Genomic DNA, 57,022 nt, shown 5'->3' with positions numbered 1-57,022 from the left:
CCCAATATTCCTGCTAGGAGCAAGGCATGAAACTGAAGCGTTTGATGGCGGCCCTCACGTTCGCCGCCGCTGGCGTTGCAACCGCCAACGCGGTGGCCGCTGTCGATCCTGCGATCCCGACGTACACCAAGACCACCGGTGTTTCGGGCAACCTCTCCAGCGTCGGTTCCGACACCCTGGCCAACCTGATGACGCTGTGGGCCGAGGCCTACAAGAAGGAATATCCGAACGTAAACATCCAGATCCAGGCGGCGGGTTCCTCCACCGCGCCACCTGCGCTGACCGAAGGCACTGCCAACCTCGGCCCGATGAGCCGCAAGATGAAGGACGTCGAGCTGCAAGCCTTCGAGCAGAAGTACGGCTACAAACCGACCGCTATTCCCGTTGCAGTCGACGCCCTGGCCGTGTTCGTGCACAAGGACAACCCGATCAAGGGCCTGACCATGGCGCAGGTCGATGCCATCTTCTCCTCGACCCGCTTGTGTGGGGGCAAGGCCGAGGTCAAGACCTGGGGTGATGTAGGTGTGACCGGCGACCTGGCCAACAAGCCGATCCAGCTGTTCGGCCGCAACTCGGTTTCCGGCACCTATGGCTACTTCAAAGAAGAGGCCCTGTGCAAAGGCGACTTCAAGCCTAATGTCAACGAACAACCCGGTTCGGCTTCGGTCGTGCAGTCGATCAGCTCTTCGCTCAACGGCATCGGTTACTCGGGCATCGGCTACAAGACCGCCAGCGTCAAGACCGTAGCCCTGGCCAAGAAAGAAGGCAGCGCGTTCGTTGAAGACAACGAAGCCAACGCCCTGAACGGCACCTACCCACTGTCGCGCTTCCTGTACGTGTACGTTAACAAGGCGCCGAACAAGCCACTGGCGCCGCTGGAAGCCGAGTTCGTCAAGCTGGTGCTGTCGCAGGCTGGGCAGCAGGTGGTGGTCAAGGACGGCTACATCCCGCTGCCGGCCAAGGTCGTCGACAAGACCTTGGCAGATTTGGGCCTGTCCCATGCCGGTAGTGTTGCCAAGCAGTAACTAATTGCGGGGAGGCCGGTGCCACCGCCCGGCCTCGTCCACGAATTCCCGGCCCGAAGCCAGGTAACCTGTGCGGCGGGCTTTCGCGCGTCACTATTTTGTAATGTTTTTGTCACACGGGACAGCTAGGGTGTGCGCATGAATGATCTGGCCAACTCCAACATGACCCAAAAACCCCAGCCCGTGCGCATTGATTTCAATACGCCCGAGTTGCAACGCAAGCGCCGCTTGCGCGCGCTCAAGGACCGCCTGACCCGCTGGTATGTGCTGGTGGGCGGCCTTGCCGTTTTGGCCGCCATTACGTTGATCTTCTTCTACCTGGCCTATGTGGTGCTGCCGCTGTTCCAGGGCGCCGAGCTGACGCGCAAGCAAGCCCTGCAGCCAACCTGGCTGCAGCAGGATGCCGGCAAGCCGCTGATGATCGCGCTGGAAGAGCAGAACCTGGTGGGCATGCGGGTTTCGGACAAAGGCCAGGCGTTGTTCTTCGATGCCAAGACCGGCCAAGCGCTCAAGCGCATCGACCTGCCGGTACCAGCCGGTACCCAGGTCACCTCGATCGGGGCCGACCAGCCGGGCAGCCCGCTGGTGGTGCTGGGCCTGTCCAACGGTCAGGCGCTGGTGTTCCACCACGCCTACAAGATCACCTACCCGGACAACCAGAAGGCGATTACCGCCAGCATCGACTACCCCTACGGCGAGCAGCCATTCGTGCTCGACGAGCAGGGCCGTGCGTTGGAGCACGTGAGCGTCAATGCCAACGGTGACACCCTGGTGCTGGCCGGCTCCACCGGTGCGCAACTGCAGGTGCTGGAGTTGACCCGTAGCGAGAACATGCTGACCGAAGAAGTCACCACGGAGCAGAACCGCATCGTCCTGCCGCAGATGACCGAGGTGGTGAAGAACATTTTCATCGATCCGCGCCAGCACTGGCTGTACGTGATCAACGGCCGGGCCACGGCCGACGTGTTCAACCTGCGCGACAAGAGCCTCAACGGCCGCTATAAACTGGCCGACAGTGCCGACACCGAAGTGACCGCCACGGGGCAACTGGTGGGCGGCATTTCGCTGATCGTCGGTGACTCCAGGGGTGGCCTGGCCCAGTGGTTCATGGCCCGCGACCCGGATGGCGAATCGCGCCTCAAGCAGATCCGTACCTTCCAGCTGGGCAAGGCACCGATCGTGCAGATCGACGCCGAAGAGCGCCGCAAGGGCTTCATCGCGCTGGACGCGAACGGCCAGCTTGGAGTGTTCCACAGTACGGCGCACCGTACGCTGCTGGTCGAACCCGTCGCCGAAGGCCCGGGCATCCTGGCCCTGTCCCCGCGCGCCAACCGCATCATCATCGAACAAGGCGGCAAGCTGCTGCCGCTGAGCCTGCGCAACCCGCACCCGGAAATTTCCTTCAGCGCGTTGTGGAGCAAGGTCTGGTACGAGAACTACGACGAGCCTAAGTACGTCTGGCAGTCGACCGCTTCCAACACCGACTTCGAGCCGAAGCTCAGCCTGTCGCCGCTGACCTTCGGTACCCTCAAGGCCGCGTTCTACGCCATGATCTTGGCAGCCCCGCTGGCGGTCGCCGCCGCCATCTATACCGCTTACTTCATGGCCCCGGGCATGCGGCGCAAGGTCAAGCCGGTGATCGAACTGATGGAGGCGATGCCGACGGTGATCCTCGGTTTCTTCGCCGGCCTGTTCCTTGCCCCCTACCTGGAAGGTCACCTGCCGGGGGTCTTCAGCCTGTTCCTGCTGATGCCGTTCGGCATTCTGCTGGTGGGCTTCACCTGGACCCGCCTGCCAGAGGCGATCCGCCTGCGTGTACCTGACGGCTGGGAAGCGGCGATACTGATCCCGGTAATCCTGCTGATCGGCTGGTTCGCCCTGGCCATGAGCCCGCACCTGGAAAACTGGTTCTTTGCTGGCGACATGCGCCTGTGGATCACCAACGATCTGGGCATCACCTATGACCAGCGCAATGCCCTGGTGGTCGGCATCGCCATGGGCTTCGCGGTCATCCCCAACATCTACTCCATCGCCGAAGACGCCGTGTTCAGCGTGCCGCGCAGCCTCACCCTGGGCTCGCTGGCGCTGGGCGCCACCCCCTGGCAGACCCTGACCCGCGTGGTCATCCTGACTGCCAGCCCGGGCATCTTCTCGGCGCTGATGATCGGCATGGGCCGCGCAGTGGGCGAAACCATGATCGTGCTGATGGCCACCGGCAATACGCCGGTGATGGAAATGAACCTGTTCGAGGGCATGCGCACCCTGGCCGCCAACGTGGCCGTGGAAATGCCCGAATCGGAAGTCGGCGGCAGCCACTACCGCGTGCTGTTCCTGGCCGCGCTGGTACTGCTGATGTTCACCTTCGTCATGAACACCTTGGCCGAGCTGATTCGCCAGCGTCTGCGCAAGAAATACTCGTCGCTTTGATAGAAAGGTAGCGATCCGTGAAAAAGGATTCCCTCAAAGGCTGGTTCAAGAGCGGCGCCCCCGGTGTTTGGATGAGCGGCGGCGCAGTGGCCATGGCGGTGATCATGACCGTGGGCCTGCTGGCGGTCATCGCCGTGCGCGGCCTGGGCCACTTCTGGCCGGCCGACCTGGTGCAGGCCACCTACCAGGTGCCGGGCCAGGCTGGCCAGGTGGTGATTGGCGAAGTGGTGCAGCAGGAGGACGTGCCGCGTGCCCGCCTCAAAGGTGCCGGCCTGCCGGTACCGGACCAGGGCCCGGAGTTCATGAGCCGTGAACTGATCAAGGTGGGTAACCGCGACCTCTATGGCAGCGATTTCACCTGGGTGGTCGGCGATTGGCTGGTCGACGAGCAGCGCCCGGCCGACCTGATGGCCCTGGAGCGCCGCGAGTGGGGCAACTTCTATGGCTACCTGGTCAGCGTCAAGGAACAGGGCCGGGTGGTTGCCGAAGGCCCGGCTGCCTGGAGCGAGTTGCAAGCGCGGCTCAAGCGTGCCAGCCAGCTCAACGGTGAATTGCAGCAACTGGAGAAGAAAGACATCGGGGCCATCAACCATGGCCTGGAGCGGCTGCGGCTTCACGCCCGCAAGCTGGAGCTGGACGGCAAGCTGGACGCTACCGCCCAGGCGGACATGGACGCCGAGCGCGCCGAACTGAACAGCCGCTACCAGGCTATCGAAGCGCGCCTCGGCGGCCTGCACCAGGCACTCGCGCGTGACAGCCTGGTGGCCCGCGATGGCAACGGCCTTGAAGTGGAAATCAGCCTGAACAAGGTGGTGCATGCCCTCCAGCCAAACGGCATGTCTGCTTTTACCAAGCTGCGCACCTACTTTGCCAAGGTCTGGGAATTCCTGAGCGACGACCCGCGTGAAGCCAACACCGAGGGCGGCATCTTCCCGGCCATCTTCGGTACCGTGATGATGACCCTGATCATGGCCGTGATCGTCACCCCGTTCGGCGTGCTTGCGGCAGTCTACTTGCGTGAATACGCAAGGCAGGGGCCGGTAACCCGGCTGATCCGCATTGCCGTGAACAACCTGGCGGGGGTGCCGGCGATCGTCTACGGCGTATTTGGCTTGGGTTTCTTCGTGTATGTGCTGGGTGGCTCGATCGACCGCCTGTTCTTCCCCGAAGCGCTGCCCGCGCCAACCCTGGGTACACCAGGCTTGCTGTGGGCGTCGCTGACCCTGGCGCTGCTGGCAGTGCCTGTGGTGATCGTGGCCACCGAAGAAGGCCTGGCGCGCATCCCGCGTACGGTGCGTGAAGGCTCGCTGGCGCTGGGTGCGACCAAGGCCGAAACGCTGTGGCGGATTGTGTTGCCCATGGCCAGCCCGGCGATGATGACCGGCATGATCCTCGCCGTGGCCCGCGCTGCGGGCGAAGTGGCGCCGCTGATGCTGGTGGGTGTGGTGAAGCTGGCGCCGTCGTTGCCGGTTGACGGTAACTACCCGTACCTGCACCTGGACCAGAAGATCATGCACCTGGGCTTCCACATCTATGACGTCGGCTTCCAGAGCCCCAACGTAGAAGCCGCGCGGCCGCTGGTCTACGCCACGGCGCTGTTGCTGGTGCTGGTGATCGCGGCCCTGAACCTGTCGGCGGTATGGATCCGCAACCACCTGCGCGAAAAGTACAAGGCGCTGGACAGCTGATTGAAGCTTTAAGCCACAAGCGGCAAGCTCCAAGCAGATTGCCGCTTTGCCCAAACTTGCAGCTTGCAGCTCGAAGCTTGCAGCTACAAACGGAGTCAACCATGCAGAACGAATCCCACACCCACGGCATCGACATGTCTGCCCTGGGCCGCAGCAAGCAGGGCCTGCGCCTGGCCGAAGAAACCGTGGCCATCGAGGTACCGGGGCTGAGCCTGTTCTACGGCGACAAGCAGGCCTTGTTCGATGTCAGCATGAACATCCCCAAGCAGCGCGTGACGGCGTTCATCGGCCCTTCCGGCTGCGGCAAGTCGACCTTGTTGCGCACGTTCAACCGCATGAACGACCTGGTTGACGGTTGCCGCGTGCAGGGTGCCGTGAACTTGTATGGCAACAACATCTACCGCAAGGGCGAAGATGTCGCCGAGCTGCGCCGCCGTGTGGGCATGGTGTTCCAGAAGCCCAACCCGTTTCCCAAGACCATTTACGAAAACGTGGTCTATGGCCTGCGCATTCAGGGCATCAACAAGAAGCGCGTGCTCGACGAGGCCGTCGAGTGGGCGTTGAAGGCCGCGGCGCTGTGGGACGAGGTCAAGGACCGCCTGCACGAGTCGGCCCTGGGCCTGTCTGGTGGCCAGCAGCAACGCCTGGTCATCGCCCGCACCATCGCCGTGGAGCCTGAGGTGCTGCTGCTGGATGAGCCGTGCTCGGCGCTGGACCCGATCTCGACCCTCAAGGTCGAGGAATTGATCTACGAACTCAAAGCCAAGTACACCATCGTCATCGTGACCCACAACATGCAGCAGGCTGCCCGTGTTTCGGACTACACCGCGTTCATGTACATGGGCAAGCTGGTCGAGTTTGGCGACACCGATACCCTGTTCACCAACCCGGCGAAGAAGCAGACCGAAGACTACATCACTGGTCGCTACGGCTAAGAGCGCCTTTGGCGCAGCTGCAAGCTTCGAGCTGCAAGCTGCAAGATGAAGCGGTTAGCGCGGAGCCAGGGAACGACACGAACCACTTGAAGCTTGCAGCTAGCGGCTAGCAACTTCGCGGAGCGACAGCATGATCAACAAAGAAAGCCTTACCCACCACATTTCCCAGCAGTTCAACGCCGAGCTGGAAGAGGTGCGCAGCCACCTGCTGGCCATGGGCGGGCTGGTTGAAAAACAGGTCAACGACGCGGTCACCGCGCTGATCGAAGCCGATTCGGGCCTGGCCCAGCAAGTGCGCGAGGTTGACGAGCAGATCAACCAGATGGAGCGCAATATCGACGAGGAATGCCTGCGTATCCTCGCCCGTCGGCAGCCGGCGGCCTCCGACTTGCGCCTGATCATCAGTATCTCCAAGTCGGTGATCGACCTGGAGCGCATTGGTGACGAATCGACCAAGATCGCCCGCCGGGCCATCCAGCTGTGTGAAGAAGGCGAGTCGCCACGGGGCTATGTGGAAGTGCGCCACATCGGTGACCAGGTGCGCAACATGGTCCGCGATGCGCTGGACGCTTTTGCCCGCTTCGACGCCGACCTGGCACTGTCCGTGGCTCAGTACGACAAGACCATCGACCGGGAGTACAAGACCGCCCTGCGTGAACTGGTGACCTACATGATGGAAGACCCGCGCTCGATTTCGCGGGTACTGAGCGTGATCTGGGTGCTGCGCTCGCTGGAACGTATTGGCGACCATGCACGCAATATCTCCGAGTTGGTGATCTACCTGGTCCGCGGTACCGATGTGCGTCACATGGGCCTCAAGCGAATGACTGCAGAAGTGCAGGGCACCGCGCCCACCGATGGCGAAAAGGCTAATGTTCCTGGTGAATCTGACGATAAGTAAGGTTGCCCCTGAGCAGCGACGCCCGGCCTTGGCCGGGCGTTTTCGTTTACGGCCGAGAGCCGGCAGGCACCCGCGAACGATCGGATGAACGCCCGGCGTTACCAGGTGGTAGCAAGTAGCCAGTATTTGGCAGTAGGCTAGTCGGGTTCAGAAGGAGTTTCGATGAGTAAAGTGAATGTGCTGGTCGTGGATGACGCCCCGTTTATCCGCGACCTGGTCCGCAAGTGCCTGCGCAGTGCCTTCCCGGGCATGACGATCGACGATGCCGTCAATGGTCGCAAGGCCATGGCCATGCTGGGCAAGGAGGCGTTCGACCTGGTGCTGTGCGACTGGGAAATGCCCGAGATGTCGGGCCTGGAACTGCTCACCTGGTGCCGGCAGCAGCCTGCGTTGAAGCAGCTGCAGTTCATCATGGTGACCAGCCGTGGCGACAAGGAAAACGTCATCCAGGCGATCCAGGCCGGTGTTTCCGATTTTGTCGGCAAGCCATTCACCAACGAGCAGTTGCTGACCAAGGTGAAAAAGGCCCTGACCAAGATCGGCAAGCTCGACAGCCTGATGGCCATCGCCCCGGCGCGCGCCAACCCGGCGTTCGCCAACGACTCCTTGAGTGCGCTGACTGCCGGCAAGCCGGAGGCGGTAAAGGTTGCAGCGCCGGCACTGGCACCGGCTGCTGCCAGGCCAGCGGCCAAGGCGCCCACGCCGGCCGCGGCCACCCCGACCGGTCGGGGCCAAGGGCAACTGCGCCTGGCCGGTGGCATGCAGCCGTGCGTGATCAAGGCGTTGAGCCTGAAAGAGGCGCTGCTGGTGGTACGCCGCGGCGATGTGCTGCCACAGGTGCTGGAAGGTGCAGTGTTGGACCTGGAGCAAGGCGAAAGCGCCGAAGTCGCCCGCCTGAACGGCTATCTGCACGCCGTCGCGGCGCTGGAGCCCAAGCCGGACAGCGACTGGCTGCAACTGACCTTCAAGTTCGTCGACCAGGATGCGCAGAAGCTCGATTACCTGTCGCGGCTGATTGCCCGTGGCACCGCGCAGAAGCATTTCACCCCAGGGGCCTGAGCCATCCGACCAACTGCAACACTTGCCGTTAAACCTGCTGCTAGGCTTCGACAGACCTCAACTGTCAAAAAGCCACTATCATGCCCGGGCGCCTGCTGCTGTTCTGTGCACTGTTCATGGCCTCGGCGTCGAGCCTGGGTGTGACCCTTTACAAGAGCACCGACGAGTCCGGTGTCATTTCCTATTCCGACCGCCCCGGCCCTGGCGCCAGGCCGTTGAATTTGCTTGAGCCCATGGTCGAAACGCTCGAAGGCCAAGTGTTCCTGAACGCGAAAGTGTTCAACGGCGGTGTGAGCTTTTCGGCACGCAACCAACTGCATGTTCCGGTCGAGGTCGAGCTGCGCCTGGACAACCTGGTGAACGCCCAGGGCGGTGACGCCCCGCGTATCGTGCGCCGGCTGCTGCCACCGGGCACCACGCAAATGCTCAGCGTGCTGAGGGGGCGGCCCGGTTTGTTGCTGAATTACCGCTCGACCCTGCTGCAGGCCATGGGTGACCCGGGCAAGCGGCCGCAGGGCTTCCGCTACGGGTTCGCGTGGCTTGGCGGGCCATTCCGCGTGACCCAGGGCCCCAATGGCCGTGTCAGCCATTTCGGGCCGAAGGGGCGCTATGCCATGGATATCGCCATGCCCGAAGGCACCACCATTATCGCGGCGCGCGAAGGGGTGGTGGTGAAAACGCAGAATGGCCAGAGCGGGCGCGAGCCCAACCCGTCGGGCAACTTTGTCAGGGTGCTGCACTCGGACGGCACCATGGGCGTGTACCTGCACCTGATGCGCGACTCGGTGGTGGTGAAGGAGGGGCAGCGGGTGCGCCAGGGGCAGATGCTGGCCAAGTCGGGCAATACCGGCAACAGCACCGGGCCACACCTGCATTTCGTGGTACAGCGCAACGTAGGCTTGGCGCTGGAGTCGATCCCTTACCGGTTCGACAGGCCGCTCAGCGGCTTGCCGGACTTCACTGCGGGTAACCCTTGAGAGCGTCGGGCCTGCTTGGCAGGCCATCGCTACACAAGGCCGCGCCTACAGGTATACGCAAATCGAGAGGGGCTGCGCGGCAGCCCCATGGCCATCAATCCAGCTTGAGCACTTTGGCCAGCACGATCTTCGGCCCTTTCATCTTCTTGATGATGATCCGCAGCCCTTCGACTTCCAGCACCTCTTCTTCTTCAGGCACGCGCTTTAGCGTCTCGTAGACCAGGCCAGCCAGGGTCTCCGCCTCGATATGGTCAAGGTCCACCCCCAGCAGGCGCTCCACCTTGAACAGCGGCGTGTCGCCACGGACCAGCAGCTTGCCCGGCTGGTAGGCGAGGATGCCGCGTTCGGTCTTGCGGTGCTCGTCCTGGATATCGCCGACCAGCACTTCCAGCACGTCTTCCATGGTGAGGTAGCCGATCACCTTGCCATCGGCTTCTTCGACCAGCACAAAGTGCGCACCACCCTTGCGGAACTGCTCCAGCAACTGGGCCAGTGGCATGTGGCGCGATACGCGCTCAAGCGGCCGGGCGAGGTCGTCCAGGTCGATGGCTTCGGGCAAGTGCTCCAGCTCCGCCAGCTCCAGCAGCAGGTCCTTGATGTGCAGCAGGCCGGTGAATTCCTCGCGCTCGGCGTCGTACACCGGGTAGCGGCTGAACTTGTGGCGGCGCACCAGGGCCAGGATCTGCTTCAGCGGCGCATGGGCGTCGATGGTGACCATGTCTTCGCGCGAGTTGGCCCAGTCGACCACTTCCAGCTCGCCCATTTCCACGGCCGAAGCCAGCACGCGCATGCCCTGGTCGCTTGGGTCCTGGCCACGGCTGGAGTGCAGGATCAGCTTCAGTTCTTCACGGCTGTAATGGTGCTCGTGGTGCGGCCCCGGCTCGCCCTGGCCGGCGATGCGCAGGATGGTGTTGGCGCTGGCGTTGAGCAGGTAGATGGCCGGGTACATGGCCCAGTAGAACAGGTACAGCGGTACGGCAGTCCACAGCGACAGCAGCTCCGGTTTGCGGATGGCCCAGGATTTGGGGGCCAGCTCACCGACAACGATGTGCAGGTACGAAATGACGAAGAAGGCGACGAAGAACGACACGCCTTTGATCAGTTCGGGTGAATCGACGCCGAAATACGCCAGCAGTGGTTCCAGCAGGTGGGCAAACGCCGGCTCACCGACCCAGCCCAGGCCCAGCGAGGCCAGGGTGATACCCAGTTGGCAGGCTGACAGGTAAGCGTCCAGCTGGTTGTGCACTTTACGCAGAATGTTGCCGCGCCAGCCATGCTCTTCGGCAATGGCCTCAACGCGGGTGGCGCGCAGCTTGACCATGGCGAACTCTGCAGCAACGAAGAAGCCGTTGAGCAGCACCAGCAGGAAGGCAAAGATGATCATGCCGAAATCGGCGAATAACGAACTGAGGCTGATACCAGGGGAAGGGTCCATGATGGAGTTTTTACGGGGTCCGTCTTAGAAATGGAGAGAAAAAAAGTGCCAGCTCTTGCTGGCACAGGGGATCCAATGTAGCGGCTGGGGCTGCAAAAGCAAAGGGCCCTGCGTTGCTCAGACCTTGCTGTTGACCAATTGTGCCGGGGCAAAATGACAGATGAAGGTACTGCCATGCCCCGGGACGCTGCTGATTTCCAGCTTGCCGCGGTGGCGCATCAGCACATGCTTGACGATGGCCAGCCCCAGCCCGGTGCCGCCTGTATTCGAGGCCCGGCTGGAATCCACCCGGTAGAAGCGCTCGGTGAGGCGTGGCAGGTGTTTGGCATCGATGCCCACGCCAGAGTCCTGCACCGACAAATGCGCGCCCTGGGCATCGGCCCACCAGCGGATGCGGATATCGCCTTCATCCTGGGTGTATTTGACGGCGTTGAACACCAGGTTGGAAAAGGCGCTGCGCAGCTCCGACTCGCTGCCCTTGAGCTGCACGCCGGGGGTTGCTTCCAGCGTAATGCGCTGGTTGCGCGGCCCAGACAACGCCTGGGCGTCGTTCTTGATGGCGGCCAGCAGGGCATCGACCGGCACTGGCTGGTTGTCCGACGGATAATCGGTGGCCTCCAGCTTGGCCAGCAGCAACAGGTCGTTGAGCAGCGTCTGCATGCGCGAGCCTTGCTGGCTCATCTGCTGCAAGGCCCGGCGCCAGCGCGGGTTCACGTCCTCGACGTTGTCCAGCAGGGTTTCCAGGTAGCCGGTGATGACGGTCAGCGGTGTGCGCAATTCGTGCGACACGTTGGCGACGAAGTCTTTGCGCATCTGTTCCAGCTGGTGAATGCGGGTGACGTCGCGCACCAGCATCAAGTGCTCGTTGTTGCCGTAGCGGGTGATGTGCAACTGCAGCCGCATGCGGTCGTTGATCGGTGAGGGGATTTCCAGCGGTTCGAGGTAGTTTTCTGCCTCGAAGTACTCCTTGAAGCGCGGGTGGCGAACCAGGTTGGTGACTTGCTGGCCGCCGTCCTGTGGAGTTTTGAAGCCCAGCAGGGTCTCGGCGGCGCGGTTCCACCACTCCAGGTTGCCGTCGCTGTCGAGCATGATCACCGCATCCCGCAGCGCAGCGGTGGACTCCTGCACGCGGTCGATCACCGCTTGCAGGCGGCCCCGCACACGCTGGTCCCGGCGCTGCAGGTGGTAGATGCTGTCGAACACCTCGCCCCACAGGCCATAGCCGTCGGGCGGCGCCTCGTCGGGCTGGTGGTTGCGGAGCCAGTCATGCAGGCGCAGCAGTTGCTTGAGGGTCCAAGCCAGGTACAGTGCCAGGCCAATGGCCAGGCTCCAGCCATAGTAGCCGCTGATCAGCCCGCCGATCAGGCAGATGCTGATCAGCAACAGCAGGTGGCGAATCAGTGTCGCGTGCCAGTTCTGGTTCAATTGATGGGTCCTTCGGATCCGGCTGCAAGTTGCAAGTTGCAAGTTGCAAGCTGCAAGTTGCAAGCTTCAAGATGAAGCGGATCAGTGGTGCTGATAGTCCTTTTCGAGCCTGATGCTACATGCTCTTTCTTGCAGCTTGCAGCTTGCAGCTTGCAGCTTGCAGCTAGCTCTTGGTCGAGAAGCGGTAGCCGGTGCCGCGCACGGTTTGTACCAGATTCTCGTAGGCCTCACCCAGCGCTTTGCGCAGGCGGCGGATGTGCACGTCGACCGTGCGTTCCTCGACATAGACGTTGCCGCCCCACACCTGGTCCAACAGTTGGCCACGGGTGTAGGCGCGTTCCTGGTGGGTCATGAAGAACTGCAGCAGGCGGTATTCGGTGGGGCCCATTTCAGCCGGCTTGCCGTCGATGGTCACGCGGTGGCTGATCGGATCGAGCAGCAGGCCGCCGACCTCGATCGGTGCCTCGCTGTCGCTTGGGCCGGTGCGGCGCAGCACGGCTTTGAGCCGCGCAACCAGCTCGCGCGGTGAGAACGGTTTGGTGATGTAGTCGTCGGCACCCACTTCCAGGCCCTGGATCTTGTTGTCCTCTTCACCTTTGGCAGTGAGCATGATGATCGGAATGTCGCCGGTCAGTTCATCGCGCTTCAGGCGGCGGGCCAACTCGATGCCGGAGGTACCCGGCAGCATCCAGTCGAGCAGGATCAGGTCCGGCTTGCGGTCGACGATGATCGCGTGGGCCTGTTGGGAGTTTTCCGCTTCCAGGCAGTCATAGCCGGCCATTTCCAGGGCAACGGCGATCATCTCGCGAATCGGCGCTTCGTCGTCGACGATCAGAATGTTCCTGCCTACCATGCTCAAAACCTCTCCTGGATTCAGTGTCTTGGCCCGCATTAGATAACGGAATTATTGCAGCTGTGTGACAGGGCGTTGGCCGTTCTGGCGACATTGCGTGACTGAACTAGGCTACAGAGGGCCGCGGTTCTGGCAACCCGAACCCATTACCCCCCGAAACGATGGTGAATCCAATGACACGACATACGCTGAGCTGGATGGCCCTTTTCACTGCGCTGGCACTTCCGGGGGTGGCCTCGGCACAACCTGCAATGGAAAAGGATGGCATGTGGGTCGATCATGCCGGCATGACCCTGTACACCTTCGACAAAGATACCGGCGGCAAGTCGATGTGCAATGGCGAATGCGCCAAGAACTGGCCGCCTTTGATGACCAGTGGCGGCGAAAAAGCCGAAGGCAAGTGGACGCAGATCAAGCGGGACGACGGCAAGATGCAGTGGGCCTACGACGGCAAGCCGCTGTATACCTTCGTCAAGGACAAGAAGGCTGGCGATATGACCGGTGACGGCATGAAAGACGTTTGGCACGTCGCCAAGCCGTAAGGGCTTTCAATCGGCCTGTGGGGGCGGGGTAAGCCCGTTCCCACAAGGTAGAGTGCTCACGCTGTCAGCGCAGCGCGTAGTCCAGAACCACCCCCACGAACACCAGCAACCCCGCCCAGTGATTGTGCAGGAACGCCTTGAAGCACGACTCGCGGTCCAGCTTGCGTGTCGACCAGTACTCCCAGGCAAAGCACGCCAGCGCCCCCAGCAGCCCCAGATGGAACCAGCCGCCGAGGTCGAAGCGGCTACCGGCCAGCAACAGGCAGCCCAACGACAACAACTGCAAGGTCAGGATGATGCTGCGGTCGGCCTCACCGAACAGGATGGCCGTGGATTTCACGCCGATCTTCAGGTCGTCGTCCCGGTCGACCATGGCGTAATAGGTGTCGTAGCCCACCGTCCACAGCAGGTTGGCGATATACAGCAGCCAGGCACTGGCCGGCAGTTCGCCGCCAGCGGCCGTGAACGCCATCGGAATGCCCCACGAGTACGCTGCCCCCAGCACCACTTGCGGGTAGTAGGTGTAGCGCTTCATGAACGGGTAGCAGAACGCCAACGCCACCGCGCCGAATGACAGCCACACGGTGCGGCTATTGGTGCACAGCACCAGCAGGAAACTGACCCCGACAAGCATGGCGAACAGGGCCAGTGCCTCGCGCGGGCGCACGCGGCCACTGGCCAGGGGCCGGTCGGCGGTACGCTTGACGTGGCCATCCACCTTGCGGTCGGCAAAATCATTGATGCAGCAGCCGGCGGCGCGCATCAGTACCACGCCAAGGCCGAAGATCAGCACGTTGGCCAGGGTCGGCGAGCCGTTGCCGGCAATCCATACCGCCGACAGCGTGGGCCACAGCAGCAAGTAGATACCGATCGGACGGTCCATGCGGCTGAGCTGGACAAAGTCCCAGGCACGCGGGTGCAGGCGGTTCAGCGACTTGAGCAGTTGCAGGTACATCAGCTGTTTTCCTCCTGGGCTGCTTGCCACAGCGCCGGCAGAAACACCTCGGCTACCAGCAGGTCCAGCCCGTCACGTTCAAACCGCGAGCGGCGGGCCCATAGCGCTGGCCGGGCGGCATCTGCCGGCAACCACGCCTGTGGGTAACTGCACACTTCGAGTGGGTGGCGGATGAACGCCTGGTCGCAGAACAGCAACTCGCCCAACGAACGGCTGCCGAGGCGTTCCAGGTCCAACCCGCCGCGCGCCAGGGCACTGCGGCTGGCCACGCTGCGGGCGAACACCCACGGCTGGCCATGGCCGCGCAGGTACACCTCGCGCACCCAGCCTTCAGCGCCAACAGCGATGCCCAATGCCTGGCATTCGTCGGCGCGCAGTGGCTGCCAGCCCTCGAACAAAGGGGTGACGGAGAAGTCATCGTGGGCCAGGCGCGTCAGGCGGCGGGTCAGTGAGCCTTCGTCGAACAGCCAGTCAAGGGTGGGCTGGTCGATGTCGGTCGCCAGCCGTGAATACGGCAGCCACGCGACAGCGGCTGCTTGCGGGGATTCGTACGACACGTCGGTCTGCTTGTTACAACCTGAGAGGCGGCGAGCTTAGCATGATTGCCCCGACTGCTTGCATACTGCGGGCAGGGCCGCTACAAAGCCCCCAAGCATTGCGCGTTGGTCCCTGTTGCAGCGGGTTCACCCGCCATAGGGCCGTCAGCAGCAACACAAAGCCCCAGCCTGACCCGAGGAAAACAACCTGATGAAAAAGTGGCAATGTATCGTCTGTGGCCTGATCTACGACGAAGCCGAAGGCTGGCCCGACGACGGCATCGCCCCTGGCACCCGTTGGGAGGACGTGCCGGAAGACTGGCTATGCCCTGACTGCGGTGTTGGCAAAAGCGACTTTGAAATGATCTCCATCGGCTAAGCGAGGCAAGCACGACATGACGTCCCCTGTGGTAATCATCGGTACCGGCCTGGCGGGCTACAACCTGGCCCGCGAATTTCGCAAGCTCGATGCGCATACGCCGTTGCTGCTGATCACCGCCGATGACGGTCGTTCCTACTCCAAGCCCATGCTTTCCATGGGCTATGCCAAGCACAAGGGCGCCGCTGACCTGTGCATGGCCGAAGCCGGTGCCATGGCCGAGCAGCTGAACGCCGAAATCCGCACCCATACCCGCATCAGCGGCATCGACCCTGGGCACAAACGCCTGTGGATCGGCGAAGAGGCCGTGGCATACCGCGACCTGGTGCTGGCGTGGGGTGCGCAGACCGTGCAGGTGCCGGTTGAGGGCGATGCCAGTCACCTGGTGTTCCCCATCAACGACCTGGAGGACTACGCACGCTTTCGTGCTGCCGCCGCCGGCAAGCAACGCGTGCTGATTCTCGGCGCTGGCCTGATCGGCTGCGAGTTTGCCAACGACATGAGCCTGGGGGGCTTTCAGGTAGACGTGGTAGCGCCATGCGAGCAGGTCATGCCGACCCTGTTGCATCCGGCCGCTGCCGGCGCGGTACAACGTGGGTTGCAAGACCTGGGCGTACGCTTTCACCTTGGGCCGGTTCTGACCCGCTTGCAGCAGGCGCCCCACGGCCTGGAGGCGCACCTGTCGGATGGCAGCGTGGTTGGCTGTGACCTGGTCGTTTCGGCCATTGGCCTGCGCCCGCGTACCGACCTGGCTGCCGCGGCCGGGTTGCAGGTCAACCGTGGCGTCAGCGTGGACCGTGAGCTGCGAACCTCCCACGCCAATATCTTCGCCCTCGGGGATTGTGCCGAGGTAGACGGCATCAACCTGTTGTACGTGATGCCACTGATGAGTTGTGCACGGGCACTGGCCCAAACCCTGGCCGGCAAGCCCACGGCAGTTGCCTACGGGCCAATGCCGATCACCGTGAAAACCCCGGCCTGCCCGCTGGTGGTTTCGCCACCGCCACAGGGGCGAGAAGGCACTTGGCAGGTGGAAGGGCAAGGCAATGACCTGAAGGTGCTGTGCATCGATGCGGGTGGCGGGCTGCTGGGTTACGCCCTGACCGGGACTGCGGTCATGGAAAAGCTGGCGCTGAACCGCCAGCTACCTGCAGTTATGGCGTAATTGCCCGGCGTTCTGTCTGGTTTGTCCTGTTGTTGCCTGCACAATGGCCGCTCAGATACTGGCGCGGCCTCGAACCACGTGCCATTCTCACTCCCGTCTGCCGCAGGTTAGAGCCTGCGGTGCCTTGAGCGCTGCTCCTGAAGGCAGCACGGCATAACAACAAGAATTCCGTCAAAGAGGCTTTACTATGCGCAAACCAGAACTCGCCGCCGTCATCGCTGAAAAAGCTGACCTGACCAAAGAAAAGGCTAATCAAGTGCTGAACGCGATTCTCGACAGCATCACGGGTGCCCTGGACAAGGACACCGTGACCCTGGTTGGTTTCGGCACTTTCGAAAAGCGTCACCGCGGCGCGCGTACCGGCAAAAACCCGCAAACCGGCCAGCCGGTCAAGATCAAAGCCAGCAATACCGTAGCTTTCAAGCCCGGCAAGAACCTCAGGGACAGCGTCAATACGCCGGCCGCGCCGAGCAAGGCCAGCAAGAAAAAGTAACTGTGCACTGAGGATGCGTTGATCCCGAACGGGCGCCAGATGGCGCCCGTTGTGCTTTACACCCGGTAATTGCTGCGAACTTGCATAAAAAGGTCATTAGGAGGATAAACTGCGCAACTTAGTCACTTTTCCATCGAGGCGTGTCGATGAAGTTCCGCTTTCTTCTCTGGGCCATGGGGCTGCTGATGGCCCGGGCCAGCCGCAATAATCCGGCATTCCAGCAGCAGCTCAAAGGCAAGGACCTGGTGTTCCAGATGCAGACCCTGGACGGCAAGGTCGCCCGGCACTTTATCGTCAGCAACGAGCGGGTCAGCAGCAAAAGCGGGTCGTACTCACAGCCAGCCTTTGCCATTGCCTTCAAAGATGCCGCCTATGGCTTTGCCACCTTGCAGGCAAGCAATAAGCAGTTGGCGTTCATGCAGGGCATCCAGGACAAGAACATCCAGATCAAGGGCAATCCGGCGTTGGTGATGTGGTTTCAGGGGTTGATGAAGTACCTGAAGCCAAAGAAGAAGCAGGGCTGAAATGTTTGGGGCCGCCAAGCGGCCCCGGGCTTCAATGCGGTGCGTTGAACTGCGAAGCCAGCTCCCGCAGCAAGCTCTCGGCCTCCAGCACTTTGTTCACCACATCCTCGGCTTTTTCCCGGGCAATGCCCAAACGCTCCAGCAGTTCGTCAGGAATCTCCTCCAGCGGCCCCGAGCCAATCCCCCGCGAGCGCAGCAGGCGTGTGGCCAGGCATACCAGGTTGGGGAATGCCGAAAACTCGCCATCGTAGGCCGGGTCGTGCTGGAAACGCAGCGCGGCCGAGAGCTCTACCGGCATGTCCCACAGTTTCATCAACCAGGCACCAATCTGCTCGCGGCTGATGCCCAGCAGGTGTTGTTCCACATAGGTGTGGTTCAGGTGAGGGTTGACCTCCAGGTGGCGACAAATCAGCGAGAAGTGCGGCGGGAAAACGTGTGCCAGCAGCAGGTAACCGAAGTTGTGCAACAGCCCGGCCAGGTAGGTCAGGCCTGCTTCAGGGCGCTCTGCCCGCGGCATGGCTCGGGTAAGGCCCTCGATGATGGCGGCGGTGTAGATCGACTGCTGCCAGTACGGGGTGGCCTGCTGAGGGCTGTCCTTGGGCAGGCTCAGGGTCTTGCCCAGGGCCAGGCCAAGGGCGAGGTTGATCACCAGGTCGAAGCCCAGCACGCGCACGATGGCGTCTTCCACCGAGCGGATCTTGCCCGGCGAGGCGTAGTAGGGTGATGCCGCCCAGCTGACCACCTGGGCGGCCAGGGCCGGGTCGGTTTCAACCACCCCAGTGATATCGTCGATGCTGGCGTTGGGGTCTACCCGCAGTTTGATGATTTTCTGCGCAGTATCGGCCAGCGGCGGGATTTCGATGGTTTCTTCCAGACGCTTCTGGATACGCCGGGCAGTGAAGGCTTGCACGGCATTGGTGATTTCGCGGGTATCGTCGTTGGGGCGGTCGAGGTTGGGGCTGATCGCCTCGACTTCCTGGCCAAAGCTGCTGGCGCTGGCCTTGAGCAACATGCGCTTGAAGTGCGCGCGCTCTATTTCCAGCAACAGGCCGGCTTCACCCGAATTGATGTACACCAGGTCGACGTCCAGCAGGCTTTTTTCGTACTGGCACGGTGAGCTGGTGAGCGCCGGGATGCCCGGCAGCGCCTTGAGCTGGTGTTTGTCGAGCATTTGCTTGAGGCGTGGCACCGACACGGCGGTGAGCTTGCGCCCGGTCAGTTCGGCCAGGCGGTTCAGGTCCAGCAGTTGGCTCTGCGGGAACAGCACCATCATGGCGCCCACCTCGTCGTCCAGCAGCACGGCCTGTACCCGCGAGGCTGCGGGCAGGTGCGGATGTTCGACCACCTCGCGGTAGGCTACGCCGAGTTTCTCGAGCAGCAGCCTGATGACGGAAGGCGTGTGTGGGGTTGCGGTGTCCAGGGCAACTTCAGTCATGGTCCGTATCCACTGATTCTTTTAAACGCGAAGTATAACCACCCTGGGCGCAAATCTGGATCCATTATGGGACAGGCGTCACACCTGACCATATTGCTGGCCATGACGCAGCCAGCGGTCCAGCAGCGGGCTGACGTGCTCCGGCCAGCGTGCGATCAGGGCCTGGGCGGCATCGCGTACCGCTGGCAACAGGTCGGCGTCGCGCATCAGGTCGGCGACCTTGAATTGCAGCAGGCCGGTCTGGCGGGTACCCAGCATTTCGCCCGGGCCGCGTAGCGCAAGGTCTTTTTCGGCGATGATGAAGCCGTCGTTGGTTTCGCGCATGATGCCCAAACGCTCGCGGCCGATCTGCGACAGCGGCGGGTGGTACAGCAGCACGCAATGGCTGACGGCGCTGCCGCGGCCCACCCGGCCACGCAACTGGTGCAGCTGGGCCAGGCCGAGGCGCTCGGGGTTTTCGATGATCATCAGGCTGGCATTGGGCACGTCCACGCCCACCTCGATGACGGTGGTGGCGACCAGCAACTGCAGGTTGCCGGCCTTGAACTCGGCCATGATCTCGGCCTTTTCCGCCGGTTTCATGCGGCCGTGGATCAACCCGACTCGCAGTTCACCCAAGGCGCTGCCCAGCTCCTCGTAAGTGCTTTCGGCTGCTTGGCAGGTCAGTTCCTCGGACTCTTCGATCAGCGTGCACACCCAGTACGCCTGGCGCCCTTCAGCGCAGGCGGCGCGTACCCGTTCGACCACTTCGAAACGCCGGCTGTCGGCCACCAGCACGGTGTTCACCGGCGTGCGCCCAGGCGGCAGCTCGTCGAGCACCGAGGTGTCCAGGTCGGCGTAGGCACTCATGGCCAAGGTGCGCGGAATGGGGGTCGCGGTCATGATCAGCTGGTGTGGGCACAGCTCGCCGGCCACGCCTTTCTTGCGCAGCGCCAGGCGTTGCTGCACGCCGAAACGGTGCTGTTCGTCGATGATGGCCAAGGCCAGGTGCTTGAACTTCACCTCGTCCTGGAACAGGGCGTGGGTGCCGACCACCATCGGGGCGCCATTGGCGATCTGCTCGAGCGACGCCGCCCGCGCCTTGCCCTTGAGTTTGCCGGCCAGCCAGGCCACCTCCAAACCCAAAGGCTCCAGCCAGCGCTTGAAGGTGATGTAGTGCTGTTCGGCAAGGATCTCGGTGGGGGCCATCAATGCCACCTGATAACCAGCCTCCAGGGCCTGCAACGCGGCCAGCGCGGCGACCACGGTCTTGCCGGCACCCACGTCGCCTTGCACCAGGCGCATCATCGGCTCGTGCTGGCTGAGGTCGTAGGCAATTTCGTTGGCGACGCGCTGCTGCGCGCCGGTCGGCTGGAAGCCCAGATTGGCCAGGTATTGCGCCGGCAGCCGGGTGGCCTTGGGCAGCACTGGCGCACGCAGGCTGCGCAGGCTCTCGCGCAGGCGCTGTTGCGACAGCTGGTGGGTGAGCAGCTCTTCGAATGCCAGGCGGTGCTGAGCCCAGTGGTGGCCCAGGGCCAACTCCTCGACGTCGGCGTCGGCGGGCGGGTTGTGCAGGTAGCGGATGGCGTCATCCAGCGGCGCCAGCTGGTAGTCGCGGGCCAGTTCGTCGGGCAGCCAGTCGGGCAGGCTGCGCGGGCCGAGCAGGCTCAGGCTCTGTTGGCACAGTTGGCGCAGGCGTTGCTGGGTGAGGCCCTCGGTAGACGGGTAGATCGGGGTCAGGGTCTGATCGACCGGCGGTGGCGGTTCGTCACCGTTCAGTGCGCGGTACTCCGGGTGGTAGATCTCCAGCCCGGAAGCACCCGGGCGAGCTTCGCCGTAGCAGCGCAGGTGGGTGCCGCGCTTGAGCCCTTCCTTTTGCGCGTTGCTGAAATGGTAGAAGCGCAAGCTCAACACGCCACTGCCGTCACCCAGGCGTACCACCAGGCTGCGACGCTTGCCCATGGTCACGTCGGCACCGCTGACCACCCCCTCGATCACCGCGTCCTGGCCTGGGCGCAGCTGGCCGATCGGAACCACGCGGGTGCGGTCCTGATAGCGCAGGGGCAGGTGGAACAGCACGTCCTGCAAGTTTTCCAGGCCGACCTTGGCGAGCTTTTCGGCCATGGCCTCGCCAACACCCTTGAGCACGGTGACCGGGACGTTCGACAGCTCCGTCATGACTCAGGCCGGTTGTTCTGCAGGGGCCTTGGCTACCGAGCACAGGCGGATCGAGTCGGCGAGGATCTCGATGGCCTTTGGCCGTGGGAAGCTGGCGCGCCAGGCGATGGCCACGGTGCGGAACGGTGCCGGGGCGGTCAGCGGGCGGACTTCGATGACCCCAGGCGCGTAGTGGTGGCTGTGCACCGCCGACAGCGGCAGGATGGACACGCCAAGGCCGGACGCTACCATGTGGCGGATGGTTTCCAGCGAGCTGGATTCGACCGTGGTGTGCCGCGACCCTTCACCCCCCTTGTTCAGGGTAGGGCAGGCTTCCAGCACCTGGTCACGGAAGCAGTGACCTTCACCCAGCAGCAACAGGCTCTTGTCGTTGAGCATGGCGGTGTCGATGGTCTTTTTGGCCGTCCATGGGTGGTCGGCAGGCATCAGCGCGCAGAACGGTTCGTCGTAGAGGGGCAGGGTGAGCACATCGGCTTCATTGAACGGCAGGGCGATGATCACCGCGTCCAGCTCGCCATTGCGCAGCTTCTCGCGCAGCACATGGGTGAAGTTTTCTTCGATGTACAGCGGCATCTGCGGTGCCACGCGGTGCAGTTGCGGGATCAGGTGCGGGAACAGGTAGGGGCCCACGGTGTAGATGGCACCGACCTTGAGCGGCGCAGTCAGCTGGTTCTTGCCAGCCTGGGCCAGTTCGCGAATGCCCTGGGCCTGCTCCAGTACCTTTTGTGCCTGGGCAACGATGCTCTCGCCGACAGGGGTCAGGCGGACCGCGCTTTTGCTGCGTTCGAAGATCAGAACGCCAAGCTCATCCTCAAGCTTCTTCACACCGACCGACAGGGTCGGCTGGCTCACGTGGCAGCGCTCGGCGGCATGGCCGAAGTGCTGTTCCTGGGCGAGTGTGACGATGTAGCGTAGTTCTGTGAGGGTCATAACGTGCGTCCATGAAGTTGCGGCCCCAGCATAGCGGCTGCAATCGATAGACGCACGTTATCAGACTTGCCGATTTGTGACAGAAACAAAAGTCTTAGCGGCGGTCCAGCGAGTAGACGAAGGGCGCCACGACTTCGATGGTGCCATTGTTCAACAACTCGGGTGGCGGCTTTGGCACTTTGCCGGCGCGGCGGATCATTTCCATGGTCGCGCGGTCCAGCGCGGCACTGCCCGACCCACCGGCCATCGAATACGACACCACCTTGCCCTCGGCGTCGACCACGAAGCGCAGGCGGTTGATGCCTTGCAGGCCACGGCGGCGCGCGTCTTCCGGGTACCGTTTGTACTTGGCCAGGTGGCGCAGCAGGTCACTCTGCCAGGTCGGCAGGGCGTTGCTGTTGGACGCGATGCTCGGGGCCGGTGCCGCGGACTTCTGCGGAGGCGTATTGCTCGGCGGCGCGTCGACGGTCTGCTCGGTCGGCGGTGCTTCCTTCGGCGGCTCAGGCTTCTTCTCAGGCTTGGGCGGCTGGGGCTTGGCCTTCGGCTTGGGCGGCTTGGGGATGGCGATCTTCGGCTTGGGTGCCTCCACCAGCTTCGGCAGAGGTGGTTCCTCTACCGGTGCAGGTGGCTGCGGCGCCGCTTTCGGGGGCGGCGGTGGCGCGGGTTCCGGCAGCGGTGCCAGTTCGACCATCATGGCTGCTGGCGGCAACTCGATGGCCTGGGGCACAGACCAGTTGAGCGTCAGCAGCACGGCGACCACGTGCACGCCCAGCACGATCGCCAGGCTGCCAGCGTAGCGCGCCATGTTTGAGCGCGGTTTTGTCATTTCTTGGCTGCCGTCTCGAGACCTACCAGGCCGACTTTCAGGTAGCCGGCCGAGCGCATGTTGTTCATCACTTCCATCAGGTCACCGTAATCCACGCCTTTGTCGGCCTGGAAGAAGATGGTGGTTTCCTTGTCACCCTTGGTCTTGGCGTCGAGCATCGGGCCAAGCTGGTCGGGTGCCGGGACCTGATCGTCGCCGACGTACAGCTTCTGGTCTGCCTTCACGCTGACGAACACCGGCTTCTCGGGCCTCGGCGCCGGTTTGGCGGTCGAGGCCGGCAGGTCGACCTTGATATCGACTGTGGCCAGGGGGGCGGCAACCATGAAGATGATCAGCAGTACCAGCATTACGTCGATGAACGGCGTAACGTTGATTTCGTGGTTTTCGGCGAGGTCGTCGCCACCTTCGTTGAGATGCAGGCCCATGGCTTACCCCACTTTCACCATGTGCGGGGCGGCGCGCTCGCTGCCTTGGTGGTCCAGATCGCGGCTGACCAGCAGCAGTACCTGGGCGGAAGCATCGGACACCTGAGCCTTGTAGCCGGCAATGGAACGGGCGAAGACGTTGTAGATGACCACGGCCGGGATTGCCGCGACCAGGCCCAGGGCGGTGGCCAGCAGGGCTTCGGCGATACCCGGGGCGACCACGGCCAGGTTGGTGGTCTGGGTCTTGGCGATACCGATGAAGCTGTTCATGATGCCCCAGACGGTGCCGAACAGGCCGACGAACGGGGCGGTGGAACCAATGGTGGCGAGTACGCCGGTGCCGCTGCTCATGTTACGGCCGCTGGCATGCACCAGGCGCTCCAGGCGGAAGCTGACGCGTTCCTTGATACCCTCTTTCTCGCGGGCATTGGCCGAAAGGCGCATCTCTTCAAGGGCGTCGTGCACCAAGGTATGGGCCAGCGTGCCTTCCTTGCTGGAGACTTCGCTGGCATCTTTCAGCGTGGTGGCCTTCTTCAGCTGGGCGATTTCGCCACGCAGGCGGCGTTTGGCGCCCATCAGCTCGAAGCCTTTGGCGATCCAGATGGTCCAAGTGATGATGGAGGCGATAGCCAGGCCGATCATGACGATCTTCACCACGATGTCGGCGTTCTTGTACATGCCCCATGGGGACAGGTCGTGGGCCATGCCCAGCGAGGTATCTTCAACCAGGGCTTCGACGCTTGGGTCTGCTGCAGCTGGTGCACCGGCAGTGGCGCTGGTGGCGGGTGCTTCGCCAGCCGGGGCGGTGCTCGGGGCAGCAGCTGCAGTGGCGGCGGCCGGCGTGGTGGTATTGGCGGTTGGCTCATCGGCCATGGCTGCCGGGGCCAGCACCAGGCTGAGCGTCAGCGCGGCGATGGCGCGCCAGGCGCGCGACTGGGTTGGCGAAGCGGAGGGTTTAGTACGTGTCATGCTGGCCGGACCTGATGAAGAGAAAAGACGAACGTTCTCCAAGGCCTCGAGGCGGGCCGAGAACAACTTGGCCGCCATTATTGCAAGTAATTCTTGTTAACAAAAGTAATATTGTAGCTTTTTTCGCCTATGGTCTAGCCATCCATCGTGTAGCGTGGTTGGGCTGATCAGTTGGTCCAGGGAGTTTTGTGATGTCAGACCTTTCCGTGATGGTGGTGGGTTGTGGTGATGTAGGCGGGCGCTTGGCCCGGCAGATGCTGGCACGTGGCTGGCAGGTCAGTGGCCTGCGCCGTTCGGTGGGGCAATTGCCTGCGGGGGTTCACCCGGTGGCTGCGGACTTGGCCGAGCCCTCGCTGCCAGCCGCATGGCCACGGGGTACGCTGGACTACCTGGTGTACTGCGTGGCGGCCAGCCAGCATGACGAGGCGGGTTACCGGGCGGCGTATGTCGACGGTTTACGCCATGTGCTGGCCTGGCTGGCCGAGCGCGGCCAACGGCCGCGCCGTCTGCTGTTCGTGTCAAGCAGTAGCGTGTATGCGCAGAAGGACGGCGAGTGGGTTGAGGAAGGGTCGGCGACCGAGCCCGAGGGGTATTCGGGGCGGGTGATGCTGGAAGCGGAGCGCTTGGCCCTTGGCAGCGGCATACCGGCGAGTGTGGTGCGCCTCACTGGCATCTACGGCCCCGGCCGCGAGTGGCTGCTGAGCCAGGTACGCCAAGGCTATCGGGTGGCTGAGCAGCCGCCGCTGTACGGCAACCGTATTCATGCCGAAGATGCTGCCAGCTTGCTGGCGTTTCTGCTGCAGGAAGATGCTGATGGCAAGGCGTTGGACGACTGTTACATCGGGGTTGACGATGATCCGGCACCGCTGGCCGATGTGGTGGCCTGGTTGCGGGCCTACCTGGGGGTCACCGAGTGGTCAGATGAACAGCGCGTGCGGCGTACCGGTAGCAAGCGCTGCAGCAACGCACGGGTGAAGGCGTTGGGCTGGGCGCCGGTGTATCCGAGTTACAAGGAAGGCTACGCAGCCATCCTGGCGGCGAAAGCCTGACCACACCCTTGACGCGACTTCTGTAGGCGCGGCCTGGTGTTGCAATTGGGCTGCAACGCAGCCCTGGCAATCCACGCGGCGACGCTGATGCCCTGGTGCCGTGTTGCGGCCCTGTCGCGAAACAAGGCCGCTGCTGCAGGCTTCAGTTTTTTTTCAGCAACCATTGGCGCTTGCCCGCTGCCAGTTGGGGCATGTCATCAGCCTGGGCACGGTTCACCGCCTGGAAGATCTCCAGCTTGTCGCCCTCACGCTTGATGATGAAAGGCGCACCCCGTTGGTTGCGCTCCAGCCACAGGCTGTCGTTGCTGCCGCCCATGGTGGCGCAGTCGCCGGCCAGGCACAGGGCGAAACGGTCTGGCCCAGGCAGGCCAGTGACGTTGCCGGTATCGCTGAAGCGCGCTTTTCCGCCTTGGCCCTGGCCTTCGAGAATGGTCCATTCACCGCCCAGATACGCTTGGTACAGGGCTTTTTCGAAGCTGCTGCCCAGCGGGGCGTTGGCGGTGGCAGAGGGTTGTACGCGGACAAAAGCCTGCTTTGCGCCGCTCTGGTCTGTGGTCAGCAGTTCGTCACCGTCCAGCGCAAGCTGCTCGGTCTGGCCACCGTCAAAGTTGGCCTGCAATTGCTTGTCGAGCGTGACCAGCTGGCCGTCCGCCGCTTCGAAGCCATTGCTGTAGCTGGCCTGTTGGTTGGCGACGTCGAGCTTCCACTCGAATACCGGACCATTTTCATTGAGGGCCTGGCGCAGGCTGTCGCCCTTTACCGCGGCCTTGATCGCAGCCTGGTTGATCCAGGTGCCGTTGAAATCTTCGGGTTTGTGGCTGGCGCAGCCGCTCAGGAGCAGGGCTGCCAGCGCGAGGGGCAGTGCGTGACGCATGTCGGGAAACCTTGCGCAGGAGAGGGAGCGACGGGCAGGGTGCCCGTCGCCCAAGGCATCATTCGATGACCAGGATGGCGTCCATTTCGACCTGGGCGCCTTTTGGCAGCGCAGCAACGCCAATCGCGGCGCGCGCTGGGTAAGGCTGTTCGAAGTAACGGCCCATCACCTCGTTGACCTTGGCGAAGTGGCTCAGGTCAGTCAGGAAGATGTTCAGCTTGACGATGTCCTTGAACGAACCGCCAGCAGCCTCAGCCACGGCCTTGAGGTTCTCGAATACCTGCACGGTCTGGGCTTCGAAGCCTTCGACCAGCTCCATGGTCTTCGGGTCCAGCGGGATCTGGCCGGACATGTACACGGTATTGCCGGCCTTGATCGCCTGCGAGTAGGTACCGATAGCGGCGGGTGCCTTGTCGCTGTTGATGACGGTCTTGCTCATGATGACTCCTTGCGGTTGGCGGACTACGTACGCATGCGGGTGATGCGGACCACACCGGTCAAGGTACGCAGCTTCTTGATCACACGGGCCAGGTGCACGCGATCGTGTACGCTGACCACCAGTTGGACCACGCTGATACGGCCGTCGCGCTCGTCCATGCTGATTTTCTCGATATTGCCGTCGGCCGCGTTGACGCTGCTGGCAAGCAGGGCAATCAGGCCGCGCTGGTGCTCCAGTTCGACCCGCAGTTCGACATTGAACTCGCCGGTGATGTCCTTGGCCCAGGAAAGCTGCACGCATTTTTCCGGGTTGTGGCGGATTTCACTGATGTTGCGGCAGTTCTCCAGGTGCACGACCATGCCCTTGCCTGCCGACAGGTGGCCGACGATCGGGTCGCCCGGGATGGGTGTACAGCACTTGGCATAACTCAGTACCAGCCCCTCGGTACCGCGGATCGCCAGCGGCCCTTCCGGTGCTGGCAACTGTTCGCCTTCGGCTGACAGCAGGCGGCGCGCAACCACATACGCCATGCGGTTGCCCAGGCCGATATCTTCGAGCAGGTCTTCGATCAGTTCCAGGCGGTACTCCGCCAGGATCGCCTGGATACGTTCCTGAGGGATCTTCTCCAGGCTGCTGTCGAAGCCGGTCAGCACCTTGTTCAGCAGGCGTTCGCCCAGGCTGATGGATTCGGACCGGCGCTGCTGCTTGAGCGCGTGGCGGATGTGCGTGCGCGCCTTGCCGGTAACCACGAAGTTGAGCCAGGCCGGGTTTGGCCGGGCGCCCGGGGCGCTGACGATTTCCACCGTGGACCCGCTCTGCAGCGGTTCGGACAACGGCGCCAGGCGGCGATTGATACGGCAGGCGATGCAACTGTTGCCGACGTCGGTGTGTACCGCGTAAGCGAAGTCGACGGCCGTCGAGCCTTTGGGCAGCTCCATGATGCGGCCCTTGGGCGTGAACACGTAGACCTCGTCCGGGAACAGGTCGATCTTCACGCTTTCGATGAACTCCAGCGAGTTGCCAGCACGCTGCTGCAGCTCGAGGATGCCTTTGACCCACTGGCGGGCACGGGCGTGGCTGCCCTTGGGTTGCTCGTCGTCGTTGGACTTGTACAGCCAATGCGCCGCGATGCCGTTGTTGGCCATCTCTTCCATCTCGCGGGTGCGGATCTGGATTTCGATGGGCACGCCATGCATACCGAACAGCGTGGTGTGCAACGACTGGTAACCGTTGGCCTTGGGGATCGCGATGTAGTCCTTGAAGCGGCCGGGCAGCGGCTTGTAGAGGTTATGCACGGCGCCGAGCACACGGTAGCAGGTATCGACTTTGTCAACGATGACGCGGAAGGCGTACACGTCCATGATCTCGTTGAAGGCGCGGCGCTTGCCGCGCATCTTCTTGTAGATGCCATAGAGGTGCTTCTGCCGGCCGCTGATTTCGCCTTCGATGCCATCTGCAGCCAGGCAGTTCGCCAGCGAGTGCTCGATCTTGGCGACGATTTCCTTGCGGTTGCCACGAGCGCTTTTCACCGCACGGTGAATCAGCGACGAGCGCATGGGGTGCATGGCCTTGAAGCCGAGGTCTTCGAACTCCACGCGCACCGTATGCATGCCCAGGCGATTGGCGATGGGGGCGTAGATTTCGAGGGTTTCCTTGGCGATGCGCCGGCGCTTTTCACCGGACAGCACTTCAAGGGTGCGCATGTTGTGCAGGCGGTCAGCCAGCTTGACCAGGATCACGCGGATATCGCGCGCCATGGCCATGGCCATTTTCTGAAAGTTTTCAGCCTGCGCCTCGGCCTTGGTTTCGAAGTTCATCTGGGTCAGCTTGCTGACCCCGTCAACCAGCTCGGCCACGGTCTCGCCAAATTGCTGGCTGAGGGCTTCCTTGGCGATACCGGTGTCTTCGATCACATCGTGCAGCATGGCCGCCATCAGGCTTTGATGGTCCATGTGCATGTCGGCGAGGATGCTGGCCACGGCCAGCGGGTGGGTCACGTAGGGCTCGCCGCTGCGGCGGCGCTGCCCGTCGTGGGCCTGTTCGGCGTAGAAATAGGCGCGCCGGACCAGGTTGACCTGTTCAGGGCCAAGATAGGTCGACAGCCGTTCGGCCAAGGCTTCTATACCCGGCATGGGTTTACCTCCTGCCGAGGAAGAGGGCCTTGCGCCGTGCGACGTCGACCTGGCATCAATCAGACAGCCTCGTTGTTCTCGTCCTCGAACGCGGCGAACACCGGATCCTCGGTGACGATCTCTTCAGCGGCGATGAATTCGTTGGTGACGATGCCTTCGGCGATTTCACGCAGGGCAACGACGGTAGGCTTGTCGTTTTCCCACGCTACGCGTGGTTCCTTGCCGCCGGTCGCCAGCTGGCGAGCGCGCTTGGTCGAGAGCATGACCAGCTCAAAGCGGTTATCCACGTGTTCCAGGCAGTCTTCAACAGTTACGCGGGCCATGGTCTTCCTCAGTAGCAAATGCGGTGGGCGTGCAGCCCAATAGTGGGCAGGCGGACTCGATAGTATAAAAATTCACCAGCCAATAGGGAAGCGCTGTTTTGCCGAGCAGCGTCATCCCCAAGCCTGCCACCGCACCGTGCAGGCGCGGTTTCAGCCGCGAAAGGGCCGAAACAGACACCCTCGACGCATGAGCCTGACGATAACCTCAGAGCATCGCGCCGCGCAACCTCGGGGTCAGCTCTTCGAACAAGGTCTGCACCGAGCGCAGTGCCCGGCAGTCTGGGCGGGTCAGCAGCCACAGCTGGGTGTCGCAGCCTGCCAGCGGCCCGCTGAGCGCATCGACGCCGGGCAGCGCATGCACCATGTAGTCCGGCAGCGCCGCCACGCCCAACCCGGCGGTCACCAACTGGGCGATGGTCGACATGCTGCTGCACTGGTAGCGCGGGCTCAAACCGGGGTGCTGCTGGTTGCGCCAGACCACCGTGGGGTGGTCCTGCATGGAGTCGTCAGGGGCGATCCACGGGGTGCTGGCAGGCGATTCGGCCAGCCGCTCGCGCCACTGCGGCTGGCCGCAGATGACATAGGACGTCGAGCCCAGGTTGCGGCCCACCAGGTGCTCCGGCGGTGTATTGGTCAGGCGCAGGGCAATGTCGGCGTCGCGCCGGCTGAGGTTGGCGAAGGTGTTGGAGGTGCCCATTTCCAGCGACAGCGCCGGGTAGTTGGGCATGAACTCGGCCAGCGCCGGCAGCAGCAGGCTGTGCATGACCGCCTCGGTACAGGTCAGGCGCACCGTGCCGCTGACCACCTGCTCGCCACTGGTCATGGCAATGCGCGCGGCCTCCAGCGCCTGCTCGGCACGCTCGGCCTGCTCGGCCAGGGCCTGGGCAGTATCGGTTGGCAGGTAGCCTTTGCGGCTTTTCACGAACAGCGCAGTACCGAGGGCCGATTCCAGCCGGCGTATCGAGCGAAAGACCGTCGATACGTCAACTTTGAGCAACTCGGCGGCCTTCGCCAGCGAGCGGCCACGCTCCAGTGCCAGGACCAGAGTGAGGTCGGCGTGGGTGATCTGATATTGCATTGGTGCACGCTCTGCTTGCCGAATTGCCAATGTCTGTTGCGTCAGGGCCATTTTATAGTGAAACCGCCCCCCGGAATCAATGCGCTCGGTCGGGTCAACAATCCCCACGATGGGAAGTGAAAAGAACAACAGCTGCAACCATCGTCGCCCATGAGGCGCCAGCCGTACCCCCCACATCGCCGCAGCAAATCAAAGGATGTACAGCCATGACGTCGGTCACCCCGTGCGCCAGTTCTTCCAGCGAGATGAAAGACTTCCTCCAGGCCCACCCGGACACGCAGTACGTCGACCTGCTGATCTCCGACATGAACGGCGTGGTACGCGGCAAGCGCATCGAGCGAGCCAGCCTGCACAAGGTGTACGAAAAGGGCATCAACCTGCCGGCGTCGCTGTTCGCCCTGGACATCAACGGCTCCACTGTGGAAAGCACCGGCCTTGGCCTGGACATCGGCGATGCCGACCGTATCTGCTTCCCGATCCCTGGCACGTTATCGGATGAGCCGTGGCAGAAGCGCCCCACAGCCCAGTTGCTGATGACCATGCACGAGCTGGATGGCCAGCCGTTTTTCGCCGACCCGCGGGAAGTGCTGCGCCAGGTGGTCAGCAAGTTCGACGACCTGGGCCTGGCTATCTGTGCCGCCTTCGAGCTTGAGTTCTACCTGATCGACCAGGACAACCTCAATGGCCGCCCGCAACCGCCGCGCTCGCCGATTTCCGGCAAGCGCCCGCAATCGACCCAGGTGTACCTGATCGACGACCTCGACGAATATGCAGACTGCCTGCAGGACATGCTCGAAGCCGCCAAGGAGCAGGGGCTGCCGGCGGACGCCATCGTCAAGGAAAGTGCCCCGGCGCAGTTCGAGGTCAACCTGCACCACGTTGCCGACCCGCTGAAAGCCTGCGACTACGCGATCTTGCTGAAACGGCTGATCAAGAACGTGGCCTACGACCATGAAATGGACACCACCTTCATGGCCAAGCCCTACCCGGGCCAGGCAGGCAACGGCCTGCACGTGCACATCTCGCTGCTGGACAAGAAAACCGGCAAGAACATCTTCGCCAGTGACGACCCGCTGCAGAGCGACACCCTGCGTCACGCCATTGGTGGGGTGCTGGAGACGATGCCGGCATCGATGGCCTTCCTGTGCCCGAACATCAACTCCTACCGCCGCTTCGGCGCCCAGTTCTACGTGCCCAATGCGCCGAGCTGGGGCCTGGACAACCGTACGGTAGCCGTCCGCGTGCCCACCGACAGCAGCGACAACGTGCGCCTTGAGCACCGTGTGGCCGGCGCCGACGCCAACCCGTACCTGATGCTGGCGGCCATCCTGGCCGGCGTGCATCACGGCCTGACCAACCAGGTCGAACCCCAGGCGCCGATCGAAGGCAACTCCTACGAGCAACTCGAACAGAGCCTGCCGAACAACCTGCGCGATGCCTTGCGCGCGTTGGACGACAGTGAAGTGCTCAACCAATACATCAGCCCGGACTACATCGATATCTTCGTGGCCTGCAAGGAAAGCGAACTGGCCGAGTTCGAAGTGTCGATTTCCGACCTCGAGTACAACTGGTACCTGCACACGGTGTAAGCCCATGAGCGCAACTGCGGTCCCCTTGATCGGTGTCAGCGCCTGCCGCCAGCAGGTGGGGAAGAACTCGTCGCACACGGTTGGCGACAAGTATGTCGAGGCGGCCGCGTTTGCCGGCCTGCCGCTGATTCTGCCGGCCCGTGACGGTGGCAGCGACACGCAAGCGTTGCTGGCCTGCCTGCACGGCATTGTTTTTACGGGCTCGCCTTCAAATATCGAACCGCATCATTACAATGGCGCCCCCAGTGCCGCGGGCACCCGGCATGACCTGGCGCGTGACCGGCTGACCTTGCCGCTGCTGCAGGCGGCGATCGCCGCCGGTGTGCCGGTGTTGTGCATTTGCCGTGGTTATCAGGAACTGAACGTGGCCCTGGGGGGCAGCCTGCACCAGCGTGTGCAGGAGCTGCCTGGCTACCTGGACCATCGCGAGCCCGAAGACGCGCCCCTGGAGGTGCAGTACGGCCTTCGGCACCCGGTGTTCGTCGAGCCTGGCGGCTTGTTCGAGCGCCTGGGGCTGGCAGCGCAGTTCGAGGTCAACTCGCTGCACAGCCAGGGCATCGAGCACCTGGCTTCGTGCCTGCGGGTCGAAGCGCGGGCCCCGGACGGCCTCATCGAAGCGGTGTCCATGCCCGGTGCGCCGGGCTTCGTCCTTGGCGTGCAGTGGCACCCAGAGTGGCGGTTCAGCGAAAACCCGGTCTCGCTGCGCCTGTTTCAGGCGTTTCGCGAGGCCTGCGTTGCCTATGCAGCACGGAACGGCGCACGGCTGACGCGCCCCTGACAGCAAGCTTTCAATGAGTGAAAGCGGGCCTTGTGCGTAAGGCCTGTAAGAACAATTCCAAAATTTACGGCAAATACTCATGAGCAATTACACAGAAGCCGCCCGCCCACCCGACGTGGCGGCCGAAGCGGGCAACAATCAGCGCAGCAAAGGCCTGGCCAAGGGCCGCCTGGGCTTGCTGGCCAGCGTGGTACTGGGCATCTCCACCATCGCCCCGGTGTATACCCTCACCGGCGCACTGGGCCCTACCGTGCGTGAGGTAGGGGCACACCTGCCAGCCGTGTTCATCGTCGGCTTCCTGCCAATGCTGCTGGTAGCCCTGGGCTACCGTGAACTGAACTCGGCAGAGCCGGACAGCGGCACCTCCTTTACCTGGTCGGCGCGCGCCTTCGGGCCGATGATCGGCTGGATCGGGGGGTGGGGGCTGGTGGTTGCCACCACCATCGTGCTGTCCAACCTGGCGGGGGTGGCGGTCGACTTCTTCTACCTGTTCCTCGGCCAGATCACCGGCAGGCACGCGCTGGCGGGGCTGGCCGACAACCTGTTGATCAACATCGTCACCTGTTGTGTGTTCATCGCCCTGGCGGTGTGGATCTGCTGCCGGGGCATGGCCACCACCATGACCGTGCAGTATGGCCTGGTGGCCCTGCAACTGCTGGTATTGGTCGGCTTCGCTTTCGCCGCGTTCGGCGGCACCACCGCGCCACCGCCGATGGCGTTCGACCTGGCCTGGTTCAACCCATTCGGCGTGGAGTCGTTCTCGGCCTTTGCCGCGGGCTTGTCGCTGTCGATCTTCATCTTCTGGGGTTGGGATACCTGCCTGACCGTCAGCGAAGAGTCGGTTGGCAGTGAAGAGGTGCCGGGCAAGGCTGCCACCCTGACCGTCATGCTGATCCTCGGCCTGTACCTGTTCACTGCCATTGCCACCCTGCAGTTTGCCGGCATTAGCGAAACCGGCCTGGGGCTCAACAACCCGCGCATCCAGGAGAACGTGTTTGCCCACCTGGCCGGCCCGGTGATGGGGCCGCTGGCGATCCTGATGTCCATTGCCGTGCTGGCCAGTACCGCAGCCTCGTTGCAATCGACCTTCGTGGCGCCGGCGCGCACGCTGCTGGCCATGGGTTATTACGGCGCAGTACCGCCGAAGTTCGCCAGCGTTTGCCCACGCTCGCAGACCCCACGCTACGCCACCATTTGTGCAGGTGTGGCGGCGGGCCTGTTCTACGTGACCATGCGTACGCTGAGCGAGAACGTGTTGGCCGATACCATCACTGCGCTGGGCATGATGATCTGTTTCTACTATTCGCTGACGGCGTTTGCCTGCGTCTGGTATTTCCGCGGCAGCCTGTTCAGCAGCGTGCGCCACTTCTTCATGCGTGGCATGTGCCCGCTGGTGGGTGGGGTGATTCTGTCGGTGATCTTCGCGCGTACCGCCATCGACAGCGCGTCGCCGGACTTCGGCAGCGGTTCGCATGTGGGCGGGGTGGGGCTGGTGTTCGTGATTGCCGCGATCATCTCGGTGCTGGGCATCGGGCTGATGATGCTGTCACGCCTGCGTGCGCCGGCGTATTTCCTGGGGGCTACCCTGCGTCAGCAGGCTACCCTGCCTTTGCAGGAATAAAGCAAGGGGCCGCGATGCGGCCCAATCGCCGGCAAGCCAGCTCCCACATGATCTCCACAGTTCTCAGCTAGTGTGAGGCACCTGTGGGAGCTGGCTTGCCGGCGATTGGGCTGCAAAGCAGCCCCGTGCGGTCTCTCAGGAGAGCAATTCTTTCAGCAGCCCACTGTTGCGTTGCTGTTGCTTCCTCAACACCAGGCGGTTGGCGCGGAACACCGCCTTCAAATCCTCCAGCGCCTCGTCGAAATCATCATTGATGATCACGTAGTCGTACTCGTCGTAGTGCACCATCTCGCTGACCGCTTCTTTCATGCGCCCATCGATGATCTCTTCGCTGTCCTGCCCGCGCCCGTCCAGGCGCTGGCGCAGCGCCTGCTGGCTCGGTGGCAGGATGAATACCGACAACGCATCGGGCATCACCCGGCGAACCTGCTGGGCGCCTTGCCAGTCGATTTCCAGAATCAGGTCATAGCCCTCGTCCAGGGTTTGCTGCAGTGCACTGCGCGACGTGCCGTAGAAATTGCCGAACACTTCGGCATGCTCCAGGAAGTCACCCTGTGCGATCAGCGCCTTGAATTCCTCGTGCACGACGAAGTGGTAGTTCACCCCGTGCTGCTCGCCCGGGCGCATGGCGCGGGTGGTGTGCGAGACCGAGACGCGGATCTGCCGGTCTTCCTTGATCAGGGCGTTGACCAGGCTGGTCTTGCCGGCGCCGGAAGGGGCCGAGACGATGTAGAGGGTGCCGCTGTTGTGGTTCATGGTTGGGGTGGCCTTACTCGATGTTCTGTACTTGTTCACGCATCTGTTCGATCAATACCTTCAGGTTGACCGCCGCCTGCGTGCTGCGTGGGTCGAAGGCCTTGGAGCCAAGGGTGTTGGCCTCGCGGTTGAGCTCCTGCATCAGGAAGTCCAGGCGCCGGCCGGCGGCGCCGCCCCCCTTGAGCACACGGCGTACTTCGGTAACGTGGGTGCTGAGGCGGTCGAGTTCCTCGGCCACGTCGCTTTTCTGGGCCAGCAGCACCATTTCCTGCTCGAGGCGCTGTGGGTCGAGCTCTGCCTGCATGTCGCCGAAGCGGTCGAGGATTTTCTGCCGCTGCGCCGCGAGCATCTGCGGCACCAGTGCGCGCAGCGTCGTGACTTCACCGGCCATGCTGTCCAGGCGCTCGTTGATCAGGCGCGCCAGTTCCTGGCCTTCGCGCTGGCGCCCGGCCTTGAGTTCGGCCAGGGCTTCGTCGAACAGCGCCATGGCTTCGGCGTTGAGTGCCTGCGGGTCACTGGTATCGGCGACCAGCACGCCGGGCCACGACAGCACTTCCAGCGGGTTGAGCGGGGCTGGCTGCGTGATCAGCCCGGCCACTTCTTCGGCGGCGGCGACCAGTTGTGCGGCGCGCTCGCGGTCGACCTTCAGCGGCTTGCCGGTGCTGTCTTCATTCAGGCGCAAGGTGCATTCCACCTTGCCCCGTGACAGCCCTTGGCGCAGGCCTTCACGCACGCCGCCTTCGAGGTCGCGCAGGGCCTCGGGCAGGCGCAGGTGCGGCTCCAGGTAACGGTGGTTGACCGAACGCAGCTCCCAGACCAGGGTGCCTTGGCTGCCGGCGCGCTCGACACGCGCAAAAGCGGTCATGCTATGCACCATGGGGAGTACCTCGCTTGGATAAGTGAACGGCGCAGGATTGTAGCGCAGTGGGGGCGTGGCGCCCAATCGGCCTATGTTACCGGTAGGTGGTGGCCGGGGTAGGAAAAGGCGACGGGCCGTCTGCGCGCGACAATAGGCATGTCCTCACCGGGCTTGCGGCTCTATAATGCTCGCCAGATTCAAAGTCCCAGTACAGGTATCCCAGATGAAACGTCCAAGTGGTCGCGCCGCCGATCAGCTCCGCTCGATCCGCATCACCCGCAACTACACCAAGCACGCCGAAGGGTCGGTACTGGTCGAGTTCGGTGACACCAAGGTCATCTGCACGGTCAGCGTGGAAAACGGTGTGCCGCGCTTCCTGAAAGGCCAGGGCCAGGGTTGGCTGACCGCCGAGTACGGCATGTTGCCGCGTTCCACCGGTGAGCGTAACCAGCGAGAAGCCAGCCGCGGCAAACAGGGTGGCCGCACTCTGGAAATCCAGCGCCTTATCGGGCGCTCTCTGCGTGCTGCACTGGACATGAGCAAGCTGGGCGACATCACCCTGTACGTCGACTGCGACGTGATCCAGGCCGATGGCGGTACCCGTACCGCGTCCATCACCGGTGCCATGGTTGCCCTGTGCGACGCCCTGGCAGTAATCAAGAAGCGCGGTGGCCTCAAGGGCGGTAACCCGCTCAAGCACATGATCGCTGCCGTTTCGGTCGGCATGTACCAGGGCGAAGCGGTGCTCGACCTGGACTACCTGGAAGATTCCGCTGCCGAAACCGACCTGAACGTGGTCATGACCAGCGCGGGCGGCTTCATCGAAGTGCAGGGCACTGCCGAAGGCGCGCCGTTCCAGCCGGAAGATTTCAACGCCATGCTCGCCCTGGCGCAGAAAGGCATGACCGAAATCTTCGAGCTGCAGCAGGCGGCGCTGGCCGATTGAGACCAGCCGGAGAGGTGCAGATGTTCTGCCACCTCTCCGCGCTGCTGGGCCCGCTGATCTGGCGGCCGATCACATAGATTTTCTGTGGCCCCGTTCGCGGGCACGCCCGCTCCCACAGGGATCGCGGCGCTTTCACTGGTAGCGCCGTACCTGTGGGAGCGGGCGTGCCCGCGAACGGGGCTGCAAAGCAGCCCCAATGGCCTTCAGATAGTCAGCGTCCAGTCATAGTCGACAATCAGCGGCGCATGCTGCGAGAAGCGCGGCTGGCGCGGCAGGCGGGCGTTGCGCACGAAGCGGCGTAGACCCGGGGTGAGGATCTGGTAGTCGAACCGGTAGCCCAGGTTGAGCATCTCGGCCTGCTCGTTGTCCGGCCACCAGCTGTACTGGTCGCCTTCACGGCTGACTTCGCGCAGGGCGTCGACGTAACCCATCTCGCCCGTGATCGCATCCATCCACGCACGCTCCGGCGCCAGGAAGCCAGGCGACTGCTGGCTGTCGCGCCAGTTCTTGATGTCGAGCTTCTGCTGCGCCACGTAGAACGAGCCGCAATAGATATACTCGCGGCGCTTGCGGCGCTGCTTGTCCAGGTACTTGGCGAAGTCGTCCATCAACTTGAATTTCTGGTTCAAGTCTTCGTCGCCGTTCATGCCCGAAGGCAGTAGCAGGCTGGCAATACTGACTTTGTCGAAATCTGCTTGCAGGTAACGCCCGTAGCGGTCGGCTGTCTCGAAGCCCAGGCCGGTGATGACTGCCTTGGGCTGCATGCGCGAATAAAGGGCCACACCACCTTGGGCTGGCACCTCCGCGTCGCAGGCATAAAGGAAATAGCCATCGAGCTGGAAAGCTGGGTCATCGAGTTCAAAGGCCGAGGCGCGGGTATCCTGAAGGCAGATGACGTCGGCATTCTGGGCTTGAAGCCAGCTGAGCAAACCACGCTCGGCCGCAGCCTGAATGCCATTAACGTTCACACTGATGATCCGCATAAATGGCCCCATAAATCTCGTGCGTGTATGATACCCGAGCTCAACCCATTTAGCTAAATCCGTGGTGTCCGGGACTATTCATGCAGCCGTATCAGCGCGACTTTATCCGTTTTGCCATCGATCGCGGGGTACTGCGTTTCGGTGAATTCACCCTGAAATCGGGGCGTACCAGCCCGTATTTCTTCAATGCCGGCCTGTTCAACACCGGTTCCGCCCTGGCTGAACTGGGCCGCTGCTATGCCGCCGCCATCGTCGACAGCAAGATCCCGTTCGATGTGCTGTTCGGCCCTGCATACAAAGGCATTCCGCTGGCGGCGACCACTGCCGTGGCGCTGGCTGACCAGCACCAGCGCGATGTGCCATGGTGCTTCAACCGCAAGGAAGCCAAAGACCACGGCGAAGGCGGCAGCCTGGTTGGCGCACCGCTGGCCGGTGATGTGCTGATCATCGACGATGTGATCACCGCCGGCACTGCCATCCGTGAGGTCATGCAGATCATCAACGCCCAGCAGGCCAAGGCCGCCGGCGTGCTGATCGCGCTGAACCGCGAAGAACGTGGCAATGGCGAGCTGTCGGCTATCCAGGAAGTGGAGCGTGACTTCGGCATTCCAGTGGTCAGCATCGTTTCGCTGACCCAGGTGCTGGAGTTCCTGGCTGACGACCCACAACTGAAGCAGCACCTGCCGGCTGTCGAAGCTTACCGGGCGCAGTACGGGATCTGATCCTGGCCCGGAAATGAAAAAGGCGACCTTCTTGTGAAGGTCGCCTTTTTTTGTGCCGCCTGTTTCGGCCTATTCGCGGGCACGCTCCCACAAGGCGCTATCCCTGTGGGAGCGGGCGTGCCCGCGAAGGGGCCAAAACACGCTAACCGATCACTCAGCGCGGCTTGCGGTTGGTGATCAGGGTGCCCACGCCGCTGTCGGTGAAGATCTCCAGCAGCACCGCATTCGGCACGCGGCCGTCGATGATGTGCGAGCTGTTAACGCCGCCCTGCACTGCATCCAGCGCACACTTGATCTTCGGCAGCATGCCGCCGTAGATGGTGCCATCGGCGATCAGCTCGTTGACTTGCTCCGTGGTCAGGCCGGTCAGGACCTGGCCCTGTTTGTCCATCAGGCCCGCAATGTTGGTCAGCAGCATCAGTTTCTCGGCCTTCAGCGCTTCGGCCACCTTGCCGGCCACGAGGTCGGCGTTGATGTTGTAGGACTCACCGTTGACACCCACGCCGATTGGCGCGATGACCGGGATGAAGTCGCCCTTGACCAGCATGTTCAACAGGTCGGTGTTCACGCTCACCACTTCGCCCACGTGACCGATGTCGATGATTTCCGGGGTGGTCATCTCGGGGGTCTGGCGGCTGACGGTCAGCTTGCGCGCGCGGATCAGCTCCGCGTCCTTGCCGGTCAGGCCGATGGCACTGCCGCCATGGCGGTTGATCAGGTTGACGATGTCCTTGTTGACCTGGCCGCCCAGCACCATTTCCACCACGTCCATGGTCGCCGAATCGGTCACACGCATGCCGTCGATGAAGTGGCTTTCGATCGACAGGCGCTTGAGCAGGTCGCCGATTTGCGGGCCACCCCCGTGGACGACCACCGGGTTGATACCCACCGCCTTCATCAGCACGATGTCACGGGCGAAGCCGGTCTTGAGCTCCTCGCTCTCCATCGCGTTGCCGCCGTACTTGATCACCAGGGTCTTGCCGACAAAGCGGCGGATGTAGGGCAGCGCTTCGGACAAAACCTCGGCTACATGGGAAGCGGCATCGCGATCGAGGGTCATGCAGGGCTCCTGTGAGGAACAGATAATCGGTCAGAACGGCAGTTGCAGCTCAGGATCAACCCGCAGCAACTGGGTACGGAAAACATCCTTGATACGTTGCAATTCGGCGTCACTGTCGGCCTCGAAGCGCAGTACCAGCACCGGTGTGGTGTTGGAGGCGCGAACCAGGCCCCAGCCATGGGCATAGTCGACCCGCACACCGTCGATGGTGGTCAGGGTGGCTTCGCCCCAGTCGGCGTCGCGTTGCAGTGCATCAATGATGCTGAATTTACCCTCGTCGGTCACATCAATATTGATTTCCGGCGTGGAAATATCGTTCGGGAAGGCGGCAAACAGGTTTTCGGCGCTCTGTTCGGCCTTGCTGAGGATCTCCAGCAGGCGCGCGGCACTGTAGATACCGTCGTCGAAACCGTACCAGCGTTCCTTGATGAAGATGTGACCACTCATCTCGCCCGCCAGCAGCGAACCGGTCTGTTTCATCTTCTTCTTGATCAGCGAATGGCCGGTTTTCCACATCAGCGCCCGGCCACCGTGTTGTTCGATCAGCGGGGTCAGGCGCCGGGTGCACTTGACGTCGAAGATGATCTCGGCGCCCGGGTTGCGTGCCAGTACGTCCTGGGCGAACAGCATCAGCAGGCGGTCGGGGTAGACGATGCTGCCGGTGTTGGTCACGACGCCGACGCGGTCGCCGTCACCATCGAAGGCCAGGCCGATGTCGGCGCCGGTCTGCTTGACCTTGGCGATCAGGTCTTCAAGGTTTTCCGGCTTGCCTGGGTCCGGGTGGTGGTTCGGGAAGTTCCCGTCCACCTCGCAGAACAGCGGGATCACCTCACAGCCCAGGGCTTCGATCAACTGGGGGGCAATCACACCGGCGGCGCCATTGCCGCAGTCCACCACGACCTTGAGCTTCCTGGCCAGCTTCACGTCGCCGACGATCTGCTGGAAGTAGCGGTCGAGGATCTCGACTTTTTCCACACGCCCTGCAGCCAGGGTAAGGTCGTTGGTTTTCAGGCGGGTCAGCAAGGCCTGGATCTGTTCATTGGCCAGGGTGTCGCCGGCGATGACGATCTTGAAGCCGTTGTAGTCGGACGGGTTGTGGCTACCGGTCAGCATCACGCCCGACTTGCCGGCCAATACGTTGGCCGCGTAGTACAGGGCCGGGGTTGGCACCAGGCCGACGTCGCTGACCTGGCAACCGGCATCGACCAGGCCCTTGATCAGTTGCTCCACCAGCATTGGCCCGGACAGGCGGCCATCGCGGCCTACCGAGACTTGCGGTTCGCCCTGGGCCAGGCTTTGCGCACCGATGGCGCGGCCAATCCAGTAGGCGGTTTCGGCGTGCAAGGTCTTGCCGACCACGCCGCGAATGTCATACGCGCGGAAAATGCTGTCTGGCAATGTGGCAGGGACCAGGTGGGCCATGTCGTTCATCTCTGGAAGCTCCATTAGTCAAAGGCTTTCTGGGCAGGCGCAAATTGAACGCTTGGACGGTGGTTTCACCAGAGAGTTCGCCATCCTTGGCCTGAACGGTCGTGTTTCGACTCAGTGGCTGCCGGAGTGACCGAAGCCGCCAGCGCCGCGCTGGCTTTCATCGAAGGCCTCGACGATATCGAAATGCGCCTGCACGACCGGCACCAGCACCAGCTGGGCGATACGCTCGCCCACGGCGATGGTGAAAGGGGTGGTGCCGCGGTTCCAGCACGACACCATCAGCTCGCCCTGGTAGTCCGAATCGATCAGCCCGACCAGGTTGCCCAGCACGATGCCGTGCTTATGGCCCAGGCCCGAACGCGGCAGGATGACGGCGGCCAGGCCCGGGTCGCCGATGTAGATCGACAAGCCGGTAGGAATCAGCAGGGTCTGGCCTGGTTCGAGGACGGTGTCTTGCTGGAGCAGGGCGCGCAGGTCGAGGCCAGCGGAGCCGGGGGTGGCGTAGGTTGGCAGCGGAAATTCGCTGCCCAGGCGTGGGTCGAGGATCTTGGCTTGAAGAGCGTGCATGTAACTTATTGAACCTGGTTGAGCCGTTCGGCGATGAAGGCGACCAGTTGCCGGGCGATCTTGCCCTTGCTGGTCTGCGCGAAGAGGGTTTGGTGCTGTTGGCGGTCGATCACGGTCAAGGCATTTTCTTCGCTGTTGAAGCCAATGCTGGGGTTGGCCACATCGTTGGCGACGATCAGGTCGAGGTTCTTGTCCTTGAGCTTGCGCGTGGCGTAATCGAGCAGGTGCTCGGTTTCGGCGGCAAAGCCGACGCTGAACGGGCGGTCGGCGCGGCCGGCGATGGTGGCAAGGATATCGGGATTGCGCACCATCTGCAGCAGCATGCCGTCGCCGGTCGTAGGATCTTTCTTCAGTTTTTGTGTGGCAACGACTTCCGGGCGGTAGTCCGCAACGGCTGCCGAGGCAATGAACAGGTCGCACGGCATGGCCGCCTCGCAGGCCGCGAGCATGTCCCGCGCGCTGACCACGTCGATACGGCTGACCCGGTCCGGGGTTGGCAGGTGCACCGGGCCGGTCACGAGGGTCACCCGAGCCCCCGCTTCAGCTGCCGCCTCGGCGAGGGCGAAACCCATCTTGCCGGAGCTATGATTGGTGATGTAGCGCACCGGGTCGATGTTTTCCTGGGTCGGCCCGGCGGTGATCAGCACATGCTTGCCGGTCAGGGCCTGGCGCTTGAAGCTTTCTGCCGCGCACCAGGCCAGCTCGGTGGCCTCGAGCATGCGCCCCAGGCCCACGTCACCACAGGCCTGGCTGCCGGAGGCCGGGCCGAATACCTGGATGCCACGGCTTTTAAGCAGGTCGAGGTTGGCCTGGGTCGCCGGGTCGCGCCACATGGCCTGGTTCATGGCCGGGGCCACCGCCACGGTGGCGTCGGTGGCCAGTACCAGGGTGGTCAGCAGGTCATCGGCCATGCCCTGGGCCATGCGCGCCATCAGGTCGGCGGTGGCCGGGGCGATCAAGACCAGGTCGGCCCACTTGGCCAGTTCGATGTGGCCCATGGCCGCTTCGGCAGCCGGGTCCAGCAGGTCCATGTGCACCGGGTGGCCCGACAGCGCCTGCAGGGTCAGCGGGGTGATGAATTCGGCACCCCCACGGGTCATGACGACGCGCACCTGCGCGCCGTGCTCCAGGAGACGGCGAATCAGCTCGGCGCTTTTGTAGGCGGCAATGCCGCCCCCCACGCCGAGAACGATGCGCTTGCGATACAGCCGCTGCATAGGCTTGCCTTTTTCCAGTGAGAGCGGGCGGCGACGTTTGCAAATGCCTGCGGCAGAACGTCGCATGTACGAGGCGAAATAGATTAACACAGGGCCGAAATGGGCCGCAGCAAGGGCAGAGGGGCAGGGATGAATATCAGAGAGTGGCCGGCTGAAGATCGGCCAAGGGAGAAGCTGTTGCAACGGGGTGCGGCGGTGCTGTCGGACGCCGAGTTGCTGGCCGTGTTGCTCGGTTCGGGCGTGGCCGGGCGCAATGTACTGGACCTTGCACGCGGGCTGCTGGTGCGTTTTGGTGGGCTGCGGCAGTTTCTTGAGGCCGAGCGCGCGGCGGTGCTGCGCGAGCCGGGCATAGGCGCTGTGAAATACGCACAGTTGCAAGCGCTGCTGGAAATCGGCCGGCGTTACCTGGATGAGCACATCGCGCGCGCAGCGGTGCTGGAAGGGCCCGAGGCGGTGCGGCGTTACCTGAAGGCCATGCTGCGCCATGAGCCCAGCGAGGTGTTCGGTTGCCTGTTTCTGGACACCAAGCACAGGCCGCTGGCGTTCGAGATTCTGTTCAGGGGCACCATCGACCGGGCCAGCGTCTACCCGCGGGAGGTGGTGCGGCGGGCATTGCTGCACAACGCGGCGGCGTTGATCCTTCGCGGTTATGGTGTCAACTCTAGTGTTTCACTCGGCTGAAGTGCCCGAGATAGAAGCATTCCTTGATGCTTATTCAGATTTTGATGTTCCATATTCAGTGTTGCAGAGCAAATTTGATTTTAGGCCCAGGCGGGCCACCACAGCAGTCAGCTTCACCAACAATTGTGATGCTAGGTCCCGGATGACTGGGGCTCAGGCTGTTGCTTGCGGTTCACAGAAAAGCTGGGAATTCCTACCCATCTTCCCGAAAAAGCTGAACATTACGGCAAAATCTGATGGAACCTACTCCACGTGGCCAAGGGATCCTACATCGCTGATGGCATTTTGACCTTCTCCACTCATTGTGTACCGCTGGATAAAAAGGCGAGAATGCGCGCGCAATGGAAGGCATGATGCGCGCAGGTCGGCGCTCTCGTGGCAGGATGTCACCGGCTTCATGCCTCCACAGCCAAGGCTCGCACGAGCCTTTAAGCTTAATGCCAATTTGTGGAGAGTGATGTGCTGAGTGACGACGACCAAAAGCTAGCCAAGATCCTTTTTGGCCTTCTGAAAAATGCGACTAGCCAAGCCGTCGTCAAGGAATTCCTCCGGACGAAGGGCATCCCCGTTTCTGCGCAAAACTGGGACGATCTCTATGAGAAGCGGATCGAGCCTGCCCTCAAGGATAAAAAACTTGCCCTGAAAGACCTCCGTGATCTACTGCAGCAGGTGGAGGAGTTTGGCAAGCAGCACTCGTTCCTTTTCCAGTGCACTGAAGAGCGGGCAATCGGCCTGCTGTCTCCTACGCGCATCGCTTCAATCGCAGCAGCTGAGGGCCTTTCGGGGCTGTTTACTCACCCGCTGGATCTTGAGATGCCCGACGAGGCCACAATCGTCGACATCCGCCTGTACCGTCCGGACCCGCAGAAGACACCGGTTTCGCTTACGATCAAAGTCGTCGAAAGCCGTGACATCAATCGTCTCAGCGCTGTGGAGACGGATCCAGCAACTGGCGAACTGATTCGACGCTATGCGACCACAAAAAAACGTGCGGTGAATATTGTTCACCTGGACCACACTGGTTTATTGGAGTTTCGTATTGCCTCTCAAGATAATCAGGCAAAGAAATATTCCGAGCTCTTGTGGGTGTTGAAAAACAAAGTAAGGAAATTTCTACCGGACGATGGGTTCGCTGAAGTTTCGCTTAGCCCCGCTAAGAATAAGATTCTGCGCGAGCGCGATAACCTCTCCCAAGAAATCAGATATAGCAATTCAACGGCTCGAAATGAATTCGGGGCCCAAATGCAGATTACCTCCGCATCGGTTGATGAAAACCTTTCATCGGATGAGGGTTCGATGTCTGCGTTGGATCGCTTCTTGGAGCGTGATGGCGAAGTGACGGGAGCCAATATTTACGTTAAACTACCAGACAGTGATCCTCCCCGTGAACTGAGGCTTTTGATTTCGGGTGAGAGAAACGAGTTTGCGGTGACCGTAGCGTGCTCCGCCGGAGAATACGAATATGTTCGCGGAAAAGTTATCGCCTTTAATACTTAACCATCCAGACGAGGCTGAAGGCCTCCGAAGATTGGCTAGTTTTATCCAGGGCTATGAATCCCAGGGTGGCGAAGCTTTGCCTAGAATTCGGCTAAACCCGAATCGCATGTTCGATATTATGCAAGCCGGTACTTCCGCGCACCTTGCAATCTTGATTAATATCTTGGTAACGGGCCGGATTATCAAGAGATTCCTTATTGTTAGGTGCCCCAGCGGCGAAGGTCTCTCATTCCAATCTTACGGCGATATCCCAGAGATTGTTCGTGATCCTGGGATGGATACCGAATTTGAAGTACTTGCCGCCAACGTGGAACCAACCTATAGATTGGTGCTCGATTGAAGCCTGTTGATATTGTTACCCTTGTTCGATCGACTTGGGAAAATACGATTGAGACCAAACGACTGGCCCAGCTGCAGGCAATTAGGGCAACTCTGGATGCCGAGCATCTGGAGCTGTTTGACTCGTTAGTCGATATGCAGATTTCTAATGTCAAAGATGATGCTCAGGCCATCACGCTCATGCTTGTCCATGGTATTCAAACTGATGGTTCCTGGCACGAGCTGGTAAAAGCAGCCTTCCGAGATGTTGCTCATGTCAGAGTCAAAGGTCTTGGCTACCATTGTGTGACCGCGCTGCAGCTTGCGTGTCCGTTTCGATCTACGCCAATCAATAAGATCGCAAATGACTTCCGAGACGCACGGCTTATGGAACCGACTGCTCGCATTATGGTCATTGCCCACAGCTTCGGCACCTATATCATTAGTCGGATCCTCGCCAAATACACTGACATCAACATTGAGAGAATTGTTCTCTGCGGCTCCATAATAAAAGGCAATTATGCCTGGGAGAAGCATGCTCGGCACATGGCTGCAGGCAACATCGTCAACGATGTCGGGACGCGAGATTTTTACCCCGTCCTAGCTACCTTTTCGACTATAGGCTACGGCGGGACTGGTCGAAACGGATTTAAAAATACACGTGTAGCTGACCGTTACTTTGATTACGGCCATAGCGATTTTTTTGAGCCCGACAAGGACCATATCGTCAAATATTGGAAGCCTTATATTCTAGATGGGACCATCGTCGAGTCTGAGTGGGATAGCATAAAGCCGAAGACCCATCTGGGAATCATGCTGGCTTGTCACCCTTGGATCGGCAGACCTGCCTTCTATGCAACCGTTGGGTTAATTACAGCTGCCGTAGCGGGTTTGGCTTGGTGGCTACTCACCTGATCTTCCACTGCTCTGTTTCAGGGTCCCTTACCAAATGCTGCTCTGAGACGACATCCAAGCCTACGGACCTAAAAATACTGAGCATTAGCGTCATAGAATAGTAATAGAGTCGCTGGTGTCGTCCCTTGTCTGAGGCCACAAACACCCCGTCAATCCGTCCATCCTCACTAGTCGCGAATTCGAATACGTACGAGTGGATTACCTGGTTCGCGACAAAAGTCATATCCCGCAGTTCTTTGTAAACTTTAGTAGTTTCGTAGTTTTCCATTATGTTGTGCCGATTGAAGTAGTCTACTGTCTTGCCACTGGTGATCGGGTAGTACGGTAGATGGAGCTTAATTTTCTTCGTTGATTCAGAGATTTTGTAGGTCTCGATTAGCTTGCGTACCGTATAAAAACTGACAAAAATTTCACGTTCTGCTTTCGCATAAATGCGCCCTTCAGAACACTCTTTTACACGAGCCTTCTCAAGCCAACGAGCTGAACGAAGAAGTGACTTCCTCCAATCATCAGACTCGTAAATCATCAGGATCCTCCTTGACTGAGAAATAAATAAAGCGTCAGTCTATTACTGCTGCATCAATACAATATTATCACCTCGGCTAGCATAGGACGCAATAGGTCAATGACCCAGGCTCTAAAGCAATATATCGCGAAAAGCATTAACTCAGTTATAATGATGGCCCCGCTTAAACGGGAGGTGATACGCCTCATCATATGCTGCTCTATAGCAATTATCCTGAATGCCATCCTATTCTTTGGTGTAGAAAACGACGGTACCATCAAGCCATGGGCAGAGATACCACTGAAACTGTTCGCCTCAACAACTTTATTTGCCTTTATGGTGAAGATTTTCCTTCCGCTTTTCGGTTGGACCATATTGAAGGCAGTGTTATTGAGCGCCAATAATGCCTTTAGTGGGGTGCTAAGCTTTCTAGGGAATCAATTTACAGGTGCTTTGTATTGTTCGGCCTTTATCCTGGCTTCTCTTACACTTAAGCAGTATGTAATTTCAGGGTTTATGGATCCTCAATTGGCTCTGATGGCGCCTACTGTTCTCTTTGCGGGCTTCTTGTACTTCTATATTTTTCAGTGCGCTATTCAAAAAACAATGACGCCTGCTCTGTGTGCTCCGCCTCTCCCGCGCTCTAGCAGGGTGCCGTGACTACCTGTTCTTGTAGGGGCAGGTTCGAATAGCAAGAGTCACTTGATGGCGTGATTTGATCTCTATCCTGGTGCCATAGCATGGCGCCAAAATTCCGCCGGCATAAAAATCTCCTGCCTGACACAATCAGAATAATAAATGCTACGAAAGTAGGCTGCGTACTGAGCGATTATGGAAAACTTCGCTGGAATCTATTCGTCATTACGTGATAAAAATTATTCTGTGCCCCGGTAAAGTGGCACAAAAATATAGAGCAACAGTTCAAGGGAATAGATATGGCTCAGTATAAGCACGGCAATTTTCTGCACAAAAGTGATCATTCGGAGTACGATAAAAAGTATTCGCCTGGTACCGAAGCGCCAAATCCAGGCATTTACCGATGCGTCTCCTGCGGGGATGAGATCGGTATTGCCAAAGGGCATGTTCTTCCTCCACAGAACCATCACCAGCATGCACCTGGCGCGGGCAAGATTGAGTGGCAGTTAGTGGTTTTTGCACAGCAGCGGAAATAAGGTTTTTGGGCTCAGTAGAGCTCTGCAACGTGGGTTCTACTGAGCACTCAATAAAAGGACGGAATCCGTATTGACTATTCAAACCACTATGAGGAGGGTGATCGTGAGCGTGCCTGGTTACGCATATATTCGGATATTAGATTGCCGAAATTGATGTCGGCCTCTTCAACAAAAATATTGACGTGGCAGTAAAACTCTTCAGGACCCCTGAGATAATTGAAAATTCTTGATCTGACGACGCCACAAACCCCCGCTTTGACGGCCGTAGAGGGTAGGTTGACCACATCGCCAACACATGGGATAAGAGCTAAGCCATGCTCACTGTTAAAGACAATATCAGCTGAGCGGTCATCAGGCCTGACAAACTCTTGATCCTCCGAGACCTGCTGATAATCAATGCTATACCTCATGCACAGCCTACCTCATTTGCGGGGTAAGGAATCAGCGCCGCGGGTCGTAAATAGTAAAATCCAGTTCAGTAGGCACGTTTGCGACGGAATTAGTTAGCCGATCTCGATACTATATAGTTTGGCAATTAACGCTTTTCAAGTACATACCCTACGCCTCTAAGTGTGTGTATCAGCTTGGTTTCGAAGGGGTCATCTATCTTGGCTCTGAGTCTTCGAATCGACACCTCTACAACGTTCGTGTCGCAATCAAAATTCATATCCCAAACCTGAGAGATAATCTGCGTACGGCTCAGTACCACCCCGGTGTTACGCATCAAGTAGTGCAGCAACGCGAATTCTTTGGTGGTCAAATCAATACGCTGACCGTCCCTGAATGCCCTGTGCCGGCTTTGATCAAGTTCCAGATCGGCCACGCGAATGACCTCCACAGATGCGGGGTGATCTGACCTGCGCATCAAGGCGCGAACCCGGGCTAGCAGCTCTGGGAACTCAAATGGTTTGATCAGATAGTCATCTGCGCCGTTCTCCAGCCCCCGGACCTTATCCGCCAATCGGCTTCTCGCCGTCAGCATCATGATGCGGGACGGGCAGTTTTTACGGCGCAACAACTCAAGGACCTGCCAACCGTCCATCTCTGGTAGGTTTATATCAAGGATAATCAGCTCGTACTCATGCTGCTTGGCCAAGAATAATCCATCTGATCCGGTGTGGACGCAATCTACGACATAGCCACACTCTGTAAGGCCTTGACGCACATACTCCGCAGTTTTTACTTCATCCTCAATTACCAGAATTCGCATGGGATTATGTCTCGATATCACTGAGCAATTAACCGCGCACGCGCGCCGGCATTATTGAAATGGATGGTAAATCAAAATGAGCGTGTTGGGGTTCAAATGACGGATTTGTAATTTCTAGGTAATACAGTTGATAGTCTGGAGGTATATCTTGTCGCGGCTTGGGTTTGACAGTTGCGGGCCCTCTCTCCAGCGGATGATTTGACCATATGAAATACTGGGTTATTTTCTTCTTTGTGCTAGCTTCGTTCCGTTCGGATGACGGCGAGGTCGCTCATGTTGAGGAGACTGGTCATTGGTGTAGTCATGAACTTCACCGGCATGCAATGCGTACAATCGAACGCTTACTTGAATTTTAGGCAAAAAAAAGGCGCCCAATGGGCGCCAAATATCCACCTTTTACCAAAGGAGCAATTAAGCCACTCAAGGTGAATTCGTAATGCTCGTTTTACTAATCGGACCAGCCGTCGAAAGACTGGCCCGCTCAGCGAATTACAGAATCGAAAGCGGGTACTCGATGATTACACGAGTTTCATCCAGATCCGATTCGAAAGCAGTGGCACGCGTGGTTGCCTGGCGCAACCGGAAGGACAAGTCTTTTGCCGGACCGGTTTGCACAACGTATTTGACTTCGACGTCACGCTCCCAACGCTTCTGATTGTCGAGCGGGTTGCCGTTGTCGTCGGTGCGCATGTAGAACTGGTTAGCGTTCGAGTAATCCGCGCCCGAGCCTCTGGCGTAGCGGGTCATGAACGTCAGGCCTGGGATGCCGTAGCTGGTGAAGTTCAGGTCATAGCGCAGCATCCAGGAACGCTCTTTCGGCGAGTTGAAGTCGCTGTACTGGATGGAGTTGTCGACGAAAATCGAGTCCGACTGACGCAGATAGTCGAAATCGTCGTCGCCGTTGTTGCGCTGGTGCGACAGGGCCAGGGTGTGGGCGCCGTAACGCACGCCGACCTTGGCACTCCAGATGTTGTTGTCGAATTCACCCAGGCGCTTCTTACCTTCATCTACGGCTTTGTAGTAGTTGAAGCCACCGATCAGCGCCAGATCGTCGCTCAGCGGGTAAACAACGCTGGTGCCGGCGTAGTACTGATTCCAGACGTCTTTCAGCTGGCTGGCGTAGACGCTCACAGTCCAGTTGTCGTTGATCGAGTAGTCACCACCACCGTAACCGATCCATGGCGAGTTGACCGGGCCGCCGTAGAAGGTCACGAAGTTGTCGTTCAGGTTGCTGGAGACTGGCTGGCTCATGGCGTGCAGTCGACCACCCTGAAGGGTGAGGCCTTGGATGCTGGTGTTCTCAACGGTCACGCCGCGGAAGCTTTCTGGCAGCAGGCGAGAGTCACCGGATGCAACGACCGGAGTCGATGGGAAAACATCACCTACTTTCACGATGGTATCGAACAAGCGGACTTTGGCTGCACCGCCGACCTTGGTGTATTCGTCGCGAGCTTCGCCCTTGTTATCAACGGGTAGCACGTCGAAGGAGCTACGGCCGCCGTTGCGCCCATCACCGGTGTCGAGCTTGAGGCCGATCATGGCGAAGGCATCAACGCCGAAGCCAACGGTACCCTGGGTAAACCCAGAGTTGAATTTACTGATGATCGCGTGCGCCCAGGCTTCGGAGTAGCCGTTGGTATTGCCCTTGCCACTGTTGTAAGTGGGGGCGGTGCTGTCGCGATTATCACGGTTGAAGTAGAAGTTACGGTTCAACACTGTAAGGCTGCTGCCTTCAATGAAGCCTTCTGGCTTGTCTTCAGCTTGTGCCGAAATAGCGTAGCTTCCAGACAGCGCAGAAACTGCCGCCAAATACAGTGGTACTTTGATTTTCATCCGATGCTCCTTTGATTCACGGCAGTTTTTATTATGTTTACCGGCGCGGGTGTCGTTAATTGTTCTGACCCGGCGGCGCGCCTAGCGTAGCGCGAGCTCATATTTGCAGGCCGAAGATAACGGGAGGGTGATAGGACAATTACAATTTCGTCATCTGCCTGTTATTCGGCGCCTTCGCACCGCGTGTTTGCCATCTCCGTTGCTTGTAACGAAATCCTAGTGCCGGGTTTGGTTTCCCAGTATTTTCGGGCATTACAGGACTTTCTTACGAAATTGTAATTTTCTAGCCACCCCTCTGATAGCTACCGCTCATTAGAGTGCCATCACCTAATCAAGTGGGGCTTGGCAGCTGTTTCGGCGTTCTCGCCAAGCTTTATCGAAGTTTGTGCACGAGGACCATCAAAGTGCCCCGGTATAACCGCAATGTCTTATCCAAGACCTCCGTCTCGCCCTGGAAGATCGCTGCACTCTGTGCAGTCATCTCTGGATTGATGGCACCTGCAGCTCTTGCTCAAAGCATCAGCTTGCCCCAGGCGCTTTCGACGGCCATGGATGCCAACCCTGACCTGGCCGCGGCCCGGCAAGAGATTGGCATCGCTGATGGTGCTCGCAAGCAGGCCGGGCTTATCCCCAACCCCACTATTTCGTACGACGTGGAAGACACCCGTCGTAACACCAGCACGACGACCGTGTCGCTTAGCCAAACCCTGGAGCTGGGTGGTAAGCGGGGAGCTCGTGTTGACGTCGCCACTTACGGGCAGACCGCCGCACAGCTGGAGTTGGACCGTCGCGTGAACGGTCTGCGGGCAGACGTCGTACAGGCCTTCTACGCCGCATTGCGGGCCCAGACAGGCCTTGACCTGGCCAAGCAATCTCTCGAACTGACTGAGCGCGGTCTCCGCATCGTCGATGGTCGTGTTCGCGCAGGTAAATCGTCTCCAGTAGAGGCCACCCGCGCCCAAGTACAACTGGCCGAAGCAAAGCTGCAAGTTCGACGTGCCGAAACCGAAAAGACGACCGCTTACCAGCAACTCGCTCAAATTACCGGGAGCTCGGTCACCGTCTTTGATCGACTCGAATCGCCAACCCTCTCCCCGGGACTGCCACCGCGGACTGAAGAGCTGCTGGCGAAGCTCGATCAGACCGCAGAAATGCGCCAGGCCGTGGTACAGATCGACAAGAGCGATGCCTCGCTCGGTTCAGAGAAAGCTCAGCGTATCCCGAACCTTACCGTCAGCGTAGGTAGCCAGTACGACCGCTCTGTGCGCGAGCGTGTCAACACTGTGGGCGTCTCTATGCCTTTGCCGCTGTTTGATCGCAACCAGGGCAACATTCTTTCCGCTTCTCGTCGTGCAGATCAGGCCCGAGACCAGCGCAATGCTGTGGAGCTGCGGCTGCGCACCGAAACCCAAACCGCGTTGAACCAGTGGTCCACCGCCATGCAGGAGGTCGAGTCCTACGACAAGACCATTCTGCCGTCAGCCCAACAAGCCGTAGATACCGCAACCCGCGGCTTCGAGATGGGCAAATTCGGCTTCATCGAAGTGCTGGATGCCCAGCGCACCTTGATCGTCGCTCGTGGCCAATATCTCGAATCGTTGGCAGCGGCGACCAATGCGCGTGCGCAGGTGGAAAGGGTTTATGGCGAAGTCGGCTCAACTGCCGGCGCTCGCTGAACGGGCCAAACATTTTCTTCGGCACACAGCCTTGAACAAGCCGGTGCCTACGATCAGCAGGAGTAGCAATGGATAACAAACGCAAGATCGCCCTCGCGGTAGCCGCTGTGGCAGCCCTCGGATTTGGCAGCCTTGCCTGGAACAACAGTTCTGGACAGCAGGCCGCTAGTACCGCCGAGCATGGCGCTAACGATGGCCATGGCGACGAAAAGAAAGCCGCATCTGCCGCCAAAGAGGAGGGTGATGAGGGCCATGGTGAAGAAGGCCACAGCGAAGAGGGCGGTGAAGAAGAGGGCAAGCTGACGCTTAGCGCTGAGCAGATCAAGGCTGCCGGCGTTGCCCTGGAAGCTGCAGCGCCGCGTGACTTGGGTACAGTCGTGAGCTTCCCGGGCGAAATTCGCTTCGATGAAGACCGGACCGCCCACGTGGTTCCTCGTGTTCCTGGCGTTGTAGAGACTGTCCAAGCCGACCTGGGTGAGACGGTCAAAAAGGGTCAGGTCCTCGCTGTAATCGCGAGCCAGCAGATCTCTGACCTGCGCAGCGAACAACAGGCCGCACAGCGTCGCGTCGAACTGGCGCGAGTGACCTTCGAGCGTGAGAAGCAGCTGTGGCAGGACAAGATTTCCGCGGAGCAAGACTACCTCCAAGCACGCCAAGCGCTGCAAGAAGCGGAGATCTCCTTGGCCAACGCCAAGCAGAAGGTCGGTGCGATCGGTGCTTCGGTTAACTCCGTTGGCGGTAATCGTTACGAACTCCGAGCTCCTTTCGACGCCGTGGTGGTGGAGAAACACCTGACCGTTGGCGAAGTCGTCAGCGAGGCGACCAACGCCTTCATCCTTTCTGACCTGAATCAGGTCTGGGCAACCTTCGCCGTCCCGCCTACAGATCTGGGCAAGGTCACGACTGGTCGTGCGGTGAAAGTCTCTTCGCCTGACATGAATGTCGAGGTCGAAGGGAAGGTGGGTTATGTCGGGAGCCTGCTGGGCGAGCAAAACCGCGCAGCCACTGTCCGCGTCACCTTGACCAACCCCAACGGTGCCTGGCGTCCAGGCCTGTTCGTGAACATTGCGGTCACTTCCCAGACTGATCGAGTTGCCGTAGCGGTCCCTGAGCACGCAGTCCAGACCGTTGAAGACAAACCCTCGGTATTCGTACGCACCCCAGATGGGTTTGACACCCGCCCGGTAAAACTGGGTCGTCGCGACAATGGGTACGTGGAAGTCATCGACGGTATTGAAGCCGGCGCCCAGGTAGCAACCAGTGGCAGCTTCACACTCAAGTCCGAGCTCGGCAAAGCTTCTGCCGAACACGGTCACTGATGCGAACTGACAGGATGATTTCTCATGTTTGAACGTATCATCAGATTCGCCATCGAGCAGCGCATCGTAGTAATGATCGCTGTTCTGATCATGGCGGGTATCGGTATCTACAGCTATCAAAAGCTGCCCATCGATGCGGTACCCGATATCACCAACGTCCAGGTGCAGATCAACACTGCAGCGCCTGGTTATTCGCCTTTGGAAACCGAACAACGGATCACGTTTCCAGTTGAAACGGCCATGGCCGGTCTCCCGGGCCTTCAGCAGACCCGTTCCCTGTCTCGCTCTGGCTTGTCTCAGGTCACCGTGATCTTCAAGGATGGCACTGACATCTTCTTTGCCCGCCAGTTGATCAACGAGCGGCTGCAGGTTGCGAAGGAACAGCTGCCAGAAGGCGTAGAGGCCGTTATGGGCCCGGTATCTACCGGCCTCGGCGAGATCTTCCTGTGGACCGTTGAAGCCGAAGATGGCGCGGTCAAAGAGGACGGTACGCCTTACACCCCGACCGACCTGCGCGTGATCCAAGACTGGATCATCAAGCCTCAGCTGCGCAACGTCCCGGGTGTAGCCGAGATCAATACCATCGGCGGCTATGCCAAGCAGTTCCTGGTTGCGCCAGATCCTAAGCGCCTGGCTACCTACAAGCTTACCCTCAATGACCTGGTCGCAGCGTTGGAAAGTAACAATGCCAACGTCGGCGCCGGCTACATCGAACGTAATGGTGAGCAGTTGCTCATCCGTGCGCCCGGCCAGGTAGGCAACATCGAAGACATCGCCAACATCGTGATCACCAGCGTGGATGGTGCACCGATTCGCATCAGCAGCGTTGCTGACGTCAGCATCGGTAAAGAACTCCGCACAGGTGCTGCTACTGAGAACGGCCGCGAAGTCGTGCTCGGTACCGTGTTCATGCTGATTGGTGAAAACAGCCGTACTGTGTCTCAAGCTGTCGCCGCCAAACTGGCGGACATCAACCGCACCCTGCCAAAGGGCGTGGTGGCTGTGACCGTTTACGACCGTACCAACCTGGTTGAAAAAGCCATCGCGACGGTGAAGAAGAACCTGGTAGAAGGCGCGATCTTGGTAATCGCGATTCTGTTCCTGTTCCTCGGCAACATCCGTGCAGCCCTGATCACCGCGATGGTGATTCCGCTGTCCATGCTTTTCACCTTCACAGGCATGTTCAACAACAAGGTCAGTGCCAACTTAATGAGTTTGGGGGCACTCGACTTCGGCATCATCGTCGACGGTGCCGTGGTTATTGTAGAAAACGCGATCCGTCGACTGGCTCATGCGCAGCATAAGCATGGCCGCATGCTCACCAAAACCGAACGCTTCCACGAGGTCTTTGCCGCGGCGCGAGAAGCTCGCCGGCCGCTGATCTTCGGTCAGCTGATCATCATGGTGGTGTACCTGCCGATCTTCGCCCTCACCGGCGTCGAAGGCAAAATGTTCCACCCTATGGCGTTCACCGTTGTGATGGCTCTGCTGGGCGCAATGATCCTGTCCGTTACCTTTGTTCCTGCAGCTATTGCCATGTTCGTCACTGGCAAGGTGAAGGAAGAGGAAGGCGTGGTCATGCGCACAGCTCGACTGCGCTATGAGCCGGTTCTGCAATGGGTGCTGGGACATCGGAACATCGCTTTCTCGGCCGCAGTAGCCTTGGTCGTGCTCAGTGGTGTGCTGGCAAGTCGTATGGGTAGCGAGTTCATCCCAAGCCTCAGTGAGGGTGACTTTGCGATGCAGGCCATGCGTGTGCCTGGAACGAGCCTCACTCAGTCCGTCGAGATGCAGCAGCGTCTGGAGAAAGCGGTAATAGCGCAGGTGCCTGAAGTCGAGCGGATGTTCGCACGCTCGGGTACCGCGGAAATTGCATCTGACCCGATGCCACCGAACGCCTCCGACGCCTACATCATGCTCAAGCCTCAGGATCAGTGGCCTAACCCCAAGAAGCCTCGCGATGAGCTGATTGCTGAGGTGCAGAAGGCCGCAGCGGGTGTTCCAGGAAGCAACTACGAGTTGTCGCAGCCAATCCAACTGCGTTTCAACGAGCTGATTTCGGGCGTGCGTAGTGATGTCGCTGTGAAGGTCTTCGGCGATGACATGGACGTGCTCAACAACACCGCCAACAAGATCGCGGCAGCGCTCAAAGCGGTACCGGGCTCGTCGGAAGTGAAAGTTGAGCAGACATCCGGCCTGCCGGTGCTGACAATCAACATCGACCGCGAGAAAGCAGCACGCTACGGCCTGAACATCGCGGATGTTCAGAACTCGATCGCTATCGCCGTGGGTGGTCGCCAGGCCGGCACGCTGTATGAGGGCGACCGTCGGTTCGACATGGTAGTGCGCCTGCCTGAGACCGTTCGCACCGACGTAGCGGGGATGTCCAGTTTGCTGATTCCGGTGCCTGCCAATGCGGCTCAGGGTGCCAACCAGATCGGTTTCATCCCGCTGTCGCAGGTCGCTAATCTGGACCTGCAACTGGGCCCGAACCAAATCAGCCGCGAGAACGGCAAGCGTCTGGTAATCGTCAGTGCCAACGTTCGAGGCCGTGACCTGGGATCCTTCGTTGAGGAGGCGACCGCTTCGCTGGATCAGAAGGTGCAAATCCCTGCGGGCTACTGGACGACTTGGGGTGGCCAGTTCGAGCAGCTGCAGTCGGCTGCCAAACGGCTGCAGATCGTTGTTCCAGTCGCCTTGCTGCTGGTCATGACCTTGTTGTTCCTGATGTTCAACAACCTGAAGGACGGCATGCTGGTCTTCACCGGTATTCCATTCGCACTCACCGGTGGTGTTGTGGCGTTGTGGTTGCGGGACATCCCACTGTCGATCTCGGCAGGTGTCGGCTTCATTGCACTGTCCGGCGTTGCAGTACTGAACGGCCTGGTGATGATTGCCTTCATCCGCGGGCTAAGGGAGGAAGGGCGAACGCTCAGGCAGGCAGTCGATGAAGGTGCATTAACCCGTCTGCGACCTGTTCTGATGACTGCCTTGGTAGCTTCCCTGGGCTTCATCCCGATGGCTTTGGCCACCGGTACCGGTGCAGAAGTTCAGCGGCCACTGGCGACTGTGGTGATTGGCGGGATCCTGTCCTCCACCGCATTGACCTTGTTGGTACTGCCTGCCCTGTATTACTGGGCACACCGCAAGGATGAAGACGGCGACGAGGCCGAAGTGGTTAGCTAACAGGCTCCGCTAAAGAGAAGCCCACAACACGTGTTGTGGGCTTTTTTGTTGTGCGCCAGGCATGGCGCGTTGCGCGTTAGCGCAACCCGTTTGGTTGCGGTAGCCGAGCGGGTGACTTGGAGGTGAAAGTCCTCTACACACCCGGCAAGGGGAAGTGTTAGCCAGAGGCAAGGGTGTCGCGGGCGACTGCGAATCTGAAGGAAGCCCGAGGCAAAATGCTGGTCT

General features: G+C 60.9%; 51 protein-coding genes and 2 pseudogenes. 27 read left to right on the top strand and 26 right to left on the bottom strand.

What is annotated here, in order from left to right:
• Positions 1-26 precede the first annotated feature (26 nt).
• The 7 genes from DMX12_RS03200 to DMX12_RS03170 all read left to right on the top strand — a co-directional run bounded on the left by DMX12_RS03200 (position 27) and on the right by DMX12_RS03170 (position 9,012).
• Entirely contained in the window at positions 27-1,025 is a 999-nt protein-coding gene (locus DMX12_RS03200) for a phosphate ABC transporter substrate-binding protein PstS (RefSeq protein ID WP_009684506.1), read from the top strand.
• 138 nt (positions 1,026-1,163) lie between these two features.
• The gene (locus DMX12_RS03195; RefSeq protein ID WP_110676196.1) at positions 1,164-3,452 is read left to right on the top strand and encodes an ABC transporter permease subunit; all 2,289 of its coding nucleotides are present in this window, start codon (positions 1,164-1,166) and stop codon (positions 3,450-3,452) included.
• Positions 3,453-3,523: 71 nt separating this feature from the next.
• A complete protein-coding gene (gene pstA, locus DMX12_RS03190; RefSeq protein ID WP_177411234.1) occupies positions 3,524-5,140 on the top strand; it encodes a phosphate ABC transporter permease PstA in 1,617 nt (538 codons plus the stop codon).
• A gap of 101 nt (positions 5,141-5,241) precedes the next feature.
• Complete coding sequence (gene pstB, locus DMX12_RS03185) at positions 5,242-6,075, top strand: phosphate ABC transporter ATP-binding protein PstB (RefSeq protein WP_009684509.1); 834 nt, start codon at positions 5,242-5,244, stop codon at positions 6,073-6,075.
• A 130-nt stretch (positions 6,076-6,205) separates the two neighbouring features.
• Positions 6,206-6,976, top strand: coding sequence for a phosphate signaling complex protein PhoU (phoU, locus tag DMX12_RS03180; protein WP_029886885.1), 771 nt, complete (start codon positions 6,206-6,208; stop codon positions 6,974-6,976).
• Positions 6,977-7,138: 162 nt separating this feature from the next.
• Positions 7,139-8,035: a response regulator gene (locus DMX12_RS03175; RefSeq protein WP_110676191.1), complete on the top strand. Its 897-nt coding sequence runs from the start codon at positions 7,139-7,141 to the stop codon at positions 8,033-8,035.
• Positions 8,036-8,115: 80 nt separating this feature from the next.
• Positions 8,116-9,012 (top strand): peptidoglycan DD-metalloendopeptidase family protein, encoded by an 897-nt coding sequence (locus DMX12_RS03170; protein ID WP_009684512.1) that lies wholly within the window; start codon positions 8,116-8,118, stop codon positions 9,010-9,012.
• Between the two features lie 94 nt (positions 9,013-9,106).
• On the opposite strand, the gene DMX12_RS03165 is transcribed toward DMX12_RS03170, so the two are convergent.
• From DMX12_RS03165 to phoB, 3 genes are all read right to left on the bottom strand, one after another.
• Positions 9,107-10,447, bottom strand: coding sequence for a hemolysin family protein (locus DMX12_RS03165; RefSeq protein WP_009684513.1), 1,341 nt, complete (start codon positions 10,445-10,447; stop codon positions 9,107-9,109).
• Between the two features lie 117 nt (positions 10,448-10,564).
• On the bottom strand, positions 10,565-11,872 hold the full coding sequence (gene phoR / locus DMX12_RS03160) for a phosphate regulon sensor histidine kinase PhoR (protein WP_054905391.1): 1,308 nt from the start codon (positions 11,870-11,872) through the stop codon (positions 10,565-10,567).
• Between the two features lie 163 nt (positions 11,873-12,035).
• Entirely contained in the window at positions 12,036-12,725 is a 690-nt protein-coding gene (phoB, locus tag DMX12_RS03155) for a phosphate regulon transcriptional regulator PhoB (RefSeq protein ID WP_003253341.1), read from the bottom strand.
• A 173-nt stretch (positions 12,726-12,898) separates the two neighbouring features.
• Between phoB and DMX12_RS03150 the strand changes: the two genes are divergently transcribed.
• Positions 12,899-13,267, top strand: coding sequence for a hypothetical protein (locus DMX12_RS03150; RefSeq protein WP_033690727.1), 369 nt, complete (start codon positions 12,899-12,901; stop codon positions 13,265-13,267).
• Positions 13,268-13,331: 64 nt separating this feature from the next.
• Here DMX12_RS03150 and ubiA read toward each other — a convergent pair whose 3' ends face one another.
• On the bottom strand, positions 13,332-14,222 hold the full coding sequence (gene ubiA, locus DMX12_RS03145; RefSeq protein WP_054912421.1) for a 4-hydroxybenzoate octaprenyltransferase: 891 nt from the start codon (positions 14,220-14,222) through the stop codon (positions 13,332-13,334).
• Positions 14,222-14,779 carry a chorismate lyase gene (locus tag DMX12_RS03140; protein WP_110676189.1) on the bottom strand — a complete coding sequence of 186 codons (558 nt, stop codon included), beginning with the start codon at positions 14,777-14,779 and terminating at the stop codon, positions 14,222-14,224. The genes ubiA and DMX12_RS03140 overlap by 1 nt, the downstream gene beginning before the upstream one ends.
• Positions 14,780-14,969: 190 nt before the next feature.
• On the opposite strand from DMX12_RS03140, the gene DMX12_RS03135 reads away from it, so the two are divergent.
• The 4 genes from DMX12_RS03135 (at position 14,970) to DMX12_RS03120 (ending at position 17,319) form a co-directional block, all read left to right on the top strand.
• Complete coding sequence (locus tag DMX12_RS03135) at positions 14,970-15,137, top strand: rubredoxin (protein WP_003253349.1); 168 nt, start codon at positions 14,970-14,972, stop codon at positions 15,135-15,137.
• Positions 15,138-15,153: 16 nt separating this feature from the next.
• Complete coding sequence (locus DMX12_RS03130; protein ID WP_110676187.1) at positions 15,154-16,302, top strand: NAD(P)/FAD-dependent oxidoreductase; 1,149 nt, start codon at positions 15,154-15,156, stop codon at positions 16,300-16,302.
• Positions 16,303-16,489: 187 nt separating this feature from the next.
• Positions 16,490-16,795 carry an HU family DNA-binding protein gene (locus DMX12_RS03125; protein ID WP_009684519.1) on the top strand — a complete coding sequence of 102 codons (306 nt, stop codon included), beginning with the start codon at positions 16,490-16,492 and terminating at the stop codon, positions 16,793-16,795.
• A 146-nt stretch (positions 16,796-16,941) separates the two neighbouring features.
• The gene (locus DMX12_RS03120) at positions 16,942-17,319 is read left to right on the top strand and encodes an SCP2 sterol-binding domain-containing protein (protein WP_009684520.1); all 378 of its coding nucleotides are present in this window, start codon (positions 16,942-16,944) and stop codon (positions 17,317-17,319) included.
• 31 nt (positions 17,320-17,350) lie between these two features.
• Here DMX12_RS03120 and DMX12_RS03115 read toward each other — a convergent pair whose 3' ends face one another.
• From DMX12_RS03115 to exbB, 6 genes are all read right to left on the bottom strand, one after another.
• A complete protein-coding gene (locus DMX12_RS03115; protein WP_110676185.1) occupies positions 17,351-18,754 on the bottom strand; it encodes an aminoacyl-tRNA deacylase and HDOD domain-containing protein in 1,404 nt (467 codons plus the stop codon).
• A gap of 78 nt (positions 18,755-18,832) precedes the next feature.
• The gene (recG, locus tag DMX12_RS03110) at positions 18,833-20,911 is read right to left on the bottom strand and encodes an ATP-dependent DNA helicase RecG (RefSeq protein WP_009684522.1); all 2,079 of its coding nucleotides are present in this window, start codon (positions 20,909-20,911) and stop codon (positions 18,833-18,835) included.
• A 3-nt stretch (positions 20,912-20,914) separates the two neighbouring features.
• Entirely contained in the window at positions 20,915-21,841 is a 927-nt protein-coding gene (locus DMX12_RS03105) for a hydrogen peroxide-inducible genes activator (protein ID WP_087500924.1), read from the bottom strand.
• Between the two features lie 94 nt (positions 21,842-21,935).
• Positions 21,936-22,667, bottom strand: coding sequence for an energy transducer TonB (locus tag DMX12_RS03100; RefSeq protein ID WP_033690730.1), 732 nt, complete (start codon positions 22,665-22,667; stop codon positions 21,936-21,938).
• Positions 22,664-23,092, bottom strand: a complete 429-nt coding sequence (exbD, locus tag DMX12_RS03095) for a TonB system transport protein ExbD (protein ID WP_009684525.1) — start codon at positions 23,090-23,092, stop codon at positions 22,664-22,666. The genes DMX12_RS03100 and exbD overlap by 4 nt, the downstream gene beginning before the upstream one ends.
• A gap of 3 nt (positions 23,093-23,095) precedes the next feature.
• Positions 23,096-24,061, bottom strand: coding sequence for a tonB-system energizer ExbB (gene exbB / locus DMX12_RS03090; RefSeq protein ID WP_009684526.1), 966 nt, complete (start codon positions 24,059-24,061; stop codon positions 23,096-23,098).
• A 191-nt stretch (positions 24,062-24,252) separates the two neighbouring features.
• Between exbB and DMX12_RS03085 the strand changes: the two genes are divergently transcribed.
• A complete protein-coding gene (locus tag DMX12_RS03085; RefSeq protein WP_054881210.1) occupies positions 24,253-25,110 on the top strand; it encodes an SDR family oxidoreductase in 858 nt (285 codons plus the stop codon).
• 142 nt (positions 25,111-25,252) lie between these two features.
• On the opposite strand, the gene DMX12_RS03080 is transcribed toward DMX12_RS03085, so the two are convergent.
• The 5 genes from DMX12_RS03080 to DMX12_RS03060 form a co-directional block, all read right to left on the bottom strand.
• Positions 25,253-25,984, bottom strand: coding sequence for a hypothetical protein (locus tag DMX12_RS03080; RefSeq protein WP_110676183.1), 732 nt, complete (start codon positions 25,982-25,984; stop codon positions 25,253-25,255).
• A 58-nt stretch (positions 25,985-26,042) separates the two neighbouring features.
• A complete protein-coding gene (locus DMX12_RS03075) occupies positions 26,043-26,423 on the bottom strand; it encodes a RidA family protein (RefSeq protein ID WP_009684531.1) in 381 nt (126 codons plus the stop codon).
• Positions 26,424-26,446: 23 nt separating this feature from the next.
• On the bottom strand, positions 26,447-28,555 hold the full coding sequence (gene spoT, locus DMX12_RS03070; protein ID WP_009684532.1) for a bifunctional GTP diphosphokinase/guanosine-3',5'-bis pyrophosphate 3'-pyrophosphohydrolase: 2,109 nt from the start codon (positions 28,553-28,555) through the stop codon (positions 26,447-26,449).
• 59 nt (positions 28,556-28,614) lie between these two features.
• The gene (rpoZ, locus tag DMX12_RS03065; RefSeq protein ID WP_003253383.1) at positions 28,615-28,878 is read right to left on the bottom strand and encodes a DNA-directed RNA polymerase subunit omega; all 264 of its coding nucleotides are present in this window, start codon (positions 28,876-28,878) and stop codon (positions 28,615-28,617) included.
• 205 nt (positions 28,879-29,083) lie between these two features.
• Positions 29,084-29,956 carry a LysR family transcriptional regulator gene (locus DMX12_RS03060; RefSeq protein ID WP_009684533.1) on the bottom strand — a complete coding sequence of 291 codons (873 nt, stop codon included), beginning with the start codon at positions 29,954-29,956 and terminating at the stop codon, positions 29,084-29,086.
• A 245-nt stretch (positions 29,957-30,201) separates the two neighbouring features.
• Between DMX12_RS03060 and DMX12_RS03055 the strand changes: the two genes are divergently transcribed.
• The 3 genes from DMX12_RS03055 (at position 30,202) to DMX12_RS03045 (ending at position 33,944) form a co-directional block, all read left to right on the top strand.
• Complete coding sequence (locus tag DMX12_RS03055; RefSeq protein WP_370593786.1) at positions 30,202-31,545, top strand: glutamine synthetase family protein; 1,344 nt, start codon at positions 30,202-30,204, stop codon at positions 31,543-31,545.
• A 4-nt stretch (positions 31,546-31,549) separates the two neighbouring features.
• Entirely contained in the window at positions 31,550-32,323 is a 774-nt protein-coding gene (locus DMX12_RS03050) for a gamma-glutamyl-gamma-aminobutyrate hydrolase family protein (RefSeq protein ID WP_110676181.1), read from the top strand.
• A gap of 79 nt (positions 32,324-32,402) precedes the next feature.
• Positions 32,403-33,944 carry an APC family permease gene (locus DMX12_RS03045; protein WP_047149774.1) on the top strand — a complete coding sequence of 514 codons (1,542 nt, stop codon included), beginning with the start codon at positions 32,403-32,405 and terminating at the stop codon, positions 33,942-33,944.
• Between the two features lie 135 nt (positions 33,945-34,079).
• Here the strand turns inward: DMX12_RS03045 and gmk are convergent, their stop codons facing one another.
• Both gmk and DMX12_RS03035 read right to left on the bottom strand, forming a co-directional pair.
• Positions 34,080-34,700 carry a guanylate kinase gene (gene gmk, locus DMX12_RS03040; RefSeq protein WP_110676179.1) on the bottom strand — a complete coding sequence of 207 codons (621 nt, stop codon included), beginning with the start codon at positions 34,698-34,700 and terminating at the stop codon, positions 34,080-34,082.
• Positions 34,701-34,713: 13 nt separating this feature from the next.
• The gene (locus DMX12_RS03035) at positions 34,714-35,577 is read right to left on the bottom strand and encodes a YicC/YloC family endoribonuclease (protein WP_110676177.1); all 864 of its coding nucleotides are present in this window, start codon (positions 35,575-35,577) and stop codon (positions 34,714-34,716) included.
• 205 nt (positions 35,578-35,782) lie between these two features.
• Between DMX12_RS03035 and rph the strand changes: the two genes are divergently transcribed.
• Positions 35,783-36,505 (top strand): ribonuclease PH, encoded by a 723-nt coding sequence (gene rph / locus DMX12_RS03030; protein WP_009681991.1) that lies wholly within the window; start codon positions 35,783-35,785, stop codon positions 36,503-36,505.
• A 203-nt stretch (positions 36,506-36,708) separates the two neighbouring features.
• Here the strand turns inward: rph and DMX12_RS03025 are convergent, their stop codons facing one another.
• Complete coding sequence (locus tag DMX12_RS03025) at positions 36,709-37,488, bottom strand: exodeoxyribonuclease III (RefSeq protein ID WP_003253401.1); 780 nt, start codon at positions 37,486-37,488, stop codon at positions 36,709-36,711.
• Between the two features lie 80 nt (positions 37,489-37,568).
• Here DMX12_RS03025 and pyrE point away from each other — a divergent pair, with 80 nt between their 5' ends.
• The gene (gene pyrE / locus DMX12_RS03020) at positions 37,569-38,210 is read left to right on the top strand and encodes an orotate phosphoribosyltransferase (protein ID WP_054905201.1); all 642 of its coding nucleotides are present in this window, start codon (positions 37,569-37,571) and stop codon (positions 38,208-38,210) included.
• A gap of 154 nt (positions 38,211-38,364) precedes the next feature.
• Here pyrE and argB read toward each other — a convergent pair whose 3' ends face one another.
• The 4 genes and pseudogenes from argB to coaBC all read right to left on the bottom strand — a co-directional run bounded on the left by argB (position 38,365) and on the right by coaBC (position 42,485).
• Positions 38,365-39,270, bottom strand: a complete 906-nt coding sequence (gene argB, locus DMX12_RS03015) for an acetylglutamate kinase (RefSeq protein WP_009681993.1) — start codon at positions 39,268-39,270, stop codon at positions 38,365-38,367.
• Between the two features lie 30 nt (positions 39,271-39,300).
• Positions 39,301-40,674 (bottom strand): annotated as a pseudogene (locus DMX12_RS03010) (phosphomannomutase/phosphoglucomutase); the annotation flags it as partial.
• Positions 40,675-40,812: 138 nt separating this feature from the next.
• Positions 40,813-41,268: a dUTP diphosphatase gene (gene dut / locus DMX12_RS03005; protein ID WP_029885729.1), complete on the bottom strand. Its 456-nt coding sequence runs from the start codon at positions 41,266-41,268 to the stop codon at positions 40,813-40,815.
• Between the two features lie 5 nt (positions 41,269-41,273).
• Positions 41,274-42,485 (bottom strand): bifunctional phosphopantothenoylcysteine decarboxylase/phosphopantothenate--cysteine ligase CoaBC, encoded by a 1,212-nt coding sequence (coaBC, locus tag DMX12_RS03000; RefSeq protein WP_009681996.1) that lies wholly within the window; start codon positions 42,483-42,485, stop codon positions 41,274-41,276.
• A gap of 129 nt (positions 42,486-42,614) precedes the next feature.
• Here coaBC and DMX12_RS02995 point away from each other — a divergent pair.
• The 4 genes and pseudogenes from DMX12_RS02995 to DMX12_RS29745 form a co-directional block, all read left to right on the top strand.
• Positions 42,615-43,127 (top strand): annotated as a pseudogene (locus DMX12_RS02995) (JAB domain-containing protein); the annotation flags it as partial.
• Between the two features lie 498 nt (positions 43,128-43,625).
• Complete coding sequence (locus DMX12_RS02990) at positions 43,626-44,663, top strand: hypothetical protein (RefSeq protein ID WP_003253411.1); 1,038 nt, start codon at positions 43,626-43,628, stop codon at positions 44,661-44,663.
• Positions 44,629-45,003: a hypothetical protein gene (locus tag DMX12_RS29750; protein ID WP_223255136.1), complete on the top strand. Its 375-nt coding sequence runs from the start codon at positions 44,629-44,631 to the stop codon at positions 45,001-45,003. Before DMX12_RS02990 ends, DMX12_RS29750 begins: the two co-directional genes overlap by 35 nt.
• Positions 45,000-45,896: an alpha/beta fold hydrolase gene (locus tag DMX12_RS29745; protein ID WP_014754857.1), complete on the top strand. Its 897-nt coding sequence runs from the start codon at positions 45,000-45,002 to the stop codon at positions 45,894-45,896. The genes DMX12_RS29750 and DMX12_RS29745 overlap by 4 nt, the downstream gene beginning before the upstream one ends.
• On the opposite strand, the gene DMX12_RS02975 is transcribed toward DMX12_RS29745, so the two are convergent.
• Positions 45,889-46,422: a hypothetical protein gene (locus DMX12_RS02975; protein ID WP_009682000.1), complete on the bottom strand. Its 534-nt coding sequence runs from the start codon at positions 46,420-46,422 to the stop codon at positions 45,889-45,891. The genes DMX12_RS29745 and DMX12_RS02975 overlap by 8 nt on opposite strands.
• 99 nt (positions 46,423-46,521) lie before the next feature.
• Here DMX12_RS02975 and DMX12_RS02970 point away from each other — a divergent pair, with 99 nt between their 5' ends.
• Positions 46,522-47,061 carry a hypothetical protein gene (locus tag DMX12_RS02970; RefSeq protein ID WP_003253418.1) on the top strand — a complete coding sequence of 180 codons (540 nt, stop codon included), beginning with the start codon at positions 46,522-46,524 and terminating at the stop codon, positions 47,059-47,061.
• Between the two features lie 275 nt (positions 47,062-47,336).
• Entirely contained in the window at positions 47,337-47,573 is a 237-nt protein-coding gene (locus DMX12_RS29245; RefSeq protein WP_074059229.1) for a hypothetical protein, read from the top strand.
• A gap of 535 nt (positions 47,574-48,108) precedes the next feature.
• On the opposite strand, the gene DMX12_RS02955 is transcribed toward DMX12_RS29245, so the two are convergent.
• Complete coding sequence (locus tag DMX12_RS02955; protein ID WP_003253420.1) at positions 48,109-48,783, bottom strand: heavy metal response regulator transcription factor; 675 nt, start codon at positions 48,781-48,783, stop codon at positions 48,109-48,111.
• A gap of 489 nt (positions 48,784-49,272) precedes the next feature.
• Positions 49,273-50,616, bottom strand: coding sequence for an OprD family porin (locus tag DMX12_RS02950; protein ID WP_003253422.1), 1,344 nt, complete (start codon positions 50,614-50,616; stop codon positions 49,273-49,275).
• 404 nt (positions 50,617-51,020) lie between these two features.
• On the opposite strand from DMX12_RS02950, the gene DMX12_RS02945 reads away from it, so the two are divergent.
• The 3 genes from DMX12_RS02945 (at position 51,021) to DMX12_RS02935 (ending at position 56,797) form a co-directional block, all read left to right on the top strand.
• Positions 51,021-52,292, top strand: a complete 1,272-nt coding sequence (locus DMX12_RS02945; RefSeq protein ID WP_016712696.1) for a TolC family protein — start codon at positions 51,021-51,023, stop codon at positions 52,290-52,292.
• Positions 52,293-52,360: 68 nt separating this feature from the next.
• A complete protein-coding gene (locus DMX12_RS02940; RefSeq protein ID WP_003253426.1) occupies positions 52,361-53,611 on the top strand; it encodes an efflux RND transporter periplasmic adaptor subunit in 1,251 nt (416 codons plus the stop codon).
• A gap of 24 nt (positions 53,612-53,635) precedes the next feature.
• Positions 53,636-56,797: a CusA/CzcA family heavy metal efflux RND transporter gene (locus DMX12_RS02935; RefSeq protein WP_003253428.1), complete on the top strand. Its 3,162-nt coding sequence runs from the start codon at positions 53,636-53,638 to the stop codon at positions 56,795-56,797.
• Positions 56,798-57,022: the final 225 nt, after the last annotated feature.

Origin of the sequence: Pseudomonas sp. MB-090624 (assembly GCF_003205245.1) — a bacterium.
GTDB classification, from domain to species: domain Bacteria; phylum Pseudomonadota; class Gammaproteobacteria; order Pseudomonadales; family Pseudomonadaceae; genus Aquipseudomonas; species Aquipseudomonas juntendi.
This window is presented reverse-complemented; position numbering and strand designations above follow the sequence as displayed.

Coding starts and splice junctions, on each gene's coding strand:
- DMX12_RS03100 (WP_033690730.1), bottom strand. CDS start 22,667: ATGACAAAACCGCGCTCAAACATGGCGCGCTACGCTGGCAGCCTGGCG.
- rpoZ (WP_003253383.1), bottom strand. CDS start 28,878: ATGGCCCGCGTAACTGTTGAAGACTGCCTGGAACACGTGGATAACCGC.
- DMX12_RS02955 (WP_003253420.1), bottom strand. CDS start 48,783: ATGCGAATTCTGGTAATTGAGGATGAAGTAAAAACTGCGGAGTATGTG.
- exbB (WP_009684526.1), bottom strand. CDS start 24,061: ATGACACGTACTAAACCCTCCGCTTCGCCAACCCAGTCGCGCGCCTGG.
- DMX12_RS03025 (WP_003253401.1), bottom strand. CDS start 37,488: ATGCGGATCATCAGTGTGAACGTTAATGGCATTCAGGCTGCGGCCGAG.
- exbD (WP_009684525.1), bottom strand. CDS start 23,092: ATGGGCCTGCATCTCAACGAAGGTGGCGACGACCTCGCCGAAAACCAC.
- DMX12_RS02975 (WP_009682000.1), bottom strand. CDS start 46,422: ATGATTTACGAGTCTGATGATTGGAGGAAGTCACTTCTTCGTTCAGCT.
- DMX12_RS03045 (WP_047149774.1), top strand. CDS start 32,403: ATGAGCAATTACACAGAAGCCGCCCGCCCACCCGACGTGGCGGCCGAA.
- gmk (WP_110676179.1), bottom strand. CDS start 34,700: ATGAACCACAACAGCGGCACCCTCTACATCGTCTCGGCCCCTTCCGGC.
- DMX12_RS03135 (WP_003253349.1), top strand. CDS start 14,970: ATGAAAAAGTGGCAATGTATCGTCTGTGGCCTGATCTACGACGAAGCC.
- DMX12_RS03050 (WP_110676181.1), top strand. CDS start 31,550: ATGAGCGCAACTGCGGTCCCCTTGATCGGTGTCAGCGCCTGCCGCCAG.
- DMX12_RS03130 (WP_110676187.1), top strand. CDS start 15,154: ATGACGTCCCCTGTGGTAATCATCGGTACCGGCCTGGCGGGCTACAAC.
- DMX12_RS03120 (WP_009684520.1), top strand. CDS start 16,942: ATGAAGTTCCGCTTTCTTCTCTGGGCCATGGGGCTGCTGATGGCCCGG.
- DMX12_RS29750 (WP_223255136.1), top strand. CDS start 44,629: ATGTTCGCGGAAAAGTTATCGCCTTTAATACTTAACCATCCAGACGAG.
- DMX12_RS03055 (WP_370593786.1), top strand. CDS start 30,202: ATGAAAGACTTCCTCCAGGCCCACCCGGACACGCAGTACGTCGACCTG.
- pstB (WP_009684509.1), top strand. CDS start 5,242: ATGCAGAACGAATCCCACACCCACGGCATCGACATGTCTGCCCTGGGC.
- pyrE (WP_054905201.1), top strand. CDS start 37,569: ATGCAGCCGTATCAGCGCGACTTTATCCGTTTTGCCATCGATCGCGGG.
- phoB (WP_003253341.1), bottom strand. CDS start 12,725: ATGGTAGGCAGGAACATTCTGATCGTCGACGACGAAGCGCCGATTCGC.
- DMX12_RS03060 (WP_009684533.1), bottom strand. CDS start 29,956: ATGCAATATCAGATCACCCACGCCGACCTCACTCTGGTCCTGGCACTG.
- ubiA (WP_054912421.1), bottom strand. CDS start 14,222: ATGTACCTGCAACTGCTCAAGTCGCTGAACCGCCTGCACCCGCGTGCC.
- DMX12_RS02970 (WP_003253418.1), top strand. CDS start 46,522: ATGACCCAGGCTCTAAAGCAATATATCGCGAAAAGCATTAACTCAGTT.
- DMX12_RS03150 (WP_033690727.1), top strand. CDS start 12,899: ATGACACGACATACGCTGAGCTGGATGGCCCTTTTCACTGCGCTGGCA.
- DMX12_RS03035 (WP_110676177.1), bottom strand. CDS start 35,577: ATGGTGCATAGCATGACCGCTTTTGCGCGTGTCGAGCGCGCCGGCAGC.
- DMX12_RS03195 (WP_110676196.1), top strand. CDS start 1,164: ATGAATGATCTGGCCAACTCCAACATGACCCAAAAACCCCAGCCCGTG.
- DMX12_RS29245 (WP_074059229.1), top strand. CDS start 47,337: ATGGCTCAGTATAAGCACGGCAATTTTCTGCACAAAAGTGATCATTCG.
- dut (WP_029885729.1), bottom strand. CDS start 41,268: ATGCACGCTCTTCAAGCCAAGATCCTCGACCCACGCCTGGGCAGCGAA.
- DMX12_RS02940 (WP_003253426.1), top strand. CDS start 52,361: ATGGATAACAAACGCAAGATCGCCCTCGCGGTAGCCGCTGTGGCAGCC.
- argB (WP_009681993.1), bottom strand. CDS start 39,270: ATGACCCTCGATCGCGATGCCGCTTCCCATGTAGCCGAGGTTTTGTCC.
- DMX12_RS03080 (WP_110676183.1), bottom strand. CDS start 25,984: ATGCGTCACGCACTGCCCCTCGCGCTGGCAGCCCTGCTCCTGAGCGGC.
- phoU (WP_029886885.1), top strand. CDS start 6,206: ATGATCAACAAAGAAAGCCTTACCCACCACATTTCCCAGCAGTTCAAC.
- DMX12_RS03200 (WP_009684506.1), top strand. CDS start 27: ATGAAACTGAAGCGTTTGATGGCGGCCCTCACGTTCGCCGCCGCTGGC.
- DMX12_RS03165 (WP_009684513.1), bottom strand. CDS start 10,447: ATGGACCCTTCCCCTGGTATCAGCCTCAGTTCGTTATTCGCCGATTTC.
- rph (WP_009681991.1), top strand. CDS start 35,783: ATGAAACGTCCAAGTGGTCGCGCCGCCGATCAGCTCCGCTCGATCCGC.
- coaBC (WP_009681996.1), bottom strand. CDS start 42,485: ATGCAGCGGCTGTATCGCAAGCGCATCGTTCTCGGCGTGGGGGGCGGC.
- DMX12_RS03175 (WP_110676191.1), top strand. CDS start 7,139: ATGAGTAAAGTGAATGTGCTGGTCGTGGATGACGCCCCGTTTATCCGC.
- recG (WP_009684522.1), bottom strand. CDS start 20,911: ATGACGGAGCTGTCGAACGTCCCGGTCACCGTGCTCAAGGGTGTTGGC.
- DMX12_RS03105 (WP_087500924.1), bottom strand. CDS start 21,841: ATGACCCTCACAGAACTACGCTACATCGTCACACTCGCCCAGGAACAG.
- DMX12_RS03125 (WP_009684519.1), top strand. CDS start 16,490: ATGCGCAAACCAGAACTCGCCGCCGTCATCGCTGAAAAAGCTGACCTG.
- DMX12_RS02935 (WP_003253428.1), top strand. CDS start 53,636: ATGTTTGAACGTATCATCAGATTCGCCATCGAGCAGCGCATCGTAGTA.
- DMX12_RS03170 (WP_009684512.1), top strand. CDS start 8,116: ATGCCCGGGCGCCTGCTGCTGTTCTGTGCACTGTTCATGGCCTCGGCG.
- pstA (WP_177411234.1), top strand. CDS start 3,524: ATGAGCGGCGGCGCAGTGGCCATGGCGGTGATCATGACCGTGGGCCTG.
- DMX12_RS03115 (WP_110676185.1), bottom strand. CDS start 18,754: ATGACTGAAGTTGCCCTGGACACCGCAACCCCACACACGCCTTCCGTC.
- DMX12_RS03075 (WP_009684531.1), bottom strand. CDS start 26,423: ATGAGCAAGACCGTCATCAACAGCGACAAGGCACCCGCCGCTATCGGT.
- DMX12_RS02950 (WP_003253422.1), bottom strand. CDS start 50,616: ATGAAAATCAAAGTACCACTGTATTTGGCGGCAGTTTCTGCGCTGTCT.
- DMX12_RS03085 (WP_054881210.1), top strand. CDS start 24,253: ATGTCAGACCTTTCCGTGATGGTGGTGGGTTGTGGTGATGTAGGCGGG.
- spoT (WP_009684532.1), bottom strand. CDS start 28,555: ATGCCGGGTATAGAAGCCTTGGCCGAACGGCTGTCGACCTATCTTGGC.